The following is a 45,035-nucleotide window of genomic DNA, read 5'->3' on the forward strand; positions in this document are numbered from 1 at the left end:
GCCCAAGGCAAGAAAAAAAGGATTATCTTTTGACATGTCAGTCACACTATAGACCATTTTGGAGTAAAGGCATTCCGGTAGATGTAATCGATATGGAAAGTGATTTTAATGGATACAAGTTATTGATAGCTCCAATGCTTTACATGATAAAAGAAGGTGTAGCTGAAAAGATAAAGCAATTCGTAAAAAATGGCGGAACTTTTGTAACGACTTATTTAAGCGGCATAGCAAACGAAAATGATCTTTGCTATTTAGGTGGCTTTCCTGGACCGCTGAAAGAGGTATTGGGGATTTGGAGCGAAGAAATAGATGCATTGTACGATAAAGATGAAAATTATGTAGTTTTCGATGAAGCTAACGAATTAGGCGTTAGAGGTGAATATAAAGCAAAGGAGCTTTGCGAAATTATTCATCTTGAAGGAGCAAGAGATTTAGCCAAATACAAAAAAGACTTTTATGTAGGTTATTCTGCTGTGACAGTTAATAATTACGGCAATGGGAAGGCATATTATATAGCATTTAGAAATAACGATGATTTTGTCGATGATTTTTATGGCAAGATAATAGAACTTTTAGATATAAAAAGAGCGATAGATGTTGATTTGCCAGTTGGAGTTACTGCTCAATTGCGGACAGATGGAAATAGAGAATTTATATTCTTGTTAAACTTCACAGATGAAGAGAAAGCATTAAATCTAAAAGACACTGAATATATAGATATAGTAGATAATGGCATATTAAGCGGAAAAGTTGTATTGCCGCCTTATGGATTTAAGATTGTAGAAAAGAGAAAATAAAGGGGTTGATAGACAATGAAATTTACAGATGGAAATTGGCTTGTAAAGAAAGAATACAACATTTTTGGAGCTGTAGAAGTAAATGATTATGAGATTAGTAGTAATAGTGTAATTTTATATGTACCTACGTTTCATGTAAACAGTAGAGGAAATACATTAGGTGGTCCTCTTTTGACTGTAGAAATGAGTTCGCCGATGGAAAATGTAATTAGTGTTAAATTATATCATTTTAAAGGCAAGACAAAAAAGAGTCCTAAATTTAAAATAAACAGAAAAGAAGACGTAGAAGTAGATATAAAAGAAGATGATGGCTATATTGCTTTTACAAGCGGAAATCTTACGGCGAAGATAAAAACTAAAGGAGATTGGTCAATTGATTTTTTCATAGGTGATAAGCGTATTACTGGTACAGGTTTTAAAAACATGGCATGTATAACATCGCAAAGTGGAGATACTTACATGCGGGAGCAATTAGATTTAGGTGTTGATGAATATGTATATGGCTTAGGCGAGAGGTTTACGTCTTTTATTAAAAATGGTCAACAGGTAGATATATGGAATAGGGATGGTGGTACCAGCAGTGAACAAGCATATAAAAATATACCACTTTATGTAACAAATAAAGGATACGGTGTTTTTGTAAATGATACAGGACTCGTTTCATACGAGATAGCTTCTGAGAGGGTTTCAAAAGTACAATTTAGTGTGATGGATGAAGAGATGGAATATTTTATAATCGGCGGAGGAACCATAAAAAACGTACTTATAAATTATACTTCTCTAACAGGGAAGCCATCATTGCCTCCTGCATGGTCATTTGGATTGTGGCTTACAACATCTTTTTTAACAAATTATGATGAGAAGACGGTTAGCTTTTTTATAGATGAAATGCTAAGGAGGGACATACCACTTAGTGTATTTCACTTTGATTGCTTTTGGATGAAGGAATTTCAGTGGTGTGATTTCGAATGGGACTCAAGATACTTTCCTGACCCTGAAAATATGTTAAAGAGGTTAAAGGAAAGAGGTGTTAGGATATCTGTTTGGATAAATCCATATATAGCCCAAAAGTCGAAGCTTTTTGATGAAGCATCAGAAAAGGGTTATCTTCTGAAAAAGGCAAATGGGGATGTATGGCAATGGGATCTATGGCAGCCTGGAATGGGAATAGTTGATTTCACAAATCCTCATGCGTGCCAATGGTTTTCGTCAAAATTAGAAAAACTTATTGACATTGGCGTAGACTGTTTTAAGACGGACTTTGGCGAAAGAATACCAACAGATGTTGTTTATTACGATGGTTCTGATCCTGAAAAAATGCACAATTATTATACATTTTTATACAATAAAGTGGTTTATAATACACTTGCCAAAAAACTTGGAAAAGACAAAGCGATTGTTTTTGCAAGGTCAGCTACAGTAGGTAGTCAACAGTTCCCAGTTCATTGGGGCGGTGACTGCAATGCCACATATGAATCAATGGCAGAAACCTTACGCGGTGGTCTTTCATTAAGCATGTCGGGATTTGCTTTTTGGAGTCATGACATAGCTGGATTTGAAAGTACAGCTACACCAGATATATATAAACGGTGGACAGCTTTTGGGCTTTTATCTTCTCACAGTAGACTTCACGGCAATGCAGCATATAAAGTGCCATGGTTATATGGTGAAGAAGCCGTCGATGTTCTAAGGCATTTTACAAGATTGAAAAACAAACTGATGCCATACTTGTATTCAAAAGCGTATGAAGCATCAATTACTGGAGTGCCTGTCATGAGACCGATGGTTGTGGAATTTTTAGATGATCCAACTTGTGCGTACATTGATAGACAGTATATGTTTGGAGATTCTTTAATGGTTGCTCCAATATTTAACGAAGAAGGAATTGCAAAATACTACTTACCAAAGGGAAAATGGACTAATTATTTAAATGGCGCAGTCATAAATGGTCAACAATGGATTCAAGAGAAACATGGTTACATGAGCATACCTCTTATGGTTAGACCAAATACGATTATTGCGACAGGAAATATTGACAGTAGATCTGACTATGATTATTTGGACAATGTAAGTTTTGAGATATTCCAGTTAGAAGATGGATTAGAGGCATCTACAGTAGTTTATGGAATAAACGGGGAAGATCAAGTGACCGTAATTGCTAAAAAAGAAAGAAATTCAATTGAAGTGAATGTAGATGGTGCCAAAAAACCTTGGAGTGTATTGCTGAGGGGAATTTATAATGTAAAAGAAGTAATAGGTGCCTCATATGATAATTGTGAGTTTGGAGTAAGGATAATACCTGAGAAAGATAGTTCAAAAATAAACATTATATTGTCGTAGGATATTATTAGTAGTAGATAAAAGGTTTCCACTAATAAATTGATTAGAGGGAAGCCTTTTATTTTTATAAAAAAAGTAAAAAATTTTTAAAGACAAAGAAGGAATTTTAAAACTGACGTCGAATATATATAACAAGATGTACGTACAATGATAAAGTTATATATAATTTATAAGCACGTAAAAATAATTACCTTAAAATGATTGATGATCTAAGGAAAGAATGTTAGCATAAAAATTTTTTAAAAAAAATTTTAAAAGACAAGGAGGAATTTTAAAAAACATGTAGAATATATATTAATATAAGATGTACGGATAAATAAAAATAAAAGTATCAAATGTATATATAACTGACAATGCTTGTGGACGATGAAGAAAACCTTTTGTAAAAGGAGTATATGTATGTTAGCAAAAATCGTTATCAATGCAGATAACAAAAAAGGCAAGATCAATAAAAACATCTACGGTCATTTTGCAGAGCATTTAGGAAGATGCATATATGGTGGTTTTTGGGTTGAAAATGATTCGGAAATCCCCAAAATAGATGGGATTAGGAAAGACGTTGTCGAAGCATTAAAGAAGATTAAGATACCTGTATTGAGATGGCCCGGTGGATGTTTTGCGGATGAATACCATTGGAAAGATGGCATAGGACCTTATGAATCAAGACCAAAGATGGTCAATGTACATTGGGGTGGTGTAATCGAAAACAATCACTTTGGTACGCATGAATTCTTTGAGCTATGTGATCTATTGGATGCAGAGCCATATATTTGTGGCAATGTTGGAAGTGGCACAGTTCAAGAGATGAGAGAATGGATAGAGTACATGACATTTGATGGAGAATCGCCAATGGCAAATTTGAGAGCCTTAAATGGAAGAAAAGAACCGTGGAAGCTTAAATACTTTGGTGTTGGCAATGAAAGCTGGGGCTGCGGTGGCAATATGCGTCCAGAATATTACGCTGATGTATATAGAAGATATTCCACCTATGTAAGGAATTTTGGTAGCAATAAGATATTTAAGATTGCTTGTGGACCCAATACAGACGATTATAATTGGACGGAAGTGTTGATGAGAGAAGCTGGTAAGTTTGTGGATGGCCTAAGTTTGCATTACTATACAGTACCAGGCACATGGGAAAGAAAAGGATCAGCCACAGATTTTGATGAAGAAGAATGGTTTATTACGATGAAGAAAGCGTTATACATGGATGAATTAATATCAAAACATTCCACTATTATGGATAAATATGATTCTGAAAAAAGAGTTGCATTAGTTGTAGATGAATGGGGCACATGGTATGATGTAGAACCAGGTACAAACCCTGGGTTCTTGTATCAACAAAATACAATGAGAGATGCTTTGGTTGCAGGTATTCACTTTAACATATTCAATAAACATTGCGATAGAGTTAAGATGGCTAATATAGCACAGACTATAAACGTTTTACAAGCAGTAATTCTTACAGATGGAGCTAAAATGGTACTTACACCGACATATCATGTATTTGACATGTACAAAGTTCATCAAGATGCAGAATTATTAGATTTTAATATTGATACGCCTGAATATATGATAGATTCAGAAGAAAGCATACCTCAAGTAACAGCTACAGTTTCCACTGATGATGGTGGAAGAATTCATATTTCTCTGTGCAATCTGAATTCAAAAGAATCAGTAACAGTGGAATGTGAACTTAGAGGAGCAAATGTAAGCAAAGCAACAGGTACAATTTTAACTGCTGAAGAAATGAATGCACATAATACTTTTGATAATCCTAATAATGTTGTTCCAGAAGAATTTGACGAAGTCAAAATTGCAGGAAATAAGTTGATTATATCAATGCCTAAAATGTCAATTGTTACTTTGGAAATAGCTTGATTTAAATAAAATTAAGTGAGGTGTAAATTTATGTAATATATTTTAATAACTTGATTTAAAAATGGAAGGAGGTGTTAAGATTATCTTTGGGAGTAGTTATGAATATAGGAAGTAAAATCAATTGATCGAGGAGGTAACTTAAATGAAAAAATTTCTAAGCTTTTTACTTGTAATTACTTTGCTTATGACAACAATGCTAGCTGGATGCGGACAGAAAAGTCCATCATCGTCCGCTAACCAAGGCAACAGTAGTAATGCTAATAGTAGTACAAATACAACTACAGATTTGACATTATGGACTTTCGTCGGTTTACATGCGCAAATGTATAACGCAGCTGCAAAAAGATGGAATGAAACATATCCAAATCAAAAGATTAATTTAAAAGTTGTAACATATCCGTATGAAGATATGCATAATAAGTTGTTGGTAGCATTACAATCAGGTGTTGGAGTACCAGATATTGCTGATGTTGAACTGGGAAGATTTCCTCAGTTTTTAAAAGGGACACCTCAATTAGCAGATCTAACAGATTTGGTAGCTCAAGATAAAGACAAGTACATTGAGTCGAGATTGGAATTATACAGCAAAGACGGAAAGCTTTATGGTTTGCCTACACATGGTGGTGCAGTAATGGCATTTTATAATAAGGATATTCTTGATAAAGCTGGCATTGATCCTAGTACAATAAAGACTTGGGACGATTTTATTGCTGCGGGTAAGATAGTTAAAGAAAAAACGGGGAAACCTATGTTGGCTGTTTCTCAAACTGCAATGTGGGAATTTAACACAATGATTGGTCAACAAGGTTCTGATTACTTTGATCAAGACGGGAATGTAATTTTAGATAATGATACTAACATTAAAACGTTACAATTTCTACATGACATGATTTACAAAGATCAGATAGCAGTTATACCTCCTGGAGGTCAACCAGATACTACCCAAGCATATGGTTGGATTGACAAAGGAAATGTTGCAGCAGTTGTTATGCCTTTCTGGTTTATGAGCAGATTTGTTAGTTATATGAAAGATTTAAAAGGAAAGATAATAGTCGAACCAGCTCCAATCTGGAAAGATGAGAATAAATATCCGACAGTAGGTCAAGGTGGTACAGGCACAGTAGTTCCATCAGCAGGTAAGCATGTAGATATAGCTAAAAAGTTTTTAGCGTTTGCAAAAGAAACGAAAGAGGCTAATTTGGAGATTTGGAACACATTAGGATTTGATCCACCACGTTGGGACGTATGGCCGCAATTGGCAACCGATCCCGGAGATAATCAATATACACAATATTTTGTTAACGGGAAAGATATATTTAAAATCTTGTATGATTCAACTAAAGGAAATATAGTGTCATTGAGAAGTACCCAATTAAGTGTTACTGCTAATGATCTAATGGCAAATCAAGTTTTATATAAAGTTTTAAAAGCAAATAGTGCTACGGCTGAACAAGCTTTAAAAGCAGCTGCCAATGAATTAAGAAAGGATAAAAATAGTGGTCAATAATAAATAGAGTGAAATTCATGGGATTTATGAGTACAAAAATGTTTTTCTCATAAATCCCATATAGCACAAGTTGAAAGGAGAAAATCATAAATGGGTAAAAGGAAAAATTTCTTGACTGATATATTATACACTCCAAAATGGGCACCATATTTCTTTGTATTACCATTCTTGATAACATTTTTATTATTCTTTTTATATCCTTTTATAAATGCTTTTGTAATGAGTTTTGAAAATATAATAGGTCCCAATCAAGTAGAATTTGTTGGATTTCAAAATTATAAAAGTCTACTTAATTATCATTTTTACACTGCTTTATGGAATAGCACACGTTATACATTTTGGACATTACTTATTTTAATTCCGTTTCCTTTAATTTTGGCGGTTTTATTAAATTCGGAAAAGTTAATTGGAAAAAAATTTTTTAGAGCGGCGCTTTTTATTCCGATTTTAACATCTGCAGTAGTAGCGGGTATAGTATTTAGTTTGATTTTTGGAGATCCACAACTTTCGCCTGCAAATAGTTTTATTAAAATTTTTGGAATGGCACCAAAAACTTGGCTGCGTGATGTTAATGTTGCAATGTTTTTACTTGTTCTTTTAGCTACATGGAGATGGACTGGAGTGAATATTGTATATTTTTTATCTGGTTTACAAAGCATACCAAAAGATTTATATGAATCAGCAGAAATTGATGGAGCAGGAACTTTTTCAAAATTTTTATATATAACTATCCCTCTTTTGAAGCCAGTAATTATTTATGTGTTGACAATTAGTATATTTGGCGGATTCGCAATGTTTACTGAATCTTATATTTTTTGGGGAACACATTCACCTCAAGATTCTGGTTTAACCATAGTAGCATATTTATACCAGCAAGCATTTGAAAATGGCAATTTAGGACTTGGGTGTGCAATTGGAGTAGTGTTATTAGCCATAGTTTTGATAATTAATATAATTCAGCTAAGATTTTTTGGTTTGTATAAGAAAGAGGAGGTTTAAATATGGAATCCCATGCTTCAAATATTGGCAGTAAAGAAAAATATAATGATTCTAGCTATAAGAATAATTTATTTGCAAGAAATATAATAGGTAGATTCTTTATTGTTGCGTTTTTTGTTGTATTGAGCATAATTGCTTTATTTCCTTTATATTATTTAATTGTTAGTTCGTTCAAACCAGCGGATCAGTTGTTTACAACAGGACTTGATGCAACAATAAATTTAAAAGTTATGAATTTGAAAAATTATATTAGTTTGTTTGGAAGTCAAGGAGGCTTGTATTTGTCATGGTATAAAAATAGTCTTATCATTACAATTTTAGGAACGATTTTGACGTTGCTATTATCATCAATGGTAGGATATGGACTGGCTGTTTATCAATTTAGAGGAAGAAATTTAATATTTACATTAGTTTTATTTATAATGATGGTACCTATGGAAATGCTTTTATTGCCTATGTATAAATTAATGGTTTCACTAAATTTATTAAATACTTATTGGGGCGTTATTTTACCAGGTGTGGTATCCCCTACTGCGGTTTTCTTTTTTAGGCAATATGCAGCAGGACTGTCTAAAGATTTTATGGATGCAGCGAGAATAGATGGGTGCACTGAATTTGGCATATTTTGGAGAGTAATGGCTCCATTAATGATACCAGCATTTGGGGCAATGACAATACTTGTAGCATTGGGAAATTGGAACAATTTTTTGTGGCCTTTAATTGTTATGCGTACTGATCAAATGTTTACACTCCCTGTTGGATTAATGTCGTTACTAACGCCTTATGAAAGTAACTATAGTGTATTGTTGTCAGGTTCAGTATTATCAATATTACCAATAGTGATAATATATTTAATTAACCAAGAAGCATTTATGTCAGGACTGACTGTAGGTGGAATTAAAGGATAATAAATTTTGTCAAAAAATATTAATAAAAAACAGGAGGAGATTTGAATGCAGAAGAAGGCAAAAATGATTTTGGATAAAGATTTCAAAATAAGTAAAGTAGATAAACGTATCTATGGATCGTTTATTGAACATTTAGGGCGTGCAGTTTATGATGGTATTTATGAACCAGATCATAAAGAAGCGGATGAAATGGGTTTTCGAAAAGATGTAATAGAATTAGTTAAAGAATTAAAAGTTCCAATTGTACGTTATCCAGGAGGAAATTTTGTTTCGGGGTATAATTGGGAAGATGGTATAGGACCTAAAGAAAAAAGGCCGAGAAGATTAGAATTAGCGTGGAGTTCTCTGGAAACAAATCAGATTGGTATTAATGAATTTTCGGATTGGGCAAAGAAAGCTAATACAGAAATTATGATGGCAATAAATTTAGGAACTAGGGGAATAGATGCAGCAAGAAATATAGTAGAATATTGTAACATTCGAGAAGGATCTTATTGGAGTGATTTAAGAAAATCACATGGTTATAAAGAACCACATAATATAAAATTATGGAATTTAGGTAATGAGATGGATGGACCATGGCAAATAGGACATAAAACGGCTGATGAGTATGGTAGAATTGCTTGTGAAGCTGCAAAAGTAATGAAAATAGTTGATCCATCAATTGAATTAGTTGCATGTGGAAGCTCAAATAGCAGTATGCCAACATTTGGACAGTGGGAAGCAACTGTTCTTGAACACACGTATGACTACGTCGACTATATATCAATGCATACCTATTATGGGAATGAAGAAAATGACATTGAAAATTTTTTAGCAAAATCCTTAGATATGGATGCATTTATTAAAGCAGTTGTATCTACTGCTGACTATGTAAAGGCTAAGAAGAGAAGCAGAAAGACGATTAATATTTCATTTGACGAATGGAATGTATGGTTTCACTCAAGAGAAAATGATAAGAAAATAGAACCTTGGACTATAGCCCCACCATTATTAGAAGATGTATATACATTTGAAGATGCGTTACTTGTTGGATGTTTACTTATAACGTTGCTTAAACATGCTGATCGTGTGAAGATAGCATGTCTAGCACAACTTGTCAATGTAATTGCGCCTATAATGACAGAAAAAGGTGGTAAAGCGTGGCGCCAGACAATTTACTATCCATATTTACATGCTTCTACTTATGGCAGAGGGGAAGTACTAGCATCAGTTATTGATTCGCCAAAATATGATAGTAAAGATTTCAGCGATGTACCATTTTTAGAATCTACTGCCGTAATAAATGATGAAAATGATGAGCTTACAATATTTGCTGTAAATAGAGATAAAGCTGATTCGATGCTCTTTGAATGTGAATTAAAAGGTTTTGAAAATTATAGATTCATTGAGCATATAGTACTTGAAAATAACGATATAAAGGCAGCTAATACAAAAGAAAATCCAGATAATGTTGTTCCTCATAGTAAAAATGATGCTGTAATTGAAGATGGGTTGGTAAAAGTATTATTACCTAGATTATCGTGGAATGTTATTCGCTTGGAAAAAGTTAAAAAATAATTTTTTATGGATAACCAAAATAAAAATGTTTTTTGGTTATCCATAAACTAAAGTTTGTAAAAAGGTATGGTGGTGATAATGATTAATAATCAAAATTTCATATCATTGAAACAGGTTTCAATTAATAATGGTTTTTGGTCATATTATATAAAACTAATAAAAGATGTGATGATACCATATCAATGGGAAGCATTAAATGATCGTGTTCCAGATGCTGAACCTAGCCATGTAATTAAAAATTTCAAGATAGCAGCTGGTGAAATACAGGGTGAATTTGCTGGGATGGTCTTTCAAGATAGTGATTTGTATAAATGGCTTGAAGCAGTAAGTTACAGTTTAATAGCTTATCCTGATGCTGAATTAGAAAAAACTGCTGATGAAGTTATTGAATTGATTGCAAAAGTTCAACAAAGTGACGGCTATTTAAATACTTATTTTACGATTAAAGAACCTGATAAGAAGTGGACGAATTTAAGAGATTGTCATGAACTGTATTGTGCAGGTCATTTGATAGAAGCAGCAGTTGCTTATTATGAGGCAACAGGGAAGAAAAAATTGCTTGATGTAGCTTGTCGTTTTGCTGATCATATAGATTCAGTTTTTGGATCAGAACCACATAAGAAAAAAGGTTATCCTGGACATGAAGAGATTGAATTAGCATTAATAAAGTTATATAGGCTAACTAAGGAAGAAAAATATTTAAATTTAAGCAAATATTTTATTGATGAACGCGGTAAAAGACCGCTTTATTTTGAAATTGAAGCAAAAGAGAGAGGAAACACAAATTTCTTTGATTTATGGAATAAATTAGGGCCGAAATATTTTCAGGTTCATTTACCTGTAAGAGAACAAACTACAGCCGAAGGACATGCAGTTAGAGCTGTTTATTTGTATTCAGGTATGGCTGACGTGGCATTAGAGACAGGAGATAAAAGCTTAGTTAATGCTTGCAAAAGATTATGGGATAATTTAACGAAGAAGAGAATGTATGTTACAGGAAGTATTGGCTCTATGTCAATAGGGGAGTCTTTAACTTTTGATTATGATCTTCCTAATGATACTAATTATTCAGAGACATGCGCGTCTGTTGGACTTGTATTTTTTGCGCATAGGATGTTACAGATTGATCCTGATAGACAATATTCTGATGTAATGGAGAGAGCTCTGTATAATACAGTTATAAGTGGTATGTCATTAGATGGTAAGAAATTCTTTTATGTAAATCCACTTGAAGTATGGCCAGAAGCTTGTGAAAAGAACAAAGTTAAGTCGCATGTAAAATATACAAGGCAACCATGGTTTGGATGTGCATGTTGTCCACCTAATATTGCGAGATTACTGACATCATTAGGTAAATATATATATTTTAAGAAAGACAAAGAGGTATTTGTGCATTTATATGTTGATAGCGAATTAAAAGAAGAGATTTCAGAAAATCAAGTAAGTATTAGACAAAGTACTCAATATCCATGGGATGAGAGGATAGATATAGAAGTTGATTGTGAGAAAGAAACAGAATTTACATTGTCTTTGAGAATACCTGGGTGGTGTAAAGAGGCTAAAATCAAAGTTAATAATGAAGAAATTGATTTAAATAGTGTTACAGTGAAAGGATATACGAAAATTAATCGCATATGGAAACATGATAAGGTAGAAGTATATTTTTCAATGCCTGTTATGAGGATAAAAGCTAATCCTAATGTGAGAGAAGATGAGGGTAAAGTTGCTATTCAAAGAGGACCGATTGTTTATTGCCTTGAGGAAATTGACAATGGTAAAAATTTAAATAATATTGTATTACCAACTGATAGTAAGTTCGAAATAAAAACAGATAAAGATTTAAATAATGTATGTGTTATTGAGACAGTTGCTTTTAGAGAAAAATATGAAAATTGGAATGATGAACTGTACAAATCTGATGTAAAAGTTTCTTATGAAAAGACACGAATTAGATTTGTGCCATATTTTGTATGGGCAAATCGTATACCTGGGGAAATGGAAGTTTGGGTAAGGGAAAAGTAGTATATCCTATATAGAGAGGGGTTACGATGAAACGAATAATATTTCTTATTTTGATGGGCTTGCTAAGCATAATTATGTCAGCATGTTCTAGCAGTAGTTCAAAAACAACCATAATATATCCCAAAGAACCTCCAAAAGATGATTTATATGATTCATCTATAATAAACGATGAATCAAAATGGGGAACAATGAACGTGCATGATCCATCAATTTTTAAAGATGGGGATTGGTATTATATTTTTTCCACAGATGTGAAAGTAGGTGGAACACCACGTGCAGGAATACAAGTGCGCAAATCTAAGGATTTGATTCATTGGCAATGGGTTGGATATGCTTTAGATGGAGTACCAAAAGAAGCCGAAGATTGGACTGGTGCAACAAATTTGTGGGCACCGGACGTTACTAAAATCGGTGATACGTATTATTTGTATTATGTAGCATCTACATTTGGCACGAATCAATCATTTATAGGTTTGGCAACAAGTAAATCAATAGAAGGACCTTGGCAAGATCAAGGAGCTGTATTTAAATCTCAACAAGGTGATGAATGGAATGCTTTAGATCCTAATATTGTATACGCTGCTGATGGTACTATGTGGATGGATTTCGGTTCATTTTTTGGTGGAATATACATAGTACAGCTTGATCCAAAGACGGGAAAATTAATGAACAATGCTACGCCAAAGTTAATTGCAAGGCGTAGTGGAGCAGATGCAATTGAGGGACCATATATTATATACAATAAACAGCAGAAAAAATATTATTTATTTACATCTTTTGATTCGCTTTTTAGTGATTATAATGTTAGGGTATCACGTTCTGATAACATAGATGGACCATATGTAGACTTTAATGGCAATTTAATGACAGATACAAATGTTGATAGCGGTACAAAAATTTTAGGAAGTTATAAATTTGATGGGAATGATGGTTGGATAGCTCCAGGACATAATTCTGTACTAGTAGATGGAAATAACTATTATATTATACATCATGCAAGAGGAGAGAAAGATACAAATTGGCCGTATTTACATGTAAGAAAAATATTGTGGTCTGATGATGGTTGGCCTATGGTTTCACCAGAGCGTTATGCAGGAGAAACTGAACAGCAAATAAATAAAGATGAGATAATTGGGAAATGGGAAATTATAGAACTTGATAAAAATGTTAATTCTGAAGTAACATCTACTAAGATTGAATTGCTTAGAAATGGAAAAATCAACACAAACGATAGCAAAGATCATTGGGAGTTTAGTGGCAAAAATACAATCAAATTATATTTTTATGATCCAGATCATGTGCAGAAGGGACAATACTGGGTTGAAACGGCTAAAATTATTCCAGCTTGGGATTGGGAAAATTGGAATCCAACTTTAGTATTCACAGGTTACGATCAGACTGGTACAGCAATATGGGGTAAAATGGATAAAGAATCTAAATAATTGCCAATAAGTTTTTCTCTAGATATAAAAGTGATAAAAAGTTTTATAAATTAGCAGGAATTTTTGATATGATGTAGAATATAAATACTATAAATGTACGTACATTTAAAAATACAGATAGATATATCCGAATGTATGACATTATTTTAATCCAAAGGAGTGATTATTGTGTACAAAGATGAAAAGCCCAGGATAGGGTTTTTAGGTATTATGCAGGAGTTATACGATGATATGTTGCCAGGTATTACTGAAAGGCAAGAGATGTATGCACAACAAGTTATAGACAGGTTAGGTGATATTGCGGATTTTTATTTCCCGGGTGCTGCAAAAAACAGAAATGATATAGAAAGAATAGTTAAGGAATTCAACGATAAAGATCTCGATGGAATAATGATCGTGATGCTGACATACGGACCAGCCACAAATCTTGTGAATGCACTAAGAAATAATAGACTTCCGATTATGCTGGCGAATATACAGCCAGAAAGCACTGTGACAGACGATTGGGATATGGGGGACTTGACCTACAACCAAGGTGTTCATGGTGCACAGGATACTTCAAATATTATTCTGAGAATGGGCATAACTTGTCCTGTTATAACAGAGGATTGGCATTCTGATGAATTTAAAGATTTTGTGAATGACTGGGCGAAGACTGTAAAGACAGTAAAAGCTTTGAGAAATATGAAGATAGCACAATTCGGAAGAATGCATGGCATGTATGACATAATGGGTGATGATGCAGCTTTTACAAGAAAATTAGGGCCGCAAATAAACCAAGAGTACATTGGTCAAGTTTTTAGATACATGGAAGAAGCTACTAATGAAGAAATCGACAAAGTAATAGAAGAAAACAAGAAGAACTTTTATATAGATCCTAAATTAAGTGATGAGAGCCATAGATATGCTGCAAGGCTTCAAATAGGATTTAAGAAATTGCTTGAGGAGAAAGGGTACTCTGGCTTTAGTGCTCACTTTGATGTGTTTAAAGGCGATGGAAGATTTAAGCAGATACACATGATGGCAGCATCAAACTTGATGGCAGAAGGATATGGCTATGCGGCAGAGGGCGATGTAGTTACGGCAAGCCTGGTGGCAGCGGGTCATGTTTTGATAGGTGATGCACATTTTACTGAGATGTATGCGATGGATTTTAAGAGAGATTCAATTTTGATGAGCCACATGGGAGAGGGCAATTGGAAGATAGCCAGGAAGGATAGACCTATAAAATTAGTCGATCGAGAGCTTGGGATAGGAAAGCTTGATAATCCACCGACAGTTGTGTTTATGGCTCAACCAGGTATTGCGACGCTGGCATCGTTGGTGTCATTGGAAGGCGAAAAATATAGACTTGTTGTTTCAAAGGGAGAAATTTTGGACACAGAAGAAGCAAAGAATATAGAGATGCCTTATTTCCATTTTAAACCTGAAAATGGAGTTAGAGAATGCCTTAATGGCTGGCTTAAAAATGGTGGTACACATCATCAATGCTTGACATTAGGTGATGCTACTAAAAGATGGAAGCTTTTATGCGAATTATTAGATATCGAGTATGTTGAAGTGTAAAGGGGTTGATAACATGGCAAAATTTTCAATAGGTATCGATTACGGCACAGAATCTGCGAGGGCATTGCTTTTAAATCTTGATACAGCAGAGGAAGTAGCTTCTTCAACGATGAACTATCCGCACGGAGTCATGGATGAGAGACTTCCAGACGGGACAGTATTGCCGCAGGATTGGGCATTAGAGCATCCTGATGATTATATAGAAGTTTTGAAAAAGATAATTCCAGATGTGATAATGAAATCTGGTGTAAATAAAGATGATGTCGTAGGTATTGGCATAGACTTTACAGCATGTACGATGCTTCCTATAAAAAAAGATGGTACGCCTTTATGCGATTTACCAGAATATAAGTCAAATCCACATGCGTATGTCAAACTGTGGAAGCATCACGCAGCACAGCCTGAGGCAAATATGCTAAATAAGATTGCATCCGAAAGAGGAGAGGATTTCTTAGCAAGATATGGTGGAAAGATTTCCTCCGAATGGCTGATACCGAAGATATGGCAGATTTTAAATGAGGCTCCAGATGTTTATGAAGAGGCAGATAAATTCATAGAAGCGACTGATTGGGTGATATTGAAGCTTACAGGCAATGAAAGGAGAAATAGCTGTACTGCAGGCTATAAAGCCATTTGGCACAAGAGAAAAGGGTATCCTTCAAATGAATTTTTTAAAGCATTGGATAAAAGGCTTGAAAATGTAGTAGATGAAAAGCTGTCAAGAGACATATACCCTTTAGGAACAAAAGCAGGTGAATTAACTGAGGAAATGGCTAATATGATCGGCTTAAAGCCTGGTATTGCTGTTGCTGTAGGCAATGTCGATGCACATGTTTCGCTGCCGGCAGTGGGCGTAGCATCTCCAGGAAAGATGGTCATGATAATGGGCACGTCTATATGCCATGTAGTCTTAGGCGACAAAGAAGTTGAAGTTCCTGGTATGTGTGGAGTAGTTGAAGACGGCATTGTGCCGGGATATTATGGATATGAAGCTGGACAGTCAGCGGTAGGGGATATATTTGCGTGGTTTGTAGACAATTGCGTTCCAGATGGTTACAAAAAAGAAGCCGAAGAAAGAGGCATATCTGTACATCAGCTTTTGACAGAAAAGGCTTCAAAGTTAAAACCAGGAGAAAGCGGACTTCTTGCACTTGATTGGCTTAATGGAAATAGATCTGTCTTGGTTGATGCGGACCTTACTGGTTTGATTTTAGGATTGACACTCAGGACAAAACCTGAAGAAATATACAGAGCTTTGATAGAGTCAACAGCGTACGGTACACGCATGATAATAGATACATTCAATGAGTATGGTATAAAGATAGATGAACTTTACGCATGTGGTGGACTTCCTGAAAAAAATCCGATGCTTATGCAGATATACGCTGATGTGACAAACTTGGAGATAAAAGTTTCCAAGTCAAACCAGACGCCTGCGTTAGGTGCAGCAATGTTTGGTGCAGTTGCGGCAGGGAAGGAAAATGGTGGCTTTGATAGCATATTTGAAGCAGCTAAAGTAATACCAAAGTTGAAAGATGAAACATTCAAGCCTATCCTTGAAAATGTTGAAATTTACGAGAAGCTCTTTCAGGAGTACAAACTGCTCCATGACTACTTTGGAAGAGGTGCAAATGATGTGATGAAAAGGCTTAAAAACATAAAAGAGGTGGTTTCAGATGTTAGAGAACCTAAAACAACGTGTATATAAAATGAACATGATGCTTCCTAAAAACAATTTAGTCACAATGACAAGCGGCAATGTCAGCGGAAGGGATCCTGAGACAAATCTTGTAGTCATAAAGCCCAGTGGAGTTTTGTACGATGAAATGACGCCAGATGATATGGTAGTCGTGGATTTGGATGGCAATGTGGTTGAGGGTAAGCTAAAACCATCTGTCGATACTGCTACACATCTTTACGTCTACAGGCATAGAAATGATGTAAACGGCATCGTCCATACGCACTCACCGTATGCTACAAGTTTTGCCGCACTTGGCCGGTCAATTCCGGTCTATCTTACAGCTATTGCAGACGAGTTTGGATGCGCAATTCCTGTAGGGCCTTATGCCAAGATTGGCGGGGAAGAGATAGGAAAAGCCATCGTAGATTATATAGGTGAAAGTCCTGCAATACTTATGAAAAATCACGGTGTTTTTACCATTGGCAATTCACCTGAAGCAGCCTTAAAAGCTGCTGTTATGGTAGAAGATACAGCTAAGACAGTGCACTTATCACTGCTTTTAGGTACACCTGATGTGATACCAGATGAAGAAGTGAAAAGAGCTCATGAAAGATATCTTACAAAATACGGTCAATGAAAAATATGATGTGAATTTAATGAAGGAGGATTTTGCATGATAAACATACCAGAAGTTAAAGTAGGAATTGTAGCTACCAGTAGGGATTGTTTTCCAATCACTTTAAGTGAGAAAAGAAGAAATGCGGTAGTAAAAGCATGTATTGAAAAAGGCATATCTATAAATGAAGTTACCACAACTGTAGAAAATGAAATAGATGCAATGAATGCATTGAAAGAAGTTTACGACTTAGGTGTAAATGCACTTGTCGTATACCTTGGGAATTTTGGACCTGAAGGCCCAGAGACGATGCTTGCCCAAAAGTTTGACGGTCCAGTGATGTTTGTAGCTGCAGCGGAGGAGACAAAGGACAATCTTTACGATGGACGCGGAGATGCGTATTGTGGGATGCTTAATGCGTCGTACAACATAAATTTAAGGAATTTAAGGGTTTATATACCGGAATATCCGGTTGGCTATGCAGACGAAATAGCTGATATGATATCAGATTTTAAAGATATTTCAAGAGTGGTGCTTGGACTTAAGAAACTAAAAATAATGAGCTTTGGTCCAAGACCGCAGGATTTCCTTGCATGCAACGCCCCTATAAAACCTTTGTACGATTTAGGAATTGAGATAATGGAGAACTCGGAATTAGATCTATTTGAATCATTCAACAATCATAAGGATGATAAAAGGATTCCAGATGTTGTAGAAGACATGGAAAAAGAATTAGGCGCAGGAAATAAGTACGGCGGCATATTGCCAAAACTTGCCCAGTATGAGCTGACTCTTAAAGATTGGGTAGAAAAAAACATTGGCGCATCAGAGTACGTTGTATTTGCAAATAAGTGCTGGCCAGCATTTCAGACACAGTTTGGATTTGTGCCATGCTTTGTAAATTCAAGGCTTGCAGCAAATGGCATACCTGTGGCTTGTGAGACAGACATTTACGGTGCACTTAGCGAGTACATCATAACATGCGCTACAGACTTGCCGGCTACGCTTCTTGATATAAACAATACAGTGCCAAAGGATATGTACGAAAATAATAAGGAAATCATAGGAGATTATAAAAATAGCGATCTTTTTATGGGATTTCACTGTGGCAATACCAGCAGTTGCATGATGAAGAATTTCTCTATGAAGTATCAAAGAATAATGCACAGGTTGTTAGAGCCAGACAAAGAGCCTGATATAACGAGAGGAACATTAGAAGGGACTATAAGGCCTGGTGACATAACTTTGTTTAGGCTGCAAAGCACTGCAGATACTAAGCTTAGAAGTTATGTAGCAGAAGGAGAAGTGCTTGATATAGATCCTATGTCATTTGGAAGCATTGGAGTGTTTGCGGTTAAAGAGATGGCTCGCTTTTACAGGCATGTATTGATAGAAAAGAATTTCCCGCATCATGTTGGCGTTGCATTTAAGCATGCGGGTAAAGTCTTGTACGCCGCTATGAAGCTATTAGGCATAGATGATGTTTCATTCAATCAACCAGCTTCAATGCTGTACAAAAACGAGAACCCATTTAAATAAGATGTTTTTAAATTATCACCTGTTTAGATAATTTCAGGTGATAATTTTATTACCTTATTTTAAATAATAAAATAATTGTGACGAATATTTTATAAATATTTTGTCGGATTTGGAATTTAGTTATATTCTAAGTAAGCGATATAATTATATATAGGTAGATATGATGTGAGGGAGGATGTTTGATTTTGGAAGAAAATGTACCAAAATATCAAATAGTAAAAGACTATATTACCAATTTAATAATAAAAAACAATATAAACATAGATGATCCGCTGCCGACGGAAAGCGAACTGATGGAAATATTTGGTGTAAGCAGACATACTATTAGGAAAGCTCTTGATGACCTTGAAAATGAAGGGTGGCTTTACAGGAAGCAAGGTCTTGGGACTTTTTGCGCAGATAGGAATTCTGTGAAAAGCTATGACAATAAAAATATTGCAGTCATAACGACGTATATAAACGACTATATATTTCCCAGGATCATAAAAGGAATTGATCAAATATTGGCTAAAAATGGATACTCCATATTGCTTTTCAATACGAATAACCGCATTGAGACTGAAATGGACATATTGGAGAACGTCTTGACGAAGGACATTAGAGGACTGATCATCGAACCTACAAAAAGCGCACTACCCCATATCAATCTAAATTATTTTGATGAATTAAAAAACAAGGGGATACCGTACATTTTTATCAATAGCTTTTATGAAGAATTAAATCCATCTTACATCATTCAGGATGATGAAGGTGGAGGATACATGGCAACAGACCATCTTATAAAACTTGGGCACAAAAACATAATAGGCATATTTAAAAGCGACGATAACCAGGGGCTTAATAGGTATAAAGGATATGTGAAAGCCTTAAGGGAACACAATATTAAAATCAAAGAGGACAACATAATCTTTTATACGACGGAAGAGATGAAGACAAAACCAAGGGAAAAAATATATGAAATATACTCGAAGTGGGTCAATAAACCGACGGCTATTGTCAGCTACAACGATCAAATTGCCATGTGGATCTTAGATCCAATAAGAGAATTGGGCTACAGTGTGCCTGATGATATTTCAATCGTAAGCTTTGATGACTCTGATTATGCAGAGCTTTCCAATGTAAAACTTACATCTATCATACATCCTAAAGAAGAGATGGGGAGGCTTGCTGCTTCAACACTATTCGACCTTATAAAAAAAGGGAAAAAGGCTTTTGCAAATCCTGTTAATATTCGCATAAAACCTGAAATAAGGATTAGGAATTCTACTAAGGAGATCGAATTGGAGGAAGTGCGATGAATGATGGTATGCAGATAAAGGAGATACAAATTAGCAGTAATGCCTTATACGATGTTCCTGATATATTGAATAGCTTAGGGATTAAGTATTGCGTACTGATTGTATGCGATAAAAATACTTATAAGGCTGCAGGTTCACTATTGAGAGATATATTGATAGATAAAAATTTTGACGTATTGTTATGTATGTTAAATAGGGAAGGTAATCTAGTACCTGATGAAAGAGCAGTTGGAGAAGTGCTGACATCACTGGAAAACAAAGTTGAAATGATGATTGCTGTTGGCTCTGGGACCATAAACGATATTGTGAAATTTGTAAGCAGCAAGACAAAGATACCTTACGGCATTGTAGCAACGGCACCCTCAATGGATGGATATGCGTCATCAGTGTCTCCACTTATTGTAAATGGGTTTAAAAGGACGTACGATGCTACGTACCCTTTATTCATAGTAGGAGATACTAAAGTGCTAAAAGATGCTCCTTATGACATGATAACATCTGGATTTGGTGATATAATCGGCAAATTTACGTCATTGTCTGACTGGTATATAAGCAGTATTATAACAAAAGAAGATTATTCAAAAGAAATTGCAGAAGATACGAGAAAGTCTCTAAATGAGTGCATAGAAGCGAGTAAAAACTTAAAAAGCAAAGATGAAAAAGCTATTAAGAAGTTAATGGGAGCATTGATATTGTCGGGACTTTCGATGCTTAAGTTTGGAAATTCAAGACCTGCATCAGGTGCAGAGCATCATCTGTCGCATTTCATCGAGATGAAAGAGCTTTCAAACGGGGAAATTCGTCACTCCCATGGTGCAAAGGTAGGCATCATGACGAAAATTTCTGTCAAGTTGTACAATACCGTATTTTCACTGGATAAAGATGAAGTTAAAAAAATGATGACAGAAAGAAAATATGAAACAAGAGAGGAATTTGAATGTAGAATAAGAGAAAACTTTGGACCGATGTCTGATGAAGTATTTAAAGATATTGATCATTATTATATTAACGAGAAATTGCGGAAAGCGAGACAAGAGCGGATACTTAAAAATTGGGATACGATGAAAAATTGGGTATCAGAAAATGTGCCATCAAGTGATTATGTAGATGAGCTTTTAAATTATGTTGAAGCACCATCAGATATATCATATTTAGGCTTGCAGAAAAGCGACCTTAAAAATATTTTGCTAAATGCAAAAGAGATGAGGAAAAGATATACAATATTGAGGCTTGCAGAGGACATAGATATAGATAGAATATTAGACTTAGCGATAAAGAATTGAGAGCTTATTTACCTCAATTCTTTATTTTTTATATTCTGGTTGCGATAACATAGTTTAAAAGTTCTACAGGCACGTTGACAGAAGGTAAATCAATTGTAAGTGAAATTTTGCCGTCATCAAATTATGGTAGAGAACATATATTAAAAGTAGCTGCATCAACAAAAAATGGTATTATACATCCGGTTGCACTGACAATAATGAAAAATCGATAATAAAGCTTTAAAATCTATAATGCCATTAGGTGTGGATGATGATTATATATTATCAGGTGATGGTAAGGAATCTATAGAAAGAGTAGCTTATGAATTAATCTATTTCTGCTGCACCAGAAGATAAAAAATTTTTTTAGAAAAATATGAAAAAAGTTTATAAATATTTGGCAAGGAGGATTATTTCTGATGGAAGAAATGAAAAAGAGATTTGAAGAAGCTTCGAAAATGTTACGCCAGACGGTTGATATATCTTTTGCAGAGTACGCGAAGGATAAGTCTACGAAAAACGAAATTGTAAAATTATGGCAAGAAACTATTAACGATTTTTTGCAATATGCTGTAAAGATGAGCGAAAAACACCAGGCAAAGGATTTATATAAATCTATTGCAAGAACACTCATATTTGGTAAATAGCGATTTAATATTATACTGTAAACGGGATAAAATAATAAAAGAACCTATGAAGGGAGGAAACTTCAATGGGTATCGCTAAAATGTTAGGAAGTAGAAGCTTTTTCTGGGGAATTGGTGTCGCTGCATTAAATTTTATCCTATTTCCTAAAGCAAAAGAAAAAGTAAAGCCTGTATTGGTAAATAGCATGAAAAGCACTTATGATATGGCTGATAAGGCATCTTCGGTAATCAATAAAGGCAAAGACAGAATAGCAAAAATGTTTAACGACAATGAGAGAAATGGCAAGGAAGATGAAAACTTGTATCAAAGTGAAATAGACAGCTTAGAAGAAGAGAGAGAGAAGGCAATAAGAGAAGTGAATGAGCTCAAAAGCAGGATAGAGATGTTAGAAAGTGAATTAAGCAGATTAAAAACTGCTGAATGATTAAAAAACCCAACTAAACGTTGGGCTTTTTTTCATATATATTGACTTTATTAAAATATTGAAAAAAGTAGAGGAATGTAGTATTATGTTATTAGGATGACAATGAATATGAAAGGATTGTGTGCAATGGATGTTAATACCGCTTCACTAAAAATAGAAGAATTGCTTATTTATGCATTAAAGCATGGCATTATAGAAGATTTGGATTATATACAATGCCGAAATTCGCTACTGGATTTATTTGGTATAAGTGAGCCATACAGTGGTACTATTGGCAATGTGGATTTAGATGATCCTCATGAAATACTTAATCCTCTTTTAGACTTCGCGTATGAAAGAGGATTAATCAAAGAAAATACAATAACAAATAGAGACTTGTTTGATGCCAGAATAATGGGGTTGTTGATGCCTAGAGAGTCTGAGGTCATAAGAAAGTTTAATGAGTTAAAGAAATATAAAGGAATAAAGGAAGCTACAAATTATTTTTACAGTTTATCAAAGGATTCATATTACATTCGTATGGATAGGATAGCAAGAAATAAATATTGGAGAGCTGATACTGATTATGGAAGCCTTGAAATAACTATAAATCTGTCAAAACCAGAAAAGGATCCAAAAGACATTGCTGCTGCAAAACTGATGAAGCAGACAAATTATCCTAGATGCCTTTTGTGTGTTGAAAATGTGGGCTTTAGCGGTAACTTAAATCATCCAGCAAGACAAAATCACAGAGTGATACCGGTGACTGTTGCTGGTGAACAGTGGTATTTTCAGTACTCACCGTACGTTTATTATAATGAACACTGTATATTGCTGTATGAGAAGCATGTTCCTATGAAAATATCTGAAAAGACATTTATTAGGTTGCTGGACTTTATAGACCAATTTCCACATTATTTTATTGGTTCTAATGCTGACTTGCCTATAGTTGGTGGCTCAATTTTGTCCCATGAGCATTTTCAAGGTGGGCGTCATGTATTTCCTATGGAAGAAGCACCTGTAGTTAAGCATTATAGAAATGAATCGTATAAAGATGTAAAAGCAGGTATTTTAAAGTGGCCTTTATCAGTTATACGATTGTCAAGCAAAAATAGAGAAGAATTAATTGAAGTTTCTTCAATGATACTTAAAGCATGGAGAGATTATAGCGATCCGTCTGTAGACATATTATCGTATAGCATAAAAGATGGAGAAAAAGTGCTCCACAATACGATAACTCCTATAGCAAGGAAAAATAAGGATGGGCAGTATGAGATGGATTTAGTCTTGAGAAACAACAGGACTACGGATGAATATCCATACGGCATATTTCATCCACATGAAGAACTCCACCATATAAAGAAAGAAAATATAGGATTGATAGAGGTAATGGGGCTTGCTGTGCTTCCCGGAAGGCTTAAAAGTGAACTTGATGAAATAGAAATGATATTGTCTGGTGATAGAAAATACGACAAAGATAAGATTTCTGATGAAGATCCGCTTTATAAACATATACCATGGATTGATGAGCTCATACTCAAGTACGGTGTGAATCTTAAAAATGAAGAAGCAGAAGTTGTATTGAAAGATGAAGTTGGAAAAATCTTTTTAAAAGTATTGATGGATGCTGGTGTCTTTAAAAGAGATGAAGTAGGCATGGCAGCATTTGATAGGTTTTTAAACAGCATAGATTTTAAAAAAATTTAATAAAGGAGAGGAATTAAATGGCAACAAAGGTTTTGGAAGAATTTAAAAGAATCTATGGAAGCAGTGATGGAGTGAGGCTATTTTATTCACCGGGAAGGGTAAATTTAATCGGGGAGCATACAGACTACAATGGTGGTTATGTGTTCCCATGTGCACTTGACTTTGGAACGTATATGGCAGTAAGAATGAGAGACGATGGAAAAGTTCGCCTTTCTTCATTGAATTTCGACCTAAAAGTTGAGGTAGACATAAACGAGTTAGTTTATGATAAAAATGATGATTGGGCAAATTACCCAAAAGGAGTTTTAAAGGTTTTACAAGATGAAGGATATAAGTTGAAAGGTTTTGAGGCTTTATACGAAGGGAATATACCTAATGGAGCAGGTTTGTCATCATCAGCGTCAATAGAGCTAGTGACAGGTGTTGCTATGAATGAGATTTTGAATTTAGGTATTGAAAGGGTTGAATTAGTTAAACTTTGTCAGAAAGCCGAAAATAATTTTGTCGGCGTTAATTGCGGTATAATGGATCAATTTGCTGTTGGAATGGGTAAAGCCGACTATGCTATATTTTTAAAATGTGATACAATTGATTATAAATATGTACCATTTAAATTGGACGGGTATAAGATTGTAATATCTAATACAAATAAAAGAAGGGGGCTTCAGGATTCTAAGTACAACGAAAGAAGGAGTCAATGCGAGGCTGCTTTAAGCTATCTGAAAAAAGAATTGAATGTAGACAACCTTGGACAATTAACATTTGAGGAATTTAACAAATACAAATATTTGATACCAGATGATGTATTAGTTAAGAGAGTAAGACACGTTGTGACAGAAGATGAAAGGGTTTTGGATGCTGTTGAGGCATTGAAAAACAATGACATAAAAAAGTTTGGAAAGTTAATGGTAGAATCTCATAATTCATTAAGAGATGATTATGAAGTGACAGGCAAAGAGCTAGATACATTAGTTGATGAGGCATTGAAATTAGATTATGTATTGGGCTCTAGAATGACAGGTGCTGGGTTTGGTGGCTGTACAGTTAGCATTGTGAAAGAAGAATTTGTAAAAGATTTTATTGATACAGTGACAAAGGGGTATAAGGAAAGAATTGGCTATGAACCATCTATGTATGTGACGGGAGTTGGAGACGGAGCGAAAGAAATAAAAATTAAGTAGAAAGGGGATAATTTTATGTCTATTTTAGTTTGCGGTGGCGCTGGATACATTGGCAGCCATACGGCATATGAGCTTTACAAAAAAGGTGAAGATGTTGTTGTAGTCGATAATCTCATAACTGGTCATAAAAAAGCTGTACTTGAGGGAAAACTTTATGTTGGTGACCTTAGAGACAGCGAATTCATGGATAAAGTTTTTGAAGAAAATGATATAGAAGCTGTCATAGATTTTGCGGCATTTTCTCTGGTGGGAGAAAGCGTCGGTAAGCCATTGGATTACTATGAAAACAACGTTTATGGGACGATGTGTTTATTAAAAAAACTTGCTAAATACGGTGTTAAGAAGATAGTGTTTTCATCAACTGCTGCAACGTATGGAGAGCCTGAAAGAATACCTATTAAGGAAGAAGACAGTACAGTTCCCACAAATCCATATGGTGAAACGAAATTAGCTGTTGAGAAAATGCTTAAATGGTGCGACAATGCCTATGGTATAAAATATGTTGTTCTAAGGTATTTTAATGTGGCTGGTGCAGATGAAAGCGGAGTGATAGGTGAGGATCATAATCCTGAAACACATCTGATACCGCTTATTTTACAAGTTCCTCTTGGAAAAAGAGATTGCATAAACGTTTTTGGCAATGATTACGAAACAAAGGATGGAACTTGCATAAGAGATTATATTCATGTTACAGATCTTGCAGATGCCCATATCTTGGCATTAAACAAATTGAGACGGGATAATAGCAGCGCAATTTACAATCTTGGAAATGGTGAAGGCTTCACTGTAAATGAGGTGATTGATGCAGCAAGAAGGGTGACGGGACATCCCATACCAGCAAAGGTTGTTGCAAGGCGTCCTGGAGACCCTGCAAAGTTGGTAGCATCATCAGAGAAGATAATAAATGAGCTGGGATGGAATCCTCAGCATGACACTCTTGAAGAGATAATAGATAGTGCCTGGAAATGGCATAAATCACATCCTAATGGATTTAATGATTAATTGAGGTGGTAATTTTGGCGGATTTGATTCCAGTAAGTTATAAATTATTAAAAGGCATGAATGAAAGCCTTATATTAAATGTGATACGCCATAACAAATACGTATCAAGATCTGAAATAGCTAAAATAACAAATTTGACACCACCTACTGTAACTAATATAATAAATAAACTTCTAGAAGATGGACTTGTAAAAGAAGATAAATTAGGAGAATCCAGCGGTGGAAGACCTCCTGTTATCTTAAAAATCAACAATGAAGCGTTTGATCTCATTGTTATAATAATTGGCACGGATATAATGGAAGAATATCTATTAGATGCAGAACTAAACATAAGAGAATCACAGGTTGACAGCATAAAAAATGAAGATAAAGAAGGAATATTTAAGCTCTTATTTGACAGGATCAAAGATTTAAAGGGAAAATCAGCAAAAGAAATAGCCGGAATTGGCATTGTCGTAAGGGGGCCTGTAAAATCCACTGAAGGTGTATCTGTTTTTTCTCCAAATATTGGGTGGAGAAATGTGCCAATAAAAGAGATGATTGAGAAAGAATTTGAAATCCCCACGTTTGTTGAAAATGACGTAAGAGCAATGGCACTTGGAGAGTTTTACAACGGAATTGCTAAGAATGTCGGTAATGTGGTGTTTTTAAAAGTGGGACACGGAATTGGTGCAACTATAATATTGGATGGCAAAATATACAGGGGAATTAACGACATGGCTGGTGAGATAGGACATACTACAATCGACGTTGCCGGCCCTAAATGCAGTTGCGGCAATTACGGATGTTTTGAAGCTTTGGCATCTGAGAAAGCATTGGTAAACAATGTGGTAAAAAGAATAAAAGAGGGATCTTATTCTCTTGTATCTGAATACGTCAACGGAGACTTGGAAAATATAACAACCAGATTTGTGTACAAAGCTGCCGAAGAAGGGGATGAAGTTGCTTTATCTGAGTTAAACAAAATCGCTATTTACTTAGGCATAGGCATTGCGAATATAGTCAATGTCTTTAGCCCAGAGTTGGTGCTTATATCAGGAGGAATAGTGAGAGGTCGAAAGTTTATAGAAGACGTTGTATTAGAAACTATCAAAAAGCGCTCTTTTGAAGCAAATTATTCATCCTGCAGCATTGCCTTTTCAAATCCAGATTACAATACGGCCCTAATGGGCATATCAAATATAATATTAGATAGTATTTTATAATGCTATCTAATATTTTTTTATTTTCACACAAGTTTCACAAAATTTTCACATTGTATTTATAAAATCTTATATAATAATTTCAATTACAGAAACAAAATTTTTAAATTAATTTTATTAGTCAATTATGGATGCTGCTAAAAAAGAGTATACAAATGTTAAGGAGGCGATAAATATATGGATATTGAAAATGAGCAAACAAAAAGATTAAATGAGAATAACATGAAAAATTTAAACGAAAATATAGATGATGTTTTTACAGAAAACTTTGCAAATAATGATTTAAATAAAATAGACGAAGTTCCTATGACAAGTGATTACCAGGACAAAAATGATGAAGAAAATGCAAAAAATGATTTGGAAAATAGCAAAAAAAGCTTAGGAAAGATGGTTAAGAGATTTAGAAGGAGGATGTTTGTTTCATTTGTGGCAGTTGCACTTATTGCAGCACTTATTGGTGGTGGGATTGTTGCAGGAATTATGGCATACACTAATTTAGGTCAAAAAACACAAGTTATAAATAGGTATTTGCCACTGTCGTCTAATAATAGCAACGCTAACTTGATTACAAACATAGCTAAAATTGTAAGTCCTTCTGTAGTTGGGATTGATACGAGTGTATCATATAGTAATGGCTTTAGAAGTGCTTTTGTGTCTGAAGGAAGTGGTTCAGGTATTATAATTGATTCACAGGGTTATATAGTTACAAATTATCATGTTATCGAAGGCGCTTCTACTATAACGGTTAGCTTATCTGATGGCAGAAAATTTTCTGCGCAATTAATAGGCAAAGACTCAAAAACTGATTTGGCAGTATTAAAGATTAATGCTACAAATTTGACTGCTGCTAAATTAGGGGATTCATCAAAACTTGAGGTAGGAGACCTGGCTGTTGCTATTGGAAATCCTCTCGGTGAAAGTTTTGCAGGCACGGTTACATCAGGTATAATAAGTGGTCTTAACAGAAATCTTCAAAGCGATTATGGAGCAGTTAACCTCATTCAGACAGATGCAGCTATAAATCCTGGCAACAGCGGTGGACCTCTTGTAAATAGCAATGCAGAAGTAATAGGCATAACAAGTGTAAAGCTAACATCAACGGATAGTTCTGATACACAAGATCAATTTGGAATGTTCCATAGTCAAGGCACGCTTGTTGAAGGAATGGGATTTGCTATTCCAATAAATGAAGCAAAACCTATAATAGATGAGCTTATAAAACACGGCTATGTAGAAAGACCAATGATGGGTGTAAGCGTACAGGAAGTAACCCAACAAGATGCAGCGCAGTATAACATACCAGTTGGACTTTATATAGCACAAGTACAGCAAGGAAGTGGTGCTGATGAAGCTGGACTTCAAGCAGGAGATGTGATAACAGCAGTAGATGGCACAAAAGTACAGACTTTTGACGCACTGCAAAGCATAATATCTAAGCATAAAGTTGGCGACACCATAACTGTTACATTCTGGAGAAATGGCAAGACACTTAGTACAAAAGTAAAACTTATGAGCAGTTCAAATGCACAATAAAATGCAAATAAAGTTAAATAGTTCTTTACCAGTCTCCTCCCGCTGGTAAGGAACTTTTTTAAAACATTCCATATTAGTTTATAGATAAGGTGCAGATATGTCAAAACTTATCAAAACCATTTTCACCTAGGGAACTTATAGCGAGAATGAAATCTATTTTTAAAAGAACAAATGTACCACAAAATACTAACAAAATAAAGATTAAGGACATATTAATAGTAATTGATGAGAGAAGAATTCTGCATAAAGGGAAAGAAATAGAATTTACATCAAAAGAATTTGATCTTATATTGTATCTTTCAAAAAATGCAAATAAAGCATATACACGGGAACAACTTCTAAAAGAAGTATGGAAATGCGATTTAGATATAAAAACTAGAGCAGTAGATGATTATGACTTAAATGAGCTCTTTGCGTGGATGGGTAAAATTTGTCAATGAAATAATGTATTATGAAAATTCTACATAATATATTGAACATATGATATAATATAAGAGATATGTGAAAATAAGAATTTATGTGATTCAATTTCACATATCTTTTATAATTATTTATTGTCGTTATGATTTTTATATATAAGCTATTTTATAGATAATTTCTTTGTACAACAATGAGATATAAGTAGATACTAAAATAAAAGAAAATTAAAGATTTCTAAATTATAATTTATGATTATTTTTTAATCAGGAGGAAAGATAATCTAATGTACGATTTAAATGATTTTAATATTAGTAAAAAGCAGCAAAGATACTTAGGTAATAAAGGTTTAATTATTTTTTTAGCACTTTTGAGTGCATTTGTACCTTTGTCAACAGATCTTTATTTACCTGCTTTGCCAACTATGTCAAAATATTTTAATGTAGCGGTTTATAAGACGAATCTCACTTTAATCCTATTTTTTGTTTTTTTCAGCTTTGCTACATTAATATGGGGACCATTGAGTGATAAGTATGGTCGCAGACCGATTTTGATTTTAGGACTTATATGTTATATGGTTGCGAGTTTTTTGTGTGCACTATCATTGGATATCTATCAACTTATAATTTTTAGGATTTTACAGGCTGTAGGCGCAGGTGCTGCTAGTGCAGTAGCTACTGCGATTGTAAAAGATGTTTACGAGGGTAGAAGACGTGAATCAATTTTAGCATTGGTACAGTCAATGGTTGTGATTTGTCCTGCTGTTGCACCTACAATAGGTGCACTTTTACTGAAATTTACCTCATGGAGAGGTGTTTTTTTAACTCAAGCGATTTTAGGTGCAATCATTGTTGCTGGTTCGGTTGTGTTTCAAGAGACTATAGGATTAAAAAATAATGGTAGTTTTCTTTATACCGTAGGGCGTATTGGGGTAGTTATCAAAAATTTAAAATTTACGGCTTTGCTGATTATTTTTTCAATGGTAAGCATTCCTTTAATGGCTTTTATATCTCCTTCATCTTATATATATCAAGATTACTTTGGATTGAGTGAACAGAAGTATAGTTATTTTTTTGCATTTAATGCAGCGGGCATGTTGATTGGACCATTGCTTTATGTAAGACTTTCATCGTATTTTAAACGTTATTCAATTATTAATGTCTGCTTTTTAGCTATTATTTTAAGTGGAATCATTATTTCTATTTTAGGCCGCTTTGCTCCTTGGCTTTTTGCAATATCGCTATTACCGTCTACTATTGCAGGAAGCTGCATTCGCCCTCCAGGAACATACCTTATGCTAGAGCAACAAAAGGAAGATACAGGTTCTGTGTCATCATTGATAAGCTCTTTCTCTACTATAATGGGTAGCGTAGGGATGATTATTGTTTCTTTTAATACTGGCAATCTTGTAGAAATGGTAGGTATAGTTAATATCATTTTTGGAATATTATGCGGTTTTTTATGGTTTGTTGCTAAAAAGGTTTTATTATGTGAAAAATAAAAGAGACATAAGATGATATTGGATTAAAAAATAATGATACTAGTAACTTGCAGATTTCCATTGCCAATAGGAATATTGTTGTTAGTCTTTTGCATATTTATAATTATTTTGGATTTGTGGATGTCTAGATTATACTGAACCGGCTGTGTTATCATTCCTCCTGTGCTTACTTTCTATAATGGGCCCATAACGATCGAAGGTCAAATTAATCATATTATTGGGAAAATATTGATGCAATTTGGTATCCATTATAGTAAATTCAAACAGAATTGAAATGCAATGTAAGTGTTTCAGCAGGTATCCATATTGATAATGCAAGTCATGATGAGTTGAATGTTTTAATGGAAAATTGCAAAGAAGCTTGCAAAAAATTGGTGTTACAGATTTTAGATTAGAAAAGCAAATTGTCTTAGCATGCTTAAAAGAATCTTAAAGTAGGTAATATTCAATAGCTTTGGCTACTCTTCACGGTAAATGGTGAAGAGTAGCTACAAGTATTATTAAAAATCAAATTATTTCTATCTTAATTTAGTAGTAAAATCAATACATAGAAGAATTTCTTATTGAATTATGCATGTATTTTTTTATTATTACTTTTTTTAGCAATAATAATACCAGGGGCTATTGAGCTTTGATCATATAAATATGAAGATTTTTTATTGTCGGTTTTTTGTGTTATAACTATAGCTGGAGCTATTGAACTTTGCAAATGTTGATACTCAAACATTTAATTTCACCTCTTTTTTAAATGTAAATTTAGCTTTTCATTGTAAATTGTAACTAAAAATTATCGTATAAGTATCAAATGATTATGTGAATTTTAAGTGATAAAAATGTTTTTGAATTAAGCATAAACGTTTTAATGTGGTAAAATATATATAAGGGAATTTTATAGGAAAAAATAGAATTATTATGATGCAATGTTGAACAATGTCAAAGGTAGTATTTATTATGAAACAATATTACATATCTGTGAGATCTGATGCATAAGTACGATTATTTTTCAATTATTGTAAAAAGAAAAATAAATATCAGAGGTGTTATATTTGTATGGAGTATAAATATGAATTAATTAAAAATGATGATAATTTACCTATAAAAATAATATATCATACATCTGATGAACGTCAATTTATACCAAGACACTGGCACGAAAGTATAGAAATATCATATGTACTCTCTGGGAGAATTGATGATATCTATATTGATGGTGTTAATTATACTTCAAAGCAAGGTGACATTGTTTTAATAAACTCCAATGCTATACATTCTTTCTCTGTGGATCAAGGAAAGAACCGTAAGGCAGTTACTTTTTTCATATCTTATGAGTTTATAAAAGCAAACTATCCTGACATAGATCAAATTGCATTTGATTGTGTTTCAATTAACGAAAATGATGAACAAAAAATAAAATTGTTCAATGAGTTACGTAAAAATTTAGATTCCATAATAAAAGCTTTCTTAAATATAGGAGACGACTCATTAGCACATATAAAAATAATGGGGTTGTCTTATGAATTAATTTATCTTTTGTTAAGAAATTTTAAAATAAGCAAAAAGAGCTGTGGAGAAATTAAAACGCAAAAATACCTAGATCGATTAACTCAGATTACTAATTATATAAAAGAAAATTACAATCAGGATTTATCAATAGATGTAATTTCTGCAAAATTTAATTTATCTCCAGAATATCTTTCACGTTTCTTTAAAAAGTACATGGGTATGACTATACTTAACTATATAAATGCTGTTCGCCTAGAAAAATCTTATCGCGATTTAATGAATACAGATCAATCTATTACAGAAATAGCATTAGAGCATGGTTTTCCAAATGAAAAATCCTTTAATAAGGTGTTCAAGACTTTTTATAATATTACTCCAAATCAATATAGAAAAAAGATTAAAGCTTTAAAATCTGTGATAAAAACAGAAAACTAGTTTGTATTTTTGGAATAATTGGTCCCCAGAATTTGTATTTTTTGCAAATCAAAAATTGACTGTTGATAAATCAAAATTGAACTTGTTGTGAGTCTTAATTTGCTTTAAAATTTATACGTAAGCGTTTTAAAAAAGCGATTACATATAAATTTTAGGAAAGGGGATCTTTATGAAAATTTTTGAAACAACCTGGAAAGAAAGGATTAGTTATGGGCTTAGTGACACTGCTTCTAATTTAGTTTATCAGATGATCACCACCTATCTAATGTTTTTTTACACTGATGTTTTTGGAATAAGTGCTGCAGCTGTCGGAACACTTTTTTTAGTAGCAAGGATCATCGACGCATTTGATGGACCATTTTTTGGCATTCTAATAGATCATACAAATACAAAGTGGGGAAAATGCAGACCATACTTCCTTTGGTTATCAATTCCATATGGAGTATTAGCAATACTAGCATTTACAACTCCAAGTTTTAATGCTTCTGGAAAATTGGTTTATGCTTATGTTACATATATTCTTTTAGGAATTATCTACTCTGGAATTAATATACCAATCACGTCGATTTTACCGAGTTTAACAGATAATTTAGAAGAAAGAAATATTTTGGTTAGTACAAGAATGATTTTAGCTACAGTTGGTGCTACGATTGTCAGTGTAGGAACTTTGCCTCTAGTTAAAGTATTTGGAAATGGCAATCAACAAAAAGGCTTTATGATGACTATGACTTTGTTTGCTGTTTTAGCTGTTATATTATTCTTAGTAACTTTTTTCAATACTAGAGAAAAAGTAAACGAAGCAAAAGAGCAATCAATTACTTTAAAAGAAGAACTAAAAGCATTGAAAGGAAATACTCCTTGGTTTATACTTTTCTTTGTAGCGTTCATTAATTTCATAGCTTTTATAATGAAGGCACAAACGACAGTTTATTATTTGACATATAATTTAAAGATGCCTAACTTAATCAGCGTAGCTTTAGGATTAGGGTCATTAAATGTTGTTTCATTGCTTATTATGCCGTTTTTAGCAAAGAAAATAGGGAAAAGAAATGTTATGATTACAGGCTTTACTCTTTCAATATTAGCGCAATTTATATTGTATTTATCATCGTTGACATCAAGTGCATTTATATTTTTAATAGGCACTGTAATTGCAGCTTTTGGAAATGGATTTGTTATGGGAGCAATGTTTTCTATGACAGCTGATACAGTTGACTATGGTGAGTGGAAGTCAGGTGTTAGAGCTCAAGGACTTCTTTCAGCCACACCAGCCTTTGGAGTCAAGGCAGGAATGGGGATAGGCGGAGCTTTAGCAGGTTGGATCTTATCAATTGGTAAATATGTTCCGGATCATACGCAAACCGTATCTGCATTAAAAGCTATAGAAATTAACTTTATTTGGTTACCGCTAATTGGTTTTGCTATTGGCGCCATATTGCTTCTGTTCTATAATTTAGATAAACAACAAGAGCAAATGACTAAAGAATTAAATGAAAGAAGAGCTAAGGTAAGCGCATGATCATGATTTAAAATAATAATGAAAGGAGCGAATAGTATGTATAAAGATTACGATAAATTAGTTAAACTGCTGGAAAATGGATATGTACGACATGAAAATGGATTGGAATTTGTGATAAAAAATATACCGGAAGGTGATAATACTGAGGGAAAGCTTGATCCAAGGGTATTTCAAATATTAAATGAGCAATATAAAAAACAAAGTGCCGATGAAATGCCCGATTTTAATCAACTTGAGATAAAAGATATTCCTGTTGAAATGTTAAGAAATCAAATGGGTTGGGACAATAAAGATATTACAAAAATAGAGATAAAAACAAGTGACGAGGTAATTGATGGGAAATACGGAACTATTCCAATCAAAATTTACTCACCGAAAAGTAATACACATTTACCGGCAATCGTATATTTTCATGGAGGAGGTTTCTTTGGTGGTACTGTTAAAGTAGTAGAAAATCCATGTAAAGCATTAGCGGAAAGAGCAAATGCAGTGGTTATATCTGTTGACTATCGATTAGCGCCAGAAAATCCTTATCCAGCTGGATTGACGGATTGCTTTGACTCTGTAAAATGGGTATATGAGTATGGTGAAAAGTACAGTATTGATTCAACTAAAATTGCGGTTTCAGGGGATAGCGCTGGTGCAAACTTTGCGACTGTTTGTGCTATGATGGATAGGGATTTAAAAACTGATATGATTAAATTTCAAGCATTAATTTATCCAACAGTTAACATGGCAGCATCTGATACAGAAGAATATAAGTGGTCTCTTGATCAATACAATATTTCTGATGAACATAGAAAATTAATAATATCAGGATTAGAAGGCATGAAAAATTCACAGCCACTGGTGAAAAAACTTTATTTACAAAATAATGAAGATGCAACACATCCATATATATCTCCTATTTTTGCTGAAAGCTTAGAAGGTATGCCAGAGACTCTAATTTTTACAGCCGAATTTGATTATTTAAGGTTGGAAGCTGAAGCATATGGAAGAAAGCTTGCTAAATTCGGTGTTAAAACAAAAATTATACAATACAAAGGAATGGATCATGCATTTATAGATAAACTCGGTATTTATCCTCAAGCAGAGGATTGTATAAATGAAATCGCAAAAGGAATAAAAAGTTTGTTTAAAAACTAAATTAATAAAGCATTCAAGGAGAATTTTATTTGAATAAATTCTCCTTGAAATTTAAATATATTAAAGCACTTCAAGAATTGAGGAGGTTCAAAATGAAAAGAGATATCAAAAAGCTCATTTCAGAGATGACATTAGAAGAAAAAGCAAGTTTATGCTCAGGATTAAATCTTTGGCAAACTAAGCCAATAGAAAGAATAGGGATTCCATCAATAACGATGACTGATGGACCACACGGTTTGAGAAAAGCAAACAAATCAGATGAACTTGGACTCAATAATAGTGTGCCGGCAACCTGCTTTCCTTCTGGTAGTGCTCTTGCAGCATCTTGGGACAGAGATTTAATTGAAAAAGTTGGTGAAGCCATCGGAGAAGAGTGCATAGCAGAAGATGTACAAATATTGCTTGGACCAGCAGTCAATATAAAACGCTCTCCACTCTGTGGACGTAACTTTGAATACCTATCAGAAGATCCATATTTAATATCTGAATTAGCTGCAAACTACATAAAAGGAGTTCAATCAAAAGGCGTTGGAACATCTATAAAACATTACGCAGCCAACAATCAAGAAGACTATAGAATGACTGTAGATGTAAAAGTAAATGAAAGAGCGCTACGTGAAATTTACTTAGTAGGATTTGAAGGAGCTATAAAGCAGTCACAACCATGGACAGTAATGGCATCATACAACAAAGTAAATGGAGTATACGCAACAGAAAACGAGCATCTGATAAATGAAATACTTAGAAACGAATGGAAGTTTGACGGAATAGTCATATCAGATTGGGGAGCAGTCAACGATAGAGTTGAAGCATTAAAAGCGGGATTAGACATAGAGATGCCAGGAAGTGGAGGAGAAGAAGACAAAAAAATAATTGAAGCCGTAAAAAAAGGTCAAATATCAGAAGAATACTTAAACACAGCAGTTGAACGGATTTTAAATATACTATTCAAAGCATACGAAAACAAAAAGAAAAACCAAAACTATGATGCAGAAAGACACCATCAATTAGCTCGTCAAGTCGCATCAGAATGTATGGTACTATTAAAAAACGAAGACGAAATACTTCCACTTAAAAAACGAGGTAAAATTGCAATAATAGGAGAACTTGCCGTAAAACCAAGATATCAAGGTGGAGGAAGTTCACATATAGTACCAACGAAATTAGAAATTCCATACGACGAAATAACAAAAATTGCAGGAAATGCAGTAGAAATAAAATATACGCCAGGTTATGAATTAGAAAAAGACGAAACAAACAATAAATTAATCGAAGAAGCAGCATATATAGCAAAAAATTCTGATGTTGCCGTAATATTTGCAGGATTACCAGATAGCTATGAATCAGAAGGATATGACAGAGAACACATGAGAATCCCAGAAAGCCACAATAAATTAATACAAGCTATTGCAGAGATTCAACCAAATGTTGTTGTCGTACTTTGCAATGGATCACCAATAGAAATGCCATGGATTCATCAAGTAAAAGGCATATTAGAAGCATATTTAGGAGGTCAAGCATCAGGAGGAGCAATTGCAGAAATACTATTTGGCGAAAAAAATCCATGTGGGAAACTCGCAGAAACATTTCCAAGAGAACTTAAAGACAATCCATCATATCTAAACTTTCCAGGAGAAAAAAACGTAGTAAACTATGGTGAAGGAATATTTGTAGGATATAGATATTATGACACAAAAGGTGTAGAACCATTATTCCCATTTGGACACGGCTTAAGCTATACAACATTCGAATACACAAACATTTTTACAAACAAAAACAAAATAACAGATAATGACACAATAGAAGTAAGAGTAAAAGTAAAAAATACTGGGAAACGTGCCGGAAAAGAAATAATTCAATTATATGTTCGAGACATACAAAGCAGTGTTGCTCGTCCACATAAAGAACTAAAAGGATTCCAAAAAATATATCTTGAACCAGGAGAAGAAAAAACAGTTGTCTTCAATTTAGATAAAAGATCATTTGCATACTATGATGTTGATTTAAAGGACTGGTACGTCGAAACAGGAGACTTTGAAATATTAGTAGGAAGCTCATCAAAAAATATTTTATTAAAGACAGTCATTCATATAACATCTACTACATCAGTCCAAAAAGAATATACAAGGAATTCAACAATAAACGATGTAATTGCAAATCAATACGGTAGACAAATTATTTATAACATAATAAAGAGAATAAAGTCTGACACAAACGACTCACAAGACATGTTAAATATATTAAAAAAACAGTTAGAGACAAACAGTCAAGAAATAAGCAGTTCATCTCAAAAAGACATGATGAATGCGTTTTTAAAAAATATGCCATTAAGAGCCTTGACTATCTTAAGCAATGGAATTTTTACTGAAGAAATGGTTAATGAAGTTGTTGATGAGTTAAATACAATTTCTAATTGATAAAGTAAAAACTATACGATTGCAAAGCTTTGTATGACGAAAAAGTTGTAGAACTTTGCTGACGTATAGTTTTATTATTTACATATTTATACAGATATTAATATAGAGATGGTACATACTTCAATTTTATCATTGAAAATTCTCAGTATACCATTTATAATTGAAGTATAGTCTGATATAGGAGAGGTAAACGATGTTTGGAAATTTTTTTAATAGAATGTATTATGGCGATCCACATAGACCTGATTTAAAAGCTGATGATATTCCTAAGAAGGGTATGTCTTTGTTTTTTGACATTTTAAAAAATAACTTTTGGCAACTTATAAGCCTTAATCTTTTATTGATTGTGTCGTGCATACCTATCGTGACGATAGGGCCTGCTTTGGCTGGGTTTAATAATGTGCTTAGGAATCATGCGCTTAATAGAAATGTGTGGCTTTGGAATGATTTCAAAGATGGTTTTATTAAGAATTTTAAGCAAAGCTTTATAATTACGTTGATAAACGCATTAGCAGCTTTTATATTGATTAACAATTATAAAATTTATTCTTCATACAGTACAGGTTTTATAAAGATTGCAGGGACTTATATTACGATTTTTATTGGTTTTATACTTGTTCTGATGAATGTTTATATTTATCCATTGATGGTTACGTATGATCTAAAAATTAAGCACATTTATAAAAATGCTTTAATATTTTCTATAATTAAACTGCCTCAGACCATTGGGATGGTGCTTTTAAGTTTAGTATTAATTGCTTTAAGCATTTTATTTGCTTTTATACCACTTTTATTAATAGGCTTAAGTTTGGTTGGTCTTGCAATCAACGTATATGATAGAGGTGTATTTGAAAAATATATTGATAGTAGAGTTAATGAGCAAAATAAAGAAACAGATGACAAAGCTGATAAGTAAAAATTTTTATATTGACTAGTTAGAAAAAGAGATAGATGTGCTTAATAAAATAAACAGTGATACGTATTGTTTAACGTGAATATAGATAGAGTAAGAGGTGGATTTTATGAAAAAGCCTTTTACTCTTTTTCTGATATTATTGATAATAATGTTTTTATTGTCCTGGCCTTACTATATGTATTTGTATGAAACTGGTAAAATAGATTTTTCGCCAATTGATGAGCAAGATTACAGAGGAATAATCACATTTTGCGATTTTCCACATTGGTCAACTGATGATCCAACAGGTTATAATTTTATTAAGAAAAAAATACACGATTTTGAATACTACCATCCTGGAGTCATAATAGAATTTGAGCCGTTAAAAAATAGCGATAGATACGAAAAGGTTAGTGATATAGTTAGTGACAGTAAACCTGATATAATCCCTATTACTTCAGATAGCCCGCTAATTTATGATGACAGACTAGAACCTCTTAATAAGTATATAGACAGAAATTATAAAGATTCTTTAAAAGAACAGGTGCTTGATTCATTTACATATAATAGGAGCATATATGGCCTTCCGCTAGGTATGTACACCAGTGTCATGTTTATAAATAAAAATTTGTTTGGCCAGAAAGAAATTGATGTTCCTCAGGATGGTGAATGGACATATGATGAATTTTTAGAAGATATGACAAAATTGACGTATCAAACGGGTAAAAAGGAAAAGAAAAGTTACTATGGCCTGTCAATGTACATTGAAGGAAGTTATAATCTTTGGGGCATATTGATGTCAGACGGTGCAAATATCGTCGATGATAAAGGGATAGTTTCACTTAAGGGACCACAGGCAGAGTCTGGCCTTAAAAAATTGATAGAATTATATGAAAAAGGTACAATAGATCCTGTGTCTTTTGGTGATGATTACAGCAAAGTATGGGACAGTTTTACAGTCAATAAAGAAAGTGCTGTTTTGGTTGATGAAAGTTACAAAGTTCAATACCTTAAATACCTTGAAAACAAGAATAAACTTTTTCAGTTTGATATTGCGCTGTATCCAGAAGGAGATGGCGATGTTCCTCTTACACTGTCTCCAAAAGTCTATGGATATGGTATAACAAAACAAAGCGATAAAAAGAAGTTGGAAATGGCATATAAGTTTGTAAAGTTTATTACAGATTCTCAAGAAAGTGTAGAAAAGATAGGATATATTCCTGTTAAAAAAAGCATCCCTTTAAATGATGAACTCATGAAAAAAATTGATAAAGCTGTCAAATATACAGATTATACGCCACAAAATTGGCATGATAAAAACGTAAAAATAAATAAAGCAATAATAGATGGACTAAAGAACAAAGAAGACGCAAAGATGATATTGAATAAAATCGAAAAAATAATAAATTAGTAGCGACTGTTAATTGTATTTCTTGTAATTAATACCATCTTTGATGTAAACTTATTGTCTTGCAGCCGTTTAAACCCATCGGGGTGAAATATAGCTAAAAGCAGCATTTCATAATGAGTAACTATGAATTTTTCTAAAGGCGATTTTATATCTCTGACTTCGAAGCCCAACATTTCAACGCCTTCATTGAATAGAGTGTAACCCATAAATACATTTACATCATCAAATTCATGGTGTTCATCTATGTAAGTTTTTAATGCCTTTATAGATTTTTTAAATCTTTTTAATGCTATTATTCCAACGGCTATAGGTGAGCTGCTGCTAGATGTGATTTGTGTAAGAGCATTGTTGTTTAAGTGCAGTTCACCAAATTTATCTCCATTGTTCAACACAGTTCCATCATTTAGCAGGAGTTTCTCGCCTTTGTATTTCTTGATTGCGATTCTGATTTCAGAATCGTCTCCTCCAACCGTGTGTATCCTATTCAGCTTTGCAAAAATGAATTCCCACAAAGACCAAATGTACATAAAAATTTTTTTCATTTGTAATACCCCATTTAAGAAAATATAAATTTATTTATGTCAACAATTTCTAAGTTTTTTTCCCTTATACCACTTATAATTTTATCAAGAGCTATTAACATTGTTTCTGGGGCCTCTTTGTCTGAACCTATATTGTCACTGCTATCATGAAATATCAAAATATTTCCACCTTTTACTTTATTTAAAATGCGTTTTACTATTAGATTAGGGTCTTTTACTTTCCAGTCCCAGCTCATATAACTCCATAAAATTATTTTGACACCTAGTTTTTTGGAATACTGATAGATGAATGTTGTAAACAATCCCCATGGAGGTCTGTAATACGAAGGATACTTTCCAGTGATTTTGTATATAATCTCAATCGATTTTAATAATTCCTTATAAGTAGCAATAGGTCCTAAAAACCAATTTATATGGTGTTTATAGCCGTGTATGCCGATTTCATGACCTCTATTTACGATTTCCCTTGCCAGTTCAGGATATTTTTCAACTTTATCTGCCAATAAAAAAAAGCATGCTTTAACGTTGTATTTATCAAGAAGTGATAAGAGTACAGGCGTGTATTCTGGATCTGGCCCATCATCGAAAGTGATTACTATCCATGGTACTTTCTTTTTTCTGCTGCTATAGATAACATTATAATGGAATATACGACCAAGCATTGTAGGAAGCAATGCTACCAATACCAAATAAAGTATATAAATCTTTATCATGAATTTTATCATTTCGTCTACTTCCCCATCACAATAAAATTATATACGTAAAAATGGGAACTTACAAGTTGATAATGGTATCTATTGTTTCACTTGAATGGATTGTTAAAAAAAATTATAATAAAATATGAGTTTCACAAATAGATATACTGAGAGGATTGTATAATTATATGAAACAAATTGTTAAAAAAGTCATTGCAATTTTAATGGTAGTTTTTATACCCCTATCTTTAATTGCCTGTGGAAACAATAATCAGCAGTATACACGTACCGATTTTATGATGGATACGGTTATTCAAGTGACGGCTTACGGTAGAAATGCTAAAAAAGCAGTTGATGAGTCGATGGAAAAATTGAAAGAAATTGATAACCTAATGAGCAGTCAAGAGAGCGGTAGCGACATACAAAAGATAAATGAAAATGCAGGGAAAAAGTATGTCAAGGTAAATCCAGAGACGGTTTACGTGATAAAGACGGCTTTAAAGTACGGGGAAATAAGTGGAGGCAACTTTGATATAACTATTGCTCCATTGATAAATTTGTGGGGAATTGGCACAGACCATGCCCATGTTCCAACAGAAAGTCAGATAAAAGACGCTATGAAATACATAAATTACAAAGACGTCTTGCTGGACGAAAAAAATGATGAAGTTAAATTAAGTAGAAAAGGTATGTCTATCGACTTAGGAGGAATTGCTAAAGGGTATGCTGCAGATGAAATAGAAAATATCATGAAAGAAAATGGTGTAAAGCACGCGCTTATAAACTTAGGCGGCAGCAGCGTATATCTTTATGGTTCAAAGCCAGATGGCTCCAATTGGAACATAGGCATACAGAATCCTTTTGGAGATAAAGGAAAATACTTCGCAATTGTTTCCGGCAAAGACATGCTTATTGACACATCAGGCAATTACGAAAGGTATTTTATTCAAAACGGCAAAAGATATCATCACATACTAAATCCTTTTACAGGATATCCTGCAGAAAGCGGTGTTGTCAGCACTACAATAGTGTCTACAAATATAAAATCAATTGATGCTGATGCATTGTCTACAATTACTTTTATTTTAGGTGTTGATAAAGGGATGAAATTGATAGAGAGCATGCCTGGTGTAGATGCCATTTTTGTCACGCCTGATTATAAGGTCTATGCAACATCAGGCCTTAAAGGAAAGTTAAAAATAACAGATTCGAGGTTTAAGCTGTATGAAAATAGGTGATAAAATCTTAATAGGTGTGTTGCTGGTTGTTTCTCTAATATCAGGATATTTTACCTATTATAAAGCTTTTAATAAAACAGGCACTAACGTTGTCATTGAAGTGAATGGCTCTAAATATCAAGAATTGCCTTTAAATGTTGACAAGACGGTTACTATACACAATGGCAAACACATAAATGTTGTAGAAATTAAAGATGGAAAAGTCAGAATGAAGGAGTCTGATTGTCCAGATCAAATATGTGTTAATACAGGCTGGATAGAAAAAGAAGGGCAACAGATTGTATGTCTTCCCAACAGAGTAGTAGTAAGAGTTACAGGAGGCAAAAAAGGAGAAGTAGATGATGTGGTATATTAAAATAGCCGTATATTTTCAATGTACGGCTATTTTTTTATCATCAGATATCTTAGTGTGTTTGAGAGTATGTCTTTTACGACAGGTGCTGCAATTTCTCCGCCCATGTGGCCGTTTTTAGTAGGATTTCTTATGACCACTAAAACGGCTACTTGAGGGTTATCCACAGGCGCAAATGCTGCGAAAGAAGCTGTGTATTTTCCTGGTGAGTAATTCTCAGTTGTGCCGGATTTTCCTCCTACAGTAAAGCCAGGTATTTGACATGCTGTTCCCGTTCCCTCATCGACGACTTTTTTAAGCAGTTCTTTCATTGTGTTTGATGTGTCTTGTGATATAACCTGCCTTATAACTTGAGGTTTAAATTCCTTTATGACTTTATCACCTGATTTTATCTCTTTTACTATATTTGGTTTCATTAAGTATCCACCATTTATAGCTGCCGAAAAAGCATTTATCATCTGCAGTGGTGTTACCGCGATGCCTTGTCCAAAAGACATCGATGCAAGGTCAACAGGATATACGTTTTTCTCGTTGATTATCATGCCTGATGCTTCACCTGGAAGCTGTATTCCTGTTGGATTTCCGAATCCAAAAGCGTTTATGTATTTGTATAATGTATTTAATTTAAGCCTTTCAACTATTATTTTCATAAATACCGTATCACTGGACATTGCCACTGCTTGTGAGAAGTCTATATTTCCTAATTTCGTCCAGCTATTTATCTTGTGACCGGATACTATATAATAACCGGGATCGTAAAATTGCTCATTTGGTGTAACAAGTGATTCTTCTAAAGCTGCAGATGCTGTTACTACTTTAAATACTGAACCAGGTTCATATATGTATGATATAGCCGGATTTGCCCATGTATCAAGCGAGCTTACCTTATTTGGCTCATTTGGGTTAAAGTCAGGTATATTGGCCATTGCAAGTATATCTCCAGTTTTTGGATTCATTACTATGGCTGTGATGCCATTGGCTGGATCGTATGTTTCATAAGCTTTCTCTATGGCAGTTTCTGCATATCCTTGTATCACAGAATCAACGGTAAGAACCAAATCATCTCCTTTTTTAGGTTCATACAATTTTTCAGGGAGTCCTATGACATGACCAATTTCATCAGTAGTTGCTATCTCTAAACCTGGTATGCCATTTAGATATTTGTCAAATGAATATTCAAGCCCATACAGTCCATTCCCATCAGTGCCGGTAAATCCTAGCGTCTGTGACAGCAGATTGCCGTCTGGATAACTTCTAATGCTTGTATCTTCGATGTAAATACCCTCAAGATTTAGCTTTTTTATTTTGTTTATATTGTCCAGTGAAACATTTTTTTTAAGGACAGTCCACTCAGAATTTTTATTGTTTAGCAGCTTGTAAAGTGAATCTTTTTTCATCCCTAATAAACTGTACAATTGATTTGCAATTTTATCTGGATGCTTTATATTCTTTGGTGCAGCATATACATCACCGCCGGCTACGTTAGTTGCGAGGATATTTCCATTTGCATCATATATTATTCCTCTTTGAGGTTTTAATACAATATTTGATGTAGTTTGTTTTTTAACAGCTAATGAATATTTAGGTGCCATAACAACCTGAAGCCATATAAGTCGTATTACAAGACATGATATTAAAAATAAAAATGTAATAAGCACAACTAAAATCCGCTTTTTATTTATTGATGACAATTGAAAGTATCCCCCTTGTACATTTATAATTTTACTATGAAAACTTATTATATAAGTAGCTAAAAAAGCGCAGACTTCCCCTAGAGCTTTTAAAATAGACTTTAAAGGAAATTAATGGATATATTTATGTTTGTTGTGTGGCAATTTCAGGTTTCCATCCTAATGCGTATAGTTTTTTT

General features: G+C 33.8%; 38 protein-coding genes (1 of these 38 only partly in view). 34 read left to right on the forward strand and 4 right to left on the reverse strand.

Going from position 1 to position 45,035, the window contains the following annotated elements; all coding sequences use genetic code 11:
* The 26 genes from J2Z80_RS02665 to lpdD all read left to right on the forward strand — a co-directional run.
* Nucleotides 1–797 carry the final stretch of a beta-galactosidase gene (locus tag J2Z80_RS02665; RefSeq protein ID WP_209453013.1) on the forward strand. 1,267 nt of this gene lie to the left of the window's left edge, so the window shows 797 of its 2,064 coding nt (coding positions 1,268–2,064); the start codon falls outside the window, past its left edge; the stop codon is at nt 795–797.
* Nucleotides 798–812: 15 nt separating this feature from the next.
* Nucleotides 813–3,137 (forward strand): alpha-xylosidase, encoded by a 2,325-nt coding sequence (yicI, locus tag J2Z80_RS02670; protein ID WP_209453014.1) that lies wholly within the window; start codon nt 813–815, stop codon nt 3,135–3,137.
* 399 nt (nt 3,138–3,536) lie between these two features.
* Nucleotides 3,537–5,018 carry an alpha-N-arabinofuranosidase gene (locus J2Z80_RS02675; protein WP_209453015.1) on the forward strand — a complete coding sequence of 494 codons (1,482 nt, stop codon included), beginning with the start codon at nt 3,537–3,539 and terminating at the stop codon, nt 5,016–5,018.
* Nucleotides 5,019–5,160: 142 nt separating this feature from the next.
* The gene (locus tag J2Z80_RS02680; protein WP_015311080.1) at nt 5,161–6,525 is read left to right on the forward strand and encodes an ABC transporter substrate-binding protein; all 1,365 of its coding nucleotides are present in this window, start codon (nt 5,161–5,163) and stop codon (nt 6,523–6,525) included.
* Nucleotides 6,526–6,615: 90 nt separating this feature from the next.
* A complete protein-coding gene (locus J2Z80_RS02685; protein WP_015311081.1) occupies nt 6,616–7,524 on the forward strand; it encodes a carbohydrate ABC transporter permease in 909 nt (302 codons plus the stop codon).
* Between the two features lie 2 nt (nt 7,525–7,526).
* A complete protein-coding gene (locus tag J2Z80_RS02690; protein ID WP_245301108.1) occupies nt 7,527–8,432 on the forward strand; it encodes a carbohydrate ABC transporter permease in 906 nt (301 codons plus the stop codon).
* Nucleotides 8,433–8,477: 45 nt separating this feature from the next.
* Complete coding sequence (arfA, locus tag J2Z80_RS02695) at nt 8,478–9,992, forward strand: arabinosylfuranosidase ArfA (protein ID WP_015311083.1); 1,515 nt, start codon at nt 8,478–8,480, stop codon at nt 9,990–9,992.
* A 78-nt stretch (nt 9,993–10,070) separates the two neighbouring features.
* Nucleotides 10,071–12,014 carry a glycoside hydrolase family 127 protein gene (locus J2Z80_RS02700; protein WP_209453016.1) on the forward strand — a complete coding sequence of 648 codons (1,944 nt, stop codon included), beginning with the start codon at nt 10,071–10,073 and terminating at the stop codon, nt 12,012–12,014.
* 26 nt (nt 12,015–12,040) lie between these two features.
* The gene (locus J2Z80_RS02705; RefSeq protein WP_209453017.1) at nt 12,041–13,456 is read left to right on the forward strand and encodes an arabinan endo-1,5-alpha-L-arabinosidase; all 1,416 of its coding nucleotides are present in this window, start codon (nt 12,041–12,043) and stop codon (nt 13,454–13,456) included.
* A 168-nt stretch (nt 13,457–13,624) separates the two neighbouring features.
* Nucleotides 13,625–15,022: an L-fucose/L-arabinose isomerase family protein gene (locus tag J2Z80_RS02710; RefSeq protein ID WP_209453018.1), complete on the forward strand. Its 1,398-nt coding sequence runs from the start codon at nt 13,625–13,627 to the stop codon at nt 15,020–15,022.
* A gap of 13 nt (nt 15,023–15,035) precedes the next feature.
* Nucleotides 15,036–16,730: a ribulokinase gene (locus J2Z80_RS02715; protein ID WP_209453019.1), complete on the forward strand. Its 1,695-nt coding sequence runs from the start codon at nt 15,036–15,038 to the stop codon at nt 16,728–16,730.
* Entirely contained in the window at nt 16,699–17,340 is a 642-nt protein-coding gene (locus tag J2Z80_RS02720; RefSeq protein WP_014758175.1) for an L-ribulose-5-phosphate 4-epimerase, read from the forward strand. Before J2Z80_RS02715 ends, J2Z80_RS02720 begins: the two co-directional genes overlap by 32 nt.
* Nucleotides 17,341–17,376: 36 nt before the next feature.
* Entirely contained in the window at nt 17,377–18,858 is a 1,482-nt protein-coding gene (locus tag J2Z80_RS02725) for an L-fucose/L-arabinose isomerase family protein (RefSeq protein WP_209453020.1), read from the forward strand.
* Between the two features lie 185 nt (nt 18,859–19,043).
* A complete protein-coding gene (locus J2Z80_RS02730) occupies nt 19,044–20,156 on the forward strand; it encodes a GntR family transcriptional regulator (protein ID WP_013787360.1) in 1,113 nt (370 codons plus the stop codon).
* Nucleotides 20,153–21,439 (forward strand): sn-glycerol-1-phosphate dehydrogenase, encoded by a 1,287-nt coding sequence (locus J2Z80_RS02735; RefSeq protein WP_209453021.1) that lies wholly within the window; start codon nt 20,153–20,155, stop codon nt 21,437–21,439. Before J2Z80_RS02730 ends, J2Z80_RS02735 begins: the two co-directional genes overlap by 4 nt.
* A 74-nt stretch (nt 21,440–21,513) precedes the next feature.
* Nucleotides 21,514–21,651: a hypothetical protein gene (locus J2Z80_RS02740; protein ID WP_209453022.1), complete on the forward strand. Its 138-nt coding sequence runs from the start codon at nt 21,514–21,516 to the stop codon at nt 21,649–21,651.
* A gap of 186 nt (nt 21,652–21,837) precedes the next feature.
* Nucleotides 21,838–22,065 (forward strand): hypothetical protein, encoded by a 228-nt coding sequence (locus tag J2Z80_RS02745; RefSeq protein ID WP_209453023.1) that lies wholly within the window; start codon nt 21,838–21,840, stop codon nt 22,063–22,065.
* Between the two features lie 65 nt (nt 22,066–22,130).
* The gene (locus J2Z80_RS02750; protein ID WP_209453024.1) at nt 22,131–22,490 is read left to right on the forward strand and encodes a hypothetical protein; all 360 of its coding nucleotides are present in this window, start codon (nt 22,131–22,133) and stop codon (nt 22,488–22,490) included.
* Nucleotides 22,491–22,616: 126 nt separating this feature from the next.
* Nucleotides 22,617–24,176, forward strand: a complete 1,560-nt coding sequence (galT, locus tag J2Z80_RS02755) for a UDP-glucose--hexose-1-phosphate uridylyltransferase (RefSeq protein ID WP_209453044.1) — start codon at nt 22,617–22,619, stop codon at nt 24,174–24,176.
* A gap of 17 nt (nt 24,177–24,193) precedes the next feature.
* The gene (locus tag J2Z80_RS02760) at nt 24,194–25,357 is read left to right on the forward strand and encodes a galactokinase (RefSeq protein WP_209453025.1); all 1,164 of its coding nucleotides are present in this window, start codon (nt 24,194–24,196) and stop codon (nt 25,355–25,357) included.
* 15 nt (nt 25,358–25,372) lie between these two features.
* Nucleotides 25,373–26,359: a UDP-glucose 4-epimerase GalE gene (gene galE / locus J2Z80_RS02765; protein ID WP_209453026.1), complete on the forward strand. Its 987-nt coding sequence runs from the start codon at nt 25,373–25,375 to the stop codon at nt 26,357–26,359.
* 14 nt (nt 26,360–26,373) lie between these two features.
* Entirely contained in the window at nt 26,374–27,564 is a 1,191-nt protein-coding gene (locus tag J2Z80_RS02770) for an ROK family transcriptional regulator (RefSeq protein WP_209453027.1), read from the forward strand.
* 174 nt (nt 27,565–27,738) lie between these two features.
* Nucleotides 27,739–29,094, forward strand: coding sequence for a S1C family serine protease (locus J2Z80_RS02775; protein ID WP_209453028.1), 1,356 nt, complete (start codon nt 27,739–27,741; stop codon nt 29,092–29,094).
* Between the two features lie 146 nt (nt 29,095–29,240).
* Nucleotides 29,241–29,534, forward strand: coding sequence for a winged helix-turn-helix domain-containing protein (locus tag J2Z80_RS02780; protein ID WP_209453029.1), 294 nt, complete (start codon nt 29,241–29,243; stop codon nt 29,532–29,534).
* A 263-nt stretch (nt 29,535–29,797) separates the two neighbouring features.
* Nucleotides 29,798–31,012, forward strand: a complete 1,215-nt coding sequence (locus tag J2Z80_RS02785) for a Bcr/CflA family efflux MFS transporter (RefSeq protein WP_209453030.1) — start codon at nt 29,798–29,800, stop codon at nt 31,010–31,012.
* A gap of 269 nt (nt 31,013–31,281) precedes the next feature.
* Entirely contained in the window at nt 31,282–31,407 is a 126-nt protein-coding gene (gene lpdD / locus J2Z80_RS15115) for a prenylated flavin chaperone LpdD (RefSeq protein WP_280953159.1), read from the forward strand.
* 173 nt (nt 31,408–31,580) lie between these two features.
* Here the strand turns inward: lpdD and J2Z80_RS02790 are convergent, their stop codons facing one another.
* Nucleotides 31,581–31,739 (reverse strand): hypothetical protein, encoded by a 159-nt coding sequence (locus J2Z80_RS02790; protein ID WP_209453031.1) that lies wholly within the window; start codon nt 31,737–31,739, stop codon nt 31,581–31,583.
* 323 nt (nt 31,740–32,062) lie between these two features.
* On the opposite strand from J2Z80_RS02790, the gene J2Z80_RS02795 reads away from it, so the two are divergent.
* The 6 genes from J2Z80_RS02795 (at nt 32,063) to J2Z80_RS02820 (ending at nt 40,338) form a co-directional block, all read left to right on the forward strand.
* On the forward strand, nt 32,063–32,950 hold the full coding sequence (locus tag J2Z80_RS02795; RefSeq protein WP_209453032.1) for a helix-turn-helix domain-containing protein: 888 nt from the start codon (nt 32,063–32,065) through the stop codon (nt 32,948–32,950).
* A 169-nt stretch (nt 32,951–33,119) separates the two neighbouring features.
* Nucleotides 33,120–34,469 (forward strand): glycoside-pentoside-hexuronide (GPH):cation symporter, encoded by a 1,350-nt coding sequence (locus tag J2Z80_RS02800; RefSeq protein ID WP_209453033.1) that lies wholly within the window; start codon nt 33,120–33,122, stop codon nt 34,467–34,469.
* 36 nt (nt 34,470–34,505) lie between these two features.
* Entirely contained in the window at nt 34,506–35,615 is a 1,110-nt protein-coding gene (locus tag J2Z80_RS02805) for an alpha/beta hydrolase (RefSeq protein WP_209453034.1), read from the forward strand.
* A 92-nt stretch (nt 35,616–35,707) separates the two neighbouring features.
* On the forward strand, nt 35,708–38,032 hold the full coding sequence (locus tag J2Z80_RS02810; RefSeq protein WP_209453035.1) for a beta-glucosidase: 2,325 nt from the start codon (nt 35,708–35,710) through the stop codon (nt 38,030–38,032).
* A 193-nt stretch (nt 38,033–38,225) separates the two neighbouring features.
* The gene (locus J2Z80_RS02815) at nt 38,226–38,948 is read left to right on the forward strand and encodes a YesL family protein (protein WP_209453036.1); all 723 of its coding nucleotides are present in this window, start codon (nt 38,226–38,228) and stop codon (nt 38,946–38,948) included.
* Nucleotides 38,949–39,054: 106 nt separating this feature from the next.
* Nucleotides 39,055–40,338, forward strand: a complete 1,284-nt coding sequence (locus J2Z80_RS02820; protein ID WP_209453037.1) for an ABC transporter substrate-binding protein — start codon at nt 39,055–39,057, stop codon at nt 40,336–40,338.
* Here the strand turns inward: J2Z80_RS02820 and J2Z80_RS02825 are convergent.
* Together J2Z80_RS02825 and J2Z80_RS02830 are read right to left on the reverse strand one after the other, a co-directional pair.
* Nucleotides 40,335–40,880, reverse strand: a complete 546-nt coding sequence (locus tag J2Z80_RS02825; RefSeq protein ID WP_209453038.1) for a YkoP family protein — start codon at nt 40,878–40,880, stop codon at nt 40,335–40,337. The two genes, J2Z80_RS02820 and J2Z80_RS02825, sit on opposite strands and share 4 nt — an antisense overlap.
* Nucleotides 40,881–40,894: 14 nt before the next feature.
* Entirely contained in the window at nt 40,895–41,593 is a 699-nt protein-coding gene (locus J2Z80_RS02830; RefSeq protein WP_245301109.1) for a polysaccharide deacetylase family protein, read from the reverse strand.
* 170 nt (nt 41,594–41,763) lie between these two features.
* Here J2Z80_RS02830 and J2Z80_RS02835 point away from each other — a divergent pair, with 170 nt between their 5' ends.
* Complete coding sequence (locus J2Z80_RS02835; protein ID WP_209453040.1) at nt 41,764–42,813, forward strand: FAD:protein FMN transferase; 1,050 nt, start codon at nt 41,764–41,766, stop codon at nt 42,811–42,813.
* Nucleotides 42,800–43,168, forward strand: a complete 369-nt coding sequence (locus tag J2Z80_RS02840; RefSeq protein WP_209453041.1) for a NusG domain II-containing protein — start codon at nt 42,800–42,802, stop codon at nt 43,166–43,168. Before J2Z80_RS02835 ends, J2Z80_RS02840 begins: the two co-directional genes overlap by 14 nt.
* 26 nt (nt 43,169–43,194) lie before the next feature.
* On the opposite strand, the gene J2Z80_RS02845 is transcribed toward J2Z80_RS02840, so the two are convergent.
* On the reverse strand, nt 43,195–44,856 hold the full coding sequence (locus J2Z80_RS02845; RefSeq protein ID WP_209453042.1) for a peptidoglycan D,D-transpeptidase FtsI family protein: 1,662 nt from the start codon (nt 44,854–44,856) through the stop codon (nt 43,195–43,197).
* Between the last annotated feature and the right edge of the window lie 179 nt (nt 44,857–45,035).

This window comes from Thermoanaerobacterium butyriciformans, from assembly GCF_017874545.1.
GTDB classification, from domain to species: domain Bacteria; phylum Bacillota; class Thermoanaerobacteria; order Thermoanaerobacterales; family Thermoanaerobacteraceae; genus Thermoanaerobacterium; species Thermoanaerobacterium butyriciformans.

What these genes read in the sequence shown, in the direction of transcription:
- yicI (WP_209453014.1), top strand. Translation starts at nt 813, where the DNA reads ATGAAATTTACAGATGGAAATTGGCTTGTAAAGAAAGAATACAACATT.
- J2Z80_RS02675 (WP_209453015.1), top strand. Translation starts at nt 3,537, where the DNA reads ATGTTAGCAAAAATCGTTATCAATGCAGATAACAAAAAAGGCAAGATC.
- J2Z80_RS02680 (WP_015311080.1), top strand. Translation starts at nt 5,161, where the DNA reads ATGAAAAAATTTCTAAGCTTTTTACTTGTAATTACTTTGCTTATGACA.
- J2Z80_RS02685 (WP_015311081.1), top strand. Translation starts at nt 6,616, where the DNA reads ATGGGTAAAAGGAAAAATTTCTTGACTGATATATTATACACTCCAAAA.
- J2Z80_RS02690 (WP_245301108.1), top strand. Translation starts at nt 7,527, where the DNA reads ATGGAATCCCATGCTTCAAATATTGGCAGTAAAGAAAAATATAATGAT.
- arfA (WP_015311083.1), top strand. Translation starts at nt 8,478, where the DNA reads ATGCAGAAGAAGGCAAAAATGATTTTGGATAAAGATTTCAAAATAAGT.
- J2Z80_RS02700 (WP_209453016.1), top strand. Translation starts at nt 10,071, where the DNA reads ATGATTAATAATCAAAATTTCATATCATTGAAACAGGTTTCAATTAAT.
- J2Z80_RS02705 (WP_209453017.1), top strand. Translation starts at nt 12,041, where the DNA reads ATGAAACGAATAATATTTCTTATTTTGATGGGCTTGCTAAGCATAATT.
- J2Z80_RS02715 (WP_209453019.1), top strand. Translation starts at nt 15,036, where the DNA reads ATGGCAAAATTTTCAATAGGTATCGATTACGGCACAGAATCTGCGAGG.
- J2Z80_RS02720 (WP_014758175.1), top strand. Translation starts at nt 16,699, where the DNA reads ATGTTAGAGAACCTAAAACAACGTGTATATAAAATGAACATGATGCTT.
- J2Z80_RS02725 (WP_209453020.1), top strand. Translation starts at nt 17,377, where the DNA reads ATGATAAACATACCAGAAGTTAAAGTAGGAATTGTAGCTACCAGTAGG.
- J2Z80_RS02735 (WP_209453021.1), top strand. Translation starts at nt 20,153, where the DNA reads ATGAATGATGGTATGCAGATAAAGGAGATACAAATTAGCAGTAATGCC.
- J2Z80_RS02745 (WP_209453023.1), top strand. Translation starts at nt 21,838, where the DNA reads ATGGAAGAAATGAAAAAGAGATTTGAAGAAGCTTCGAAAATGTTACGC.
- J2Z80_RS02750 (WP_209453024.1), top strand. Translation starts at nt 22,131, where the DNA reads ATGGGTATCGCTAAAATGTTAGGAAGTAGAAGCTTTTTCTGGGGAATT.
- galT (WP_209453044.1), top strand. Translation starts at nt 22,617, where the DNA reads ATGGATGTTAATACCGCTTCACTAAAAATAGAAGAATTGCTTATTTAT.
- J2Z80_RS02760 (WP_209453025.1), top strand. Translation starts at nt 24,194, where the DNA reads ATGGCAACAAAGGTTTTGGAAGAATTTAAAAGAATCTATGGAAGCAGT.
- galE (WP_209453026.1), top strand. Translation starts at nt 25,373, where the DNA reads ATGTCTATTTTAGTTTGCGGTGGCGCTGGATACATTGGCAGCCATACG.
- J2Z80_RS02775 (WP_209453028.1), top strand. Translation starts at nt 27,739, where the DNA reads ATGGATATTGAAAATGAGCAAACAAAAAGATTAAATGAGAATAACATG.
- J2Z80_RS02780 (WP_209453029.1), top strand. Translation starts at nt 29,241, where the DNA reads ATGAAATCTATTTTTAAAAGAACAAATGTACCACAAAATACTAACAAA.
- J2Z80_RS02785 (WP_209453030.1), top strand. Translation starts at nt 29,798, where the DNA reads ATGTACGATTTAAATGATTTTAATATTAGTAAAAAGCAGCAAAGATAC.
- J2Z80_RS02790 (WP_209453031.1), bottom strand. Translation starts at nt 31,739, where the DNA reads ATGTTTGAGTATCAACATTTGCAAAGTTCAATAGCTCCAGCTATAGTT.
- J2Z80_RS02795 (WP_209453032.1), top strand. Translation starts at nt 32,063, where the DNA reads ATGGAGTATAAATATGAATTAATTAAAAATGATGATAATTTACCTATA.
- J2Z80_RS02800 (WP_209453033.1), top strand. Translation starts at nt 33,120, where the DNA reads ATGAAAATTTTTGAAACAACCTGGAAAGAAAGGATTAGTTATGGGCTT.
- J2Z80_RS02805 (WP_209453034.1), top strand. Translation starts at nt 34,506, where the DNA reads ATGTATAAAGATTACGATAAATTAGTTAAACTGCTGGAAAATGGATAT.
- J2Z80_RS02810 (WP_209453035.1), top strand. Translation starts at nt 35,708, where the DNA reads ATGAAAAGAGATATCAAAAAGCTCATTTCAGAGATGACATTAGAAGAA.
- J2Z80_RS02815 (WP_209453036.1), top strand. Translation starts at nt 38,226, where the DNA reads ATGTTTGGAAATTTTTTTAATAGAATGTATTATGGCGATCCACATAGA.
- J2Z80_RS02820 (WP_209453037.1), top strand. Translation starts at nt 39,055, where the DNA reads ATGAAAAAGCCTTTTACTCTTTTTCTGATATTATTGATAATAATGTTT.
- J2Z80_RS02825 (WP_209453038.1), bottom strand. Translation starts at nt 40,880, where the DNA reads ATGAAAAAAATTTTTATGTACATTTGGTCTTTGTGGGAATTCATTTTT.
- J2Z80_RS02830 (WP_245301109.1), bottom strand. Translation starts at nt 41,593, where the DNA reads ATGATAAAGATTTATATACTTTATTTGGTATTGGTAGCATTGCTTCCT.
- J2Z80_RS02835 (WP_209453040.1), top strand. Translation starts at nt 41,764, where the DNA reads ATGAAACAAATTGTTAAAAAAGTCATTGCAATTTTAATGGTAGTTTTT.
- J2Z80_RS02840 (WP_209453041.1), top strand. Translation starts at nt 42,800, where the DNA reads ATGAAAATAGGTGATAAAATCTTAATAGGTGTGTTGCTGGTTGTTTCT.